We start from the raw sequence: 56,388 nt of genomic DNA, 5'->3' as shown, positions 1-56,388 counted from the left end.
CAGCCGCCGGTCGTCCTCGCCGCCGAGGAAATTCTCGGGGATGGCGCCCGCGGCCAGGCTGCGCTGGCTGATGCCGCAGACCAGCTCGTCGGGCGGCTGGTCGGCCTCGTCGCGATATTGCTGATAGCCGGAGCGGATCAACACCAGGTCGCCGGCGAACAGCACCAGGATCAGGGCGACCGCGGCATAGGGCATCCAGCCGGTGGCGCGCATCAGTGCGCGCCCCGGGCGGCACCGTCGCGACCGCGCCCCCGGCCGCCTATTTCGAGACCGTCACCGACCACGCCGGCCCGGACTCGATGCCGAAGGTTCCGGCGAAATCGTCGTAGTTGAGGGCGAATGACAGGTTGCCCAGGCTGTTGAAATAGATCAGCGGGTCGCCCTCGGGCACGTCGCCGAACGTGGTCACGTAGGGAATCGCGCCCTGGTAGACCTGGGTGCCCTCGTGCGCGATGGCGACGTTGAGCACGTCGCCCAGCGCGGCGCCGAGCCGGTCGAAGGTGGCCATGTCGATGTTGGTCCAGACGTTGCCGTACTGGACGTCGAGCACCGGGACGGTGCCGCTGAGCACGCCGTCGGCGAAGGCCGGCTGCTGATAGGCGATCGCCTCGTGCGCGGTGCCCAGCGACGGGCCTACCTGCTCGAAGCCGATGGTGCCCGACGCCAGCCGCGCGGCGGTGTAGGAATAGACGTCGCGGCCGTGGAAGGTGAACGAATCCTCCGAGCCGGGCAGCCGGTTGCTCGCCTCGTCGATCTCGCGCACCTCGGCCAGGCCCAGGCTGTCGGCGAGCAGGGTCAGCGTGCCGTTGTCGGGCGTGACCACATAGTGGCCGCTGTCCAGGCGGGCGACGACCGACTTGCGGTCGGTGCCGACGCCGGGGTCGACCACCGAGACGAACACGGTGCCGGCCGGCCAGTAGGGCACGGTCTGGTTCAGGCGATAGGCCGCCTCCCAGATGTCGAAGGCCGGGATCTCGTGGGTCAGGTCCTCCAGCCGCAGCGTCGGGTCGACGCCGACGGCCACCCCCTTCATTTCCGAGACGGCGCCGTCCTTCAGGCCGAAATCGGTCTGGTAGACGACGATGCCGATTGTGTCCTGGGCCATGGCGCCCGCGGCGGCCATGGCGAATGCGACGGCGGCCGCGATTGGTGCGGCGGCGCGCGCGATCAGTGCCTGCATCTTGCCCTCGTCAACTTGCGCGTGAAGACCGGGGCGCCGAGGGTGGCCCGCCGCCGGACAAAGTCAAGTCCCGTCGGCGCGACCGGCCGATCGGTTCAGCAGGGACCGTTCTCGCAGATGCGCACGATGCGCGGGCCCGACGCGGTCGGGCGCGACACCACCGCCGGCGGCGGCGCAGCCGCCGTGCCGCTGCGGCCGGCGACCAGCATCTGGTACGTATCGAAAAAGGCGCGTGCGTCGGCGGCGGAGTTCGAGACCGCCTCGCCGTCGCGCACGCAGTGCATCGCCGAGGCCACGGCGAACACGAAGGTGCCGCCATCGCGCTCGACGAACAGCGGCGAGCCCGAATCGCCCGGCACCGTGTCGCAGCGATGCTCCAGCCAGCCGCCGTCGTGATAGCCCGTCACCCGGCAGTCGACATGGGCGCTGAGGTGGTCGGGCTGGTCGATGCTGTAGCCGCCCTGGCTGATCCGCCCCCAGCGACCGCGCGCGGCATAGTAGAGCGCGTCCTCGTCGAGGTCGCGCACCGGTATCGTGCCCGCCCGCTCGCCGATCGGGCGGTCGAGCAGCACGAAGGCCCAGTCGGTGCTCGGCGGACTCATCGGCCCGTCGTGCGAGGGCACGTAGCCCGGCGCCACCACCACGTCCAGCGCCGCCGCGTCGGCGACCATGTGGCGATCCTGATAGCCGGCGTAGAAATGGATGTCGGAGACGGCAATGGCGCCGAGCAGATAATCGGTCACGCAATGGGCCGCGGTCAGCACCACCGCGTCGCCGACCAACGTGCCGGAGCAGCTGTTGAGCGGTGTGGCCAGCAGGCCGATCGCCGACCATGGATAGCGGCTGCTGTTCTGGGTGTCGCGGTCGTCGTTGCCGAACAGCAGCTGGATGGTGGCGCCGCCCTCGGCGATGCGTTGCTGCGTCGTGCCGCAGAAATCGTCCTCGGCCAGCGCCGCCGTCACCGGTGCGGCGCACCAGGCCGCGAGCGCCGCCGCAACGGCGGTTCGGACTGCCTGCCCCATGCCGTTCCTCCCTTCTGGCGAACGGTTGCGAAGGCGGACACCATGCATCGGCGCGGCTTGCCAAGATGCTAACGCCGGGTAAAGGCGAAGCGGATTCCTTGCCAGCGCTCGCGCCGAACGGCTACACCGTCGCCAAACCAAGCGCGGGGGAAAGGGTCGGCCGTGTCAACGCACCGCAGTTCCGTGAAGAAGGTCGTCCTCGCCTATTCGGGCGGGCTGGACACGTCGGTCATCCTGCGCTGGCTGCAGGATACCTATGGCTGCGAGGTTGTGACCTTCACCGCCGACCTGGGCCAGGGCGAGGAACTGGAGCCGGCCCGGCGCAAGGCCGAGATGCTGGGAATCCGCGAGATCTTCGTCGAGGACCTGCGCGAGGAATTCGTCCGCGACTACGTGTTCCCGATGTTCCGCGCCAACGCGCTGTACGAGGGCACCTACCTGCTCGGCACCTCGATCGCGCGGCCGCTGATCGCCAAGCGGCAGATCGAGATCGCGGAGCGGACCGGTGCCGACGCGGTCGCCCACGGCGCCACCGGCAAGGGCAACGACCAGGTCCGCTTCGAGATCAGCTATTACGCGCTGAAGCCGGACATCAAGATCATCGCGCCGTGGCGGGAATGGGACCTGACCAGCCGCACCCGGCTGGTGGAATATGCCGAGCAGCACCAGATCCCGGTGCCGAAGGACAAGCGCGGCGAGGCGCCGTTCAGCCAGGACGCCAACCTGCTGCACATCTCCTCCGAGGGAAAGATCCTGGAGGATCCCTGGGACGAGCCGGACTACGACCTGATCCTCACGCGCATGGTCTCGCCGATGCAGGCGCCGGATCGGGTGACCGAAATCACCATCGACTTCGAGCGGGGCGACCCGGTGGCGGTGAACGGCCGGCGGTTGAGCCCGGCAAGCCTGCTGGCCGAGCTCAACCGGCTCGGCGGCGAGAATGGCATCGGCTGCATCGACATCGTCGAGAACCGCTTCGTCGGCATGAAGTCGCGCGGGGTCTACGAGACGCCCGGCGGCACCATCCTGTTCACCGCGCGGCGCGCGATGGAGAGCCTGACGCTGGACCGCGGCGCCATGCACACCAAGGACGAGATGATGCCGCGCTATGCGGAGCTGATCTACAACGGCTTCTGGTTCGCCCCGGAGCGCGAGATGCTGCAGGCCGCAATCGACCGGGTGTCGGAGCGGGTGACCGGCACCGTGCGGCTGAAACTGTACAAGGGCAACGTCATCGTCACCGGCCGCAAGTCGCCGAACAGCCTGTACAGCCTGGCCCATGTCACCTTCGAGGACGACGTGGTCTACGACCAGCGCGACGCGGAGGGCTTCATCCGGCTGAACGCGTTGCGCCTGCGGCTGGCGCGGGCGGCCGAGCTGGCAGCGGCGCGACCAGCCGGCCCGCCGCGCCGGAGCCGGTCGCCCCGCCGCACGCCCGCCACGAGATCGCCATCGAGTCCGGCCCGGCCGCACCCCGGCCGTCGGCCGAGCCGGCGCCGCCGACGACCATGTCCGTCGGCATCGCGGTGGAAACCCACGGCGCCCGGGAAGTGCCCGATACGCCGGCGCCGGCGCCTACCGAGCCGGCGCAGCCCGAACGACCGGCCGCGCCGGCGCAACCCGAACAGCCCGCCGCGGCGCCCCGCTTCGACCTGACCGAGGCGGCCGCCGCTACCGAGTCCGGCGAAGGCAAGGCGGCCCAGATCGCGGATGCGGTGACCAGGATGGTCGCCGGCCTGGGCGGCCCCGCTGCCGGACCCACCCCCGCCGGCCCGCTCGACAGGCCGGATACGCCGGCCGTCGGCGCCGACGTGGAGAAGAATGCGATGCTGAACAAGGCAACGATGCAGGTCGACAAGATCCTGCAGTACGGCAAGGCCAACCAGTTCTCGGACGCCAGGGCCGCCTATGACGAGCTGATGCGGATCGCGACCTCGCAGGAGGCGCTGCCGGAGACCAAGCTGGAACTGTCGCGCGGGGCGTTCAACCTGTTCGTGCTGCTGCAGCAGGCCGGCAAGGCCGCCGATGCCGACAAGGTGTTCGGCGACCTGCGCCGGCTCGCCGCCTCGCCGGGCGCCCTGCCGGAGATGCGGCTGCGCTTCGCCAAGGCCGCGGTCAACCAGGTCGCCGACTATGGCGACGAGGGCGACATCGAGCGCGCCGGCGCGCTGTACCGGACGCTGGAGGAGATGGCCGCCCGCATCGGCGGCACGCCGGAATCCAAGCCGGACATGCTGATCCTCGACGCCTGGTGGCGCGCGCTGGAGGTCTACAGCCCGCTGCTGGCGGCCGAGGACGATGCCAAGCTCGACGCACTGCTGGCCGGGATCGAGGCCGACGCGGCCCTGTCGGCGGCGGCGTCCTATCTCGCGGCATTGGCCGAGGAGCAGGCCGGCGGCGACTCCGCCGGCTGAGCGGGCGGCGGCGGGCCTGCGCGCCATCGTGGCGCCCGCCCCGGCAGCGCAGCCGGCGGCGACCGGCGGCAACGCCATGCTGCGGGTCGAAGGGCTGGGCCTCGCCCTGCCCGACCGCACGGTGCGCGCCGGCTTCGGCCCGCGCCCGATGCTCGACATCCTGACCGACGTCGACTTCAGCCTGGGCCGCGGCGAGACGATGGGCCTGGTCGGCGAATCCGGCTCAGGCAAGACCTCGCTCGGCCGTACGCTGCTGCGGCTGTACCGCCCCACCGCCGGGCGTATCCTGTTCGATGGTATCGATATCACCGGGCTCGACGAGGAGGCGCTGCGGCCGCTGCGGGCGCGGATGCAGATCATCTTCCAGGATCCGCTGTCGGCGCTGAACCCGCGCCAGCGCATCGGCAGCATCGTGACCCGCCCGCTCGCCGCCTTCGGCCGGCTGCCGTCGCGCGCGGCGAAGCGCGAGGCGGCGGCGCGGCTGCTGACCCAGGTCGGCCTGCCGGCCGCGTTCGCCACGCGCTTTCCGCACGAGCTGTCCGGCGGCCAGCGCCAGCGCGTCGGCATCGCCCGCGCCATCGCTCTGGAACCGGAACTGGTGGTCGCCGACGAGATCGTCTCCGGCCTCGACGTTTCCAGCCAGGCGCAGATCCTGGCACTGCTGCGCCGGCTGCGGCAGGAACTGGGGCTGGCGCTGATCTTCATCAGCCACGACCTCTCGGTGGTGCGGGTGCTGTGCGACCGGGTGATGGTGCTGTACCGCGGCGTGGTGGTCGAGCACGGGCGCTGCGCCGACGTATTCGCCCGCCCGCAGCACCCCTATACCCGCCGGCTGCTCGCCGCCGCCCCGCTGCCCGACGTCGACCCCGGTTGGATCGAGCGCGTCGAGGTCGTCGACGAGGCATAATCGTGCGACGGACTGGCCGATTGTTGCAGAATCTGAAATAGTCCGGCCGCAATGGGGCGGCGCAACGCCGTCCGCACAAGAACCGGCGGGGGCAGCATGAACATCTGGCGGGAGACACCGACCGGCCTGAAGGTCGGGCTGGTCGCGGGACTGATCCCGTTCGTCTTCAACATCTCGTTCCTCAGCACCAGCTCGGCCCCGGCGGCACCACCTGCAGCTATTTCGACATCGCCGCCGTGGTCGGCGGCGCGATCGCGATCCTGGCCGCCGGCAGCGATGCTGCAGGGCCGCGGCCCCATGGTCGAGGTGCGGACGGCGCCCGTGCTGCGCTACGGGCTGGGCATCGTCGTGGCCGCGCTCGGCGCGCTGCAGGTGCTGCGCGGCTTCGGAATCCTGTTCGGTCCCTGCAACTGAGCCCGGCCCGCGCCGCGCAAACGTCGTTTCGCGGCGCAGCGGCATATGCTTAAGATGCGCGATCACGAACATCATACAGGGGGTGCTTCGATGCGAAACATGCTGTTGGCGGCGGTCGCCGCCACCGGATTGTCGTTCACGCCGGCCGTGGCGCAGGACTTCTCGGCCGCGGTCGTGTTCGACATGGGCGGCAAGTTCGACCGGTCGTTCAACGAGGGCATCTACAACGGCCTCGAGCAGTTCAAGGCCGAGACCGGCATCGAATACATGGAATTCGAGGTCACCAACGAATCCCAGCGCGAGCAGGCGCTGCGGCGCATGGCACGCGACGGCGCCGAGATCGTGATCGCGGTCGGCTTCGCCCAGGCCCCGGCGCTGGAAGTGGTGGCGCAGGAGTTCCCCGACACCAAGTTCACCATCATCGACATGGTTGTCGACCTGCCGAACGTGCAGTCGGTGGTGTTCAAGGAGCAGGAAGGCTCGTTCCTGGTCGGCATGCTGGCGGCGATGGCCAGCCAGACCGGCAGTGTCGGCTTCGTCGGCGGCATGGACATCCCGCTGATCCGCAAGTTCGAGTGCGGCTACGAGCAGGGCGCCATGTACGTCAACCCGGACATCACCGTGCTGCAGAACATGACCGGCACCACGCCGGCGGCGTGGAACGACCCGGGCCGCGGCGGCGAGCTGGCCCGCAGCCAGTTCGACAGCGGCGCCGATGTGGTCTATGCCGCGGCGGGCGGCACCGGCCTGGGCGTCTACCAGGCGGCCGAGGAAGCCGGCAAGCTGGCGATCGGCGTCGATTCGAACCAGAACTACCTGCACCCGGGCACCATGCTGACCTCGATGCTGAAGCGGGTCGACGTGGCCGCCTACAACGCCTTCAAGAGCGCCTACGAAGGCACCTGGCAGCCCGGCATCCAGGTGCTCGGCCTGGCCGAGGACGGCGTGGGCTGGGCGCTGGACGAGCACAACCAGTCGATGATCACCGAGGACATGATCGCCGCGGTCGACGCCGCGTCGGAGGCCATCATCTCCGGCGAGCTCAGCGTCCACGACTACATGTCCGACGAAACCTGCACCTATTGAGCGGCCGCGCTTCGCGACCGTCATCCTGAGCGATGACCGCGCCCCATGAGTCCGCCGGCGGAGGAAACGCCTCCGCCGGCGGCGCCTATGCCATCGAGCTTGTCGGCATCGACAAGCGCTTCGGGCCGGTGCACGCCAACAAGGACATCAACCTGGCGGTGCCGCGCGGCACCATCCACGGCATCATCGGCGAGAACGGCGCCGGCAAGTCGACGCTGATGAGCATCCTGTACGGCTTCTACCAGGCCGACGCGGGCGAGATCCGCATCGACGGCCGGCCGGTCAGGATCAACGCGTCGTCCGATGCCATCGCCGCCGGCATCGGCATGGTCCACCAGCACTTCATGCTGGTCGAGCCGTTCACCGTCCTGGAGAACATCATGCTGGGCGCGGAGGGCGGCGCCGTCCTGCGCAAGGGCGTCGAGCAGACCCGGGCCGAGCTGCAGCGGCTGGAGCGCGAATACAGCCTGGAGGTCGACCCCGACGCCGTGGTCGGCGACCTGCCGGTCGGCGTGCAGCAGCGGGTGGAGATCCTGAAGGCGCTCTACCGCGGCGCCGAGATCCTGATCCTGGACGAGCCGACCGGCGTGCTGACGCCGCAGGAGGCCGACCACCTGTTCCGCATCCTCGCCACGCTGAAGGAGCAGGGCAAGACCGTCATCCTGATCACCCACAAGCTGCGCGAGATCATGGCGATCACCGACAACGTCTCGGTGATGCGGCGCGGCGAGATGGTCGCCGACCGGCGCACCGGCGACACCAATCGCGAGGAACTGGCCGAACTGATGGTCGGCCGCAAGGTGCTGCTGCGGGTGGAGAAAGGCCCGGCCAACCCGGGCGACGTCGTGCTGGCGGTGGAGAATCTGCGCGTGGTCGACGGCCTGGGCGTCGAGCGCGTGCGCAGCATCAGCTTCGACGTCCGTGCGGGCGAGATCGTCGGCATCGCCGGCGTGTCCGGCAACGGCCAGTCGGCGCTGCTGTCGGCGCTGGCCGGCGTGTCGCCGTTCACCTCCGGTGCCTTCCGTATCAAGGACGACACGGTCACGCCGCAGATGCACCTCGATGCCCGCGCGATGCGGCACAAGGGCATGGCCCACGTGCCGGAGGACCGCCACCGCGAAGGCCTGGTGACCGCGTTCGAGGCCAACGAGTGCACGATCCTGGGCTATGACGACAACCCGGCCTACGCCCGCGGCCCGTTGCTGGACTGGAAGGCGATCATCGCCACCTGCGCCGAGCAGATGGAGCGGTTCGACGTGCGCCCGCCGAACCCGCGGCTGAAGGCGGCCAACTTCTCCGGCGGCAACCAGCAGAAGCTGGTGCTGGCGCGCGAGATCAGCCGCAACCCGGAGCTGCTGCTGGTCGGCCAGCCGACGCGCGGCGTGGATATCGGCGCGATCGAGTTCATCCACAAGCAACTGATCGCGATGCGCGATGCCGGCGCGGCGGTGCTGCTGGTCTCCGTCGAGCTCGACGAGATCATGAGCCTCAGCGACCGCATCCTGGTGATGTTCGACGGCCGTATCGTCGGCGAGGTCGCCGGCGCCGCGGCCGACGAGCGCACGCTGGGCCTGATGATGGCCGGCATCAACCCGAACGAGGAGCAGGCCGCGTGAGCGCCGCCCGGGCCATGCCGCGCTGGGTCGACATCGGCCTGGTGCCGCTGCTCAGCGTGGTGATCGCCTTCCTGATTTCCGGCGTGATCGTGCTGGTGATCGGCCAGAATCCGCTGGAGGCGGTGGAGTACCTCGTCGTCGGCGCCATCGGCGACGGCTACAACCTGGGCTTCACCCTGTTCTACACCACCAACTTCATCTTCGCCGGGCTGGCGGTCGCGGTGGCGTTCCACTGCGGCCTGTTCAACATCGGCGGCGAGGGCCAAGCCTATGTCGCCGGCCTGGGCGTGGCGCTGGTCTGCCTGCACATGGAGGGCCTGCCCTTCGTGCTGATCCTGCCGGCGGCGATCGTCGCGGCCGCCCTGTTCGGCGCCGGCTGGGCCTTCCTGCCGGCGCTGTTCCAGGCCAAGCGCGGCAGCCACATCGTCATCACGACCATCATGTTCAACTTCATCGCCTGGTCGCTGATGAACTACCTGCTGGTCAACGTGTTCCGCGAGCCCGGCAAGATGAGCCCGGAGACGCGCGCCTTCGCGCCCGAGGCGCGGATGCCGAAGCTGAGCGAGCTGCCGGGCGAGCTGGGCGCGCTGTTCAAGAACACGCCGGTCAACATGGCCATCGTCTGGGCCGTGGTCTGCTGCGTGCTGGTCTATCTGTTCGTCTGGCACACGCGCTGGGGCTATCGGCTGCGTGCGGTCGGCGCCAACGAGACGGCGGCGGTCTACGGCGGCATCTCGCGGACCAAGGTGATCATCACGGCGATGCTGATCTCCGGCGCTCTGGCCGGCTTCATCGCCCTGAACGAGGTGATGGGCGCCAGCGGCCGGCTGATCAACGACTATGTCAACGGCGCCGGCTTCGTCGGAATCGCGGTGGCGCTGATGGGCCGCAACCACCCGGTCGGCATCGTACTGGCGGCACTGCTGTTCGGCGCGTTGTACCAGGGCGGCACCGAGCTGCAGTTCGAGATGCCGGACATCAGCCGCGAGATGGTGATCGCGATCCAGGGCCTGGTGATCATGTTCGCCGGGGCGATGGACAACATGGTGCGCCAGCCGATCGTGGCACTGTTCCGCCGGCGCCTGGCCGACGACGAGGACGCGCGCTAGCGCGGGCGGGAGGCGGGGATGGACACGATCAACTTCATCGTGCTGCTGCTCGACGCCACCATCCGGGTGTCGACCCCGCTGGTGCTGGCAGCGCTGGCCGGCCTGTTCGCCGAGCGCTCGGGCGTGGTCAACATCGCGCTGGAAGGCAAGATGCTGTTCGCCGCCTTCTTTGCCGGCGCGGTCGCCGCCACCACCGGCAGCCCATGGCTGGGCCTGCTCGCGGCCATGGGCATCGCGATGGCGCTGGCGCTGGTCCACGCGGTGGCCAGCGTCACCTTCCGCGGCGACCAGGTCATCTCCGGCCTGGCCATCAACTTCGTCGCCGCCGGCCTGACCGTCACGCTGGGCCATGCCTGGTTCGGCCAGGGCGGCAAGACGCCGGCGCTGGAGATCGGCCAGCGCTTCGCACCGGTCGACCTGCCGCTGGCGCAGTCGGTGGCCGACGTGCCGGTGCTGGGCCAGCTGTGGTCGGAGCTGATCAGCGGCCACAACGTGCTGGTCTATCTGATGTTCGTGCTGGTGCCGCTGGTCTCGTGGGTGGTCTACCGCACCCGCTTCGGGCTCCGGCTGCGCGCGGTCGGCGAGAACCCGGCCGCCGTCGACACCGCCGGCATCTCGGTGGTGCGGATGCGCTATCTGGCGCTGATCGTCTCCGGCGCGCTTTGCGGCATTGCCGGCGCCTATCTGTCGATCGCCGACGGCGCCTTCTTCGGCCGCGACATGACCGCCGGCCGCGGCTATCTGGCGCTGGCCGCGCTGATCTTCGCCAAGTGGCGGCCGGTGCCGGTGCTCGGCGCCTGCTTCCTGTTCGGCCTGCTGCAGTCGCTGGAGGCGCGGCTGCAGGGCTGGCAGGTGCCCGGCATCGGCGAGGTGCCGGTGCAGGTGTTCCAGGCGCTGCCCTATGTGCTGACGGTGGTGCTGCTGGCCGGCTTCATCGGCAAGGCGGTCGCGCCGAAGGCGATCGGCCGGCCCTATGTGAAAGAGCGATGAGCGCGCCGGCGACGCTGCCGGACGGGCTCGCGCCGCTGTTCGCGCGGGCGAAGGCGGCGATGGCCAACGCCTATGCGCCCTACTCGCGCTTCCCGGTCGGCGCCTGCCTGCGCTGCGACGACGGCGGGCTCTATGCCGGCTGCAACGTCGAGAACGCGGCCTATCCGGTCGGCCAGTGCGCCGAGGCCTCCGCCATCGGCGCGATGGTGACGGCCGGCGGCCTGCGCATCGTCGAAGCGGTGGTGATCGGCCAGGGCGAGGCGCTGTGCACGCCCTGCGGCGGCTGCCGCCAGCGGCTGGCCGAGTTCGCCGACTGGACCATGCCGATCCACATCTGCGGGCCCGAGGGCCTGCGCCGCACATTCACGCTGCGGGACCTGCTGCCGCACGGCTTCGGCCCGCACAACCTCGATGACTGAGCGCGCGATGAGCGCGACCCCGCCGCAGACGCTGATCGCTGCGAAGCGCGACGGCGGCACGCTGTCCGTCGCCGAGATCGAGGCGATCGCGCAGGGCATCGCCAGCGAGTCCTGGTCGGAGGCGCAGGTCGCCGCATTCGCCATGGCCGTGTTCCTGCGCGGGCTCGACCGCGGCGAGCAGGTGGCGCTGACCCGGGCGATGACCGCCAGCGGCGCCGCGCTGGACTGGACCGACCTGCGCGACGGCCGGCCGATCGTCGACAAGCATTCGACCGGCGGTATCGGCGACAAGGTCAGCCTGATCCTGGCGCCGGCGCTGGCGGCCTGCGGCTGCGTGGTGCCGATGCTGTCCGGCCGCGGGCTCGGCCATACCGGCGGCACGCTCGACAAGCTGGAATCGATCCCCGGCTATCGCTGCGACGTGCCGACCGACCAGCTGCAGCGCATCTGCATGGAGGTCGGCTGCGCCATCGTCGGGGCGTCCGCCGACCTGGTACCGGCCGACCGGCGGCTCTATGCCATCCGCGACGTCACCGCTACCGTCGCATCGCTGCCGCTGATCGTCTCGTCGATCCTGTCGAAGAAGCTGGCCGAGGGCCTCGACGCGCTGGTGCTGGACGTCAAGACCGGGTCCGGCGCGTTCATGGTCGGCCGCGCCGCGGCGCTGGAGCTGGCCGAGGCGCTGGTCGCGGTCGCCAACGGTGCCGGCCTGCCGACCATGGCGCGGGTCACCGACATGAACCAGGTGCTCGGCCGCACCGCCGGCAACGCGCTGGAGGTGGGCGAGTGCATCGCGATGATGCGCGGCGAGCCCGGCGACGAGCGGCTGATGCGCGTGACCTCGGCGCTGGGCGGCGCGGTGCTGGCCAGGGTCGGGGTCGCCGACAGCGCCGACGAGGGTGCGGCGCGGATCGAGCGGGCGATCACCGACGGGCTCGCGGCCGAGCGCTTCGGCCGCATGGTCGCCGCCCTCGGCGGCTCGGCCGACCTGGTGGAGGACCCGGACGCCTTCCTGCCGCGCGCTCCGGTGGTGCGGCCCGCGGTGGCCGCCCGCGCGGGCCATGTGCGCTCGATCGACCTGCAGGCGCTCGGCATGGCCATCGTCGGCCTCGGCGGCGGCCGCACCAGGCCGAACGCGCCGATCGACCCGCGGGTCGGGCTGACCGACGTGGTGGCACCCGGCGACCGCGTCGACCGCGGCCAGCCGCTGGCGACGATCCACGCGGCCGGCGAGGACGGCTGGCGGCTGGCGGCGATCCAGGTCGCCGCCGCCGTCGTCATCGGCGACGAGGCGCCGGAGCCGGCCGGCGACGCGGTGATCGAAGCGGTCGAAGCGGCGGCGTAGACGCCGGCCTCAGGCGTGCCAGCCGGCGCTCTTCAGGTCGCCGTTGAGCGCGGCGTGATAGAGGTGGATGTGCTCGGCGACGCCGACATGGCGCGGGTTGCCACCGGCGCACGGGTCGATCGCCGCCAACTCCGCCATCCGGTCGACCGCGGCCGGGTCGACCTTGAGCGCGGCCAGCGTGTTCGGAATCGCGATCTCGGCGCGCAGGTCGAGCACCCAGCGCATGAAACCGTCGAAGCTGCCGTCGAGACCCAGATAGCGGGCCAGCCGCCCGATCCGCTGCTCGATGACCGGCCGGTTGTACGCCAGCACATAGGGCATGACCACGGCATTGGTCAGGCCGTGGTGGGTGTGGAACAGCGAGCCGCAGGGGTGGGACAGCGAATGGATCGCGCCCAGGCCCTTCTGGAACGCGGTCGAGCCCATCGAGGCCGCGACCATCATGTGGGCGCGCGCGGCCATGTCCTTGCCGTCGCGGACCGCCGCGGGCAGCCAGTCCTTGACCAGCCGCACGCCTTCGACCGCGATGCCGTCGGCCATCGGGTGGAAGCCCGGCGCGCAATAGGCCTCCAGGCAGTGGGCGAACGCGTCCATGCCGGTGGCCGCGGTCAGGTGCGGCGGCAGCCCGACCGTCAGTTCGGGGTCGGCGACCACGCATTTCGGCATCATCGCCGGGTGGAAGACGACGATCTTGCGGTCGGCCCCGACATTGGTGATCACCGAGGCGCGGCCGGTCTCGGAGCCGGTGCCGGCCGTGGTCGGCACCGCCACCACCGGTGCCACCCGGTCCGCGTCGACCCGCTTCCAGTTGTCGCCGACATCCTCGAAATCCCACATCGACCGCGTCTGGCCGGCCATCAGCGCCACCGCCTTGCCGGCGTCCAGCGCGCTGCCGCCGCCCCAGGCGATCACACCGTCATGGCCGCCGGCCTTGAACGCCGCCACCCCGGCCTCGACATTGGCGCCGACCGGGTTGCCCTGCACGTCGGCGAACACCGCGGCCGGCATGCCGGCCTCGGCCAGCCGCGCCTGCGCGTCGGCGATCATCGGCAGGCCGGCGAGCCCGGGGTCGGTGACGATCTGCGGCCGCGCGATGCCGGCGTAGCGGCAGGCGGCGGCGATCTCCGCGATCCGGCCGGGACCGAAGCGGATCGTCGTCGGGTAGTTCCAGTTGGCCTTCAGCGTGGCGGGGTCGATCGACATGCGCGGTTAACTCCCTGTCCGGCCCTCGGCGGCCGGTTCTGCGTCTTCTCGATAGCCGGCCGCGGCCGGCGTGCGCAACGGCGGTCCGCCGGGTGCGGCAAAGACGGCGCGGCCGCCTGCCTTGCGGCGGCGGTCGCCGGGTGTCTTACTTGACCGAACGGCGTCGTTCGCCAGCACGATGGACATGCCAGGGGAGGAGACCATGAACGATCTGCTGCTGACCAACGCGCGCATCATCGACGGCTCCGGCGGCGCGCCCTTCGACGGCGACATCCTGGTCGAGGACGGCACGATCGCCCAGGTGCGCCCGGCCAACGTCGCCGCGATCGGCGGCGACCGGCTGGCGCGGGTCGACTGCGGCGGCCGCACCGTGATGCCGGGCATGGTCGAGGCGCACTGCCACATCTCGTTCGACAACATCACCTCGTTCGAGGGCACGATCATGACCCCGGTCGAGGACCAGGCGCTGGTCTCGCTGAAGAACGCGCAATTGCTGCTGCAGCGCGGCTTCACCAGCCTGTTCAGCGCCGCGGCGGCCAAGCCGCGGCTCGACGTCGCCGTGCGCGACGCGATCGAGGCCGGCCATTTCGTCGGCCCGCGCATCCGCGCCTGCAGCCAGGAGATCACGCCCTCCGGCAACCTGGGCGACGCCAATACCAACTACCTGACGCTGCCGCGCGCGATCGCCTTCACCGTGATCGCCGACGGCGCGGACGCCTTCACCGAGGCCGGGCGGCTGGCGGCGCGCGACGGCGTCGACACGCTGAAGGTCAACGTCTCCGGCGACCGCGACTATGGCCGTATGCACGCCTACAGCACGGTCACCGTGATCACCGACGCCGAGCTTGCGGCGCTGGTCGCGGTGGCCAAGCCGCGCAACATGATGGTGGCGGCGCACTGCACCAGTTCCGACGGCGTCAAGATGTGCATCCGCCACGGCGTCGACGTGATCTACCACGCCGTGTTCGCCGACGCGGAGGCGCGCGACATGCTGGAGGCGGCGAAGGACCGGGTGTTCGTCGCGCCGACCATCGGCTTCCCATGGTCGCAGATCAACCGGCACCGGGAATTCGGCCTGCCGATGCCGCCGCGCAAGCTCGCGCTGCTGCAGGAGGAGCTTGCAACGTTGATCGACTGCATGAGCGACCTGCGCAAGCGCGGCGTGCGCATCCTGCCCGGCGGCGACTACGGCGCCGGCATCACCAACCCGATCGGTACCAACGCCCGCGACCTGGAGCACTTCGTCGGCCTGCTCGGCTTCACGCCGATGGAGGCGCTCGTCGCCGCCACCCGACTGGGCGGCGAGCTGATGGGCGAGCCGGAGCGGATCGGCCGGCTCGCGCCGGGCGCCCATGCCGACCTGCTGGTCGTCGACGGCGACCCGCTGGACGACATCCGCATCCTGCAGGATCCGGACCGCCTGAGTGCGGTGATGATCGGCGGCCGTTTCGCCCGCTACGAGATGCCACAGGCGCCGCAGGGCCTGCGCGTCTCCGCCTGAGTGCCGGCCACGAAAAAGGGGCGCCGCGATGCGGCGCCCCAGAGCGGCAGACACGGCCCTGGCAACGCTCAGAGCAACAGGTTGTCGCCCTTCACGACGCGTTCCAGGTTGCCGTTCTTCTTGAGCAGCTCGTGATCCTCGCGGATCTCCCTGTTCTCCTGCTTGATCTGCCAGATGTGGAACAGCACCCAGAAGATCACGCAGGCGATGACCAGCCAGACTTCGATGCCGACGAAGGGATAGATCGCAGCGATCTCCTCGCCGTTCACGTTCTGCCAGGTCTCGACGGGTGTGGTGGACATGGTTCGGCCCTCCCTCAGTTCTTGGCCCGGACGGCGGCCATCGTCGCCTCTTCGATCTCGGCCTGGTCCAGCGCTTCCGTGTGATTGGCCGCGAAATCGAGGCCCGCCAGCTCAACGTCGCGCGGGACGCGCAACAGCCCGAAGGCGTTGAGGATCTTGGCCAGGATGAACATCGGCAGGAAGCCCAGCACGAAGAACATGATGATCGCGCCGATGGTGTTGCCCCACGGCGTGATCGGCGTCGCCTCGCCGTGGTAGCCGGCCGTCGCCGGATGGCCCCACAGCAGGAAGCCGGCGATGACCAGCCCGGCGAAACCGGCATAGCCGTGCACCGCCACCGCACCGACCGCGTCGTCGAACTTGAACTTGCGCTCGGCCCAGTAGTGCAGCTTGTAGGCTATCCAGGCGCCGACGCCGCCGACCAGCATCGATTCGATCGGATGGTAGAGGTCGTTGCCGGCCGACGCCGTGATGATGCCGGCCAGACCCAGCGAATAGGTCCAGAAGGCATCGCCCTTCGACACCAGATAGCCGACCATCAGGCCGCCCGACAGCGACATCAGGAAGTTGAACGTAATTGCCGACAGGGTGGTGGGCGTCAGATAGATCGTGGTCGCCGTATAGAAGGTGGCGCCGCCCTCTGCGGTGCTGCCGATGAAGTCGCTGTCGATGATCGGCACGTTGCAGGCGACATAGAAGCCCCAGAAGCCGGTGTAGATCAGGAAGATGCCGACCGTGACCAGCCATGGATTGTTCGGCGGGATCACCCGCGCGGTGCCGTCCGGCTTGAACCGGCCGACACGCGGGCCGAGCACGATCAGCGCGCCCAACGCGGCGCCGCCGGCGATGGCGTGGATGACGCCGGAGGCATAGGCGTCGTGATAGCCGAGCTCGGTGACCATCCAGCCGTCCGGGTGCCAGCCCCAGGCCGCGTCGATGATCCAGGTGACCGAGCCGATCAGCACCGCCATGATCCAGAAGGCGCCGGAGCGGATGCGCTCGATCACCGAGCCGGAGACGATCGAGGCCGCCGTCCAAGAGAACAGCAGGAACGCCGCCCAGAACACGCCGGTGATGCGGTCCTGCATGTGCGTGCCCATGTTTTCCGACCATGGCAGATAGGTCGCCGCCGCCTCGGGCAGGTCGCCGGTGATGCCGGGAATGCCGTTGGGAAACGCGAAATAGATCCACCAGCCGAACAGATAGAACGTGACGGTGACCAGCGGGATCAGCATCGTGTTCTTCATCAGCGTGTGCATCTTGTTCTTGTTGCGCGATGCACCGACCTCATACATGCAGAAGCCCACATGGATGAGGAACATCAGCGCCACGGTCACCCAGTAGTAGAACTCGGTGAAGATGACCGATAGCGCGCTATTCGGGTCAGTCATCCAGTCCTTCTCCCCCTCTCGCCCGCCTGGCCGGCGCAACGCTGCGCAGCCCGCGGAGCCTCCGTCATGGCCGCCGCGCCGGCTCGATGTTATCTGTCCCTTGTTCGGACTTGCGGCATTGCAGGAAAGCCGCGCGCGGATCGTAAACGTTTGCAAAATCCGTCGGCTACGGCAACGCCAAAAGCAAGATCGACCTGACCGCTGGCAAGAATCGAACCAGAAATCGACGGCCGCGCAGACCGGTTCATGAACCAAACCGTCAATCGTCGCTGCTGTCGACTTGGCCGGATTCGGCCTCGTCTGCACAATTATGCGGCGCATCGTTGTGCGTTTCGCGGCTGAACCCGGTTCGGCCCGCGAAGGCCGTGCGCAATGCCCCTTGTGTGCACCGCCCCACCTGGCAAACCCGTGTCGTGCCGGGCCTGCGCAGCCGCGGTGCGCTTACGCCGCCAGACGAAGGCAACGCCCGGGTTCCGTCCGACCCGACGCCCGAGCCCCAACTACATGACGCAGTGCGTAATTAACTAATTCCCAATCTCCGAATGGACAATAGGCACTCCTGCGTGTAGCTGGCCTTTCTCCTGTTCCTCAGCCATGGAGACATTGCCGTGTCGCTCGACCCGACCGCGTTCCGCGAGGCCAAGGATTCCGTGCATGTGCTGCCGTTGCGGACCATGCCGATCAAGACGCGAAGTCTGAGCGACGCGCTGCTGACCAAGAACATGCACCTGGAAAGCGTGGTCGAGCTGTTCTCCGGTCCGTTCTCCGGCCGCGGGCACATTCCGCCGCGGCAGCTGCGCCAGCATTTCGACTTCGGCGACGGCCGGCACGACGACTACGAGCTGATCCTGAAGCTGAGCGAGCTGGCCAGCTTCGACGTCTACAGCGTGCGCGTCGCGCTGCGCGACCTCGGCCTCGACGTCGACACCGTCCAGCACCTGCGGCTGTCGCCGGAGATGGAGCGCCAGGTCTCGTCGCATCTGGCCGCCTTCATCAGGCCGCTGATGGCGCAGGTCTACGGCCATGCCGACGACGGCGAGAAAAGCTTCGCCGACATCCTGAAGCTGTTCCAGAGCCCGGACGTGGCAACGGCGAAGACCAACCTGATGCGGCTGGCCGAGCGCCTGGAGATCGGGCTGTTCGACATCCCGCTGTTCCTGGCGCGCTATGGCGACGTCTATCTGTCGCTGTCCTACTACGCCTTTTGCCTCAGCCAGCTCGAGCCGACGCTCGCCGATTTCCTCGGCGTGCTGCGCACCCTGCCGGAAGCCCCCGGCTATCGCGGCAGCCGCGAGATCGCCCACGCCTGCCAACTGATCGAGCGCCGGCTGACCAACGCCCGCTTCGGCATCGCGCAGGTCATCGACATCTTCCGGGTCGAGACCCAGCACATGTGGTCCGACATCTCCAGCGCCAGCTTCCAGCGCATGGAAGACACCATCCGCCACTACCAGAAGGACATCGGCGGCTCGGTCTGCGCGCTGACCGTGAAGCTGAACAGCTGGCTCGCGCTGAAGGGCAAGCACCACCCGCCGCGAATCGCCGCCTTCGTGATGTCCGACATGCTGCGCGGCATCGAGCACGTCACCCAGGTGCAGTTCCGCGACCTGCGGGACCAGCCGCCGGCCGAGCCGGCCGAGGACTGCGTCATCGAGCTGTGAGGCGCAGACGCGCCCGTGCCGCGGTTGCAGCGGGCGGCGCGGGCCCGTAAGATCACGCATCCCTTGGGGAGTAGCCGCTTCCGCCGCAGGAAGGGGCGCGTCAACAGGCTTGGCCCGGACCGCTACGGTTCCGGTCCGTGGCGCGTCCGGCACCGCGCTTGGCGAGACCATGGGTCCGGCGCCCCGCGGGGTCGGGCGGCCGCCGGGCCTTGGCCTGCCGCCGACCCGGGAATGTGCCGATGGAAAGCCTGCTCGTCTCGACCGGCGTCGTCGCCCTGGCCGAGATCGGCGACAAGACCCAGTTGCTGGCGCTGCTGCTGTGCGCGCGCTTCCGCGCGCCGCTGCCGATCCTCGCCGGCATCCTGATCGCCACCGTCGCCAACCATGCGCTGGCTGCCCTGCTTGGCACCGCCGTCGGCGACTGGCTGCAGAGCGAGGCGTTGCAGTGGGGGCTCGGTGCCGGTTTCGTCCTGATGGGCCTGTGGACCCTGAAACCCGACCGGCTGGACGGCGACTCGGCAGGCCCGGCCGACCGCTACGGCGCCTTCCTGACCACCCTGGTCGCGTTCTTTCTGGTCGAGATCGGCGACAAGACCCAGGTCGCCACCATGGCGCTGGCCGCCCGCTTCCAGGACATCGCGATGGTCACGGTCGGCACAACGCTCGGCATGATGGCGGCCAACGCGCCGGTGGTCGCGCTGGGCGGCTTCGCCGCCGACCGGCTGCCGCTGCGCACGATCAGGCTGGCCGCCGCCGCGCTGTTCGGGGCGCTGGGCGCCCTGGTCTGCCTCGAGGCGGCGGGCGTCGCCCTGTTCTGAGCTGCGGTCGGCCAGGGCCGGTCAGAATTTCCGATAGGCCTTGTTCAGCGTGACCATCGGGTGGTTCGGCGACATCTGGAACTTGATCAGCATCTCGCGCGCCAGCATGTCGCGGTCCTGCTGATTGTCGGGCAGGTCGACCGACTCCGGAATGGTCACCCAGCCGTTGATGTTGCGGTCGAACACCGCCGGGCGGCCGTCCTCGTAGCCCATGTGCACGTCCTCGAGCCAGTTGAGGTCGTCCCAGCCCATGGTCTCCATGTACTTGGCCAGGAACGGCGTGATCTTGCCGTAGTCCGGCAGCAGGTTGACGTCGTAGCGATAGCCGATGTGCTGGCCGATCTCGCGCTCGCGGGTCGAATCCAGCCCCTCGCCCTTCAGGAAGCGATCGACGTCGCCGGCCTCGCCGCTGCCCTTGTAACCGCCCTTGCCTGCCATTGGTCGTCTCCCTAATCCGTCGCCGTCGCGAGCCGCCGGCTGGCGGCGCGCCTCGCGACGACGGTCAGCGTGCCGGCCGTTGCCGCGCGCACGCGCCTAGAGGTGGTGATAGTCGGCGACGCCGACGGTGTAGTCGGTGCCAGCCAGCGGCACGCCGGCCATCGCCGACGCCTCCATGGTCAGCGCGGCCAGATCCTCCGGCTCCAGGCTGTGGACGTAGGTCTTGCCGCAGGCCCGCGCCAGCATCTGGCACTCGATGGTCAGCGTGTGCAGGAAGTTGTACACGCGCTCCGCCGCCTCGTCGGGGTCGAGCCGCGCGCGCAGCGCCGGGTCCTGCGTGGCGACGCCGACCGGGCAGCGGCCGGTGTGACAGTGATAGCAATAGCCGGATTCGACCCCGACTTCCTTCTCGTAGTCGGCCTCTGGGATGTCCTTGTTGCAGTTCAGCGCCATCAGGGCCGAGTGGCCGATTGCCACCGCGTCGGCGCCGAGCGCGATCGCCTTGGCGACGTCGCCGCCGTTGCGGATGCCGCCGGCGTAGATCAGGCTGATCTCGCCGGACTTGCCGACGTCGTCGAGCGCGCGGCGCGCCTGGCGGATGGCGGCGATGCCCGGCACACCGGTCTCCTCGGTGGCCAGGTGCGGGCCGGCGCCGGTGCCGCCCTCCATGCCGTCGATGTAGATCATGTCCGGGTCGCACTTGGCGGCCATGCGCACGTCGTCATAGACGCGGGCGGCGCCCAGCTTCAGCTGGATCGGGATCTGCCAGTCGGTCGCCTCGCGGATCTCCTCGATCTTCAGCGCCAAGTCGTCGGGGCCCAGCCAGTCCGGATGGCGGGCCGGCGAGCGCTGGTCGATGCCGGCGGGCAGCGAGCGCATCTCGGCGACCTGGTCGGTGACCTTCTGGCCCATCAGGTGGCCGCCGAGGCCGACCTTGCAGCCCTGGCCGATGAAGAACTCCACCGCGTCGGCCAGCCGCAGGTGGTGCGGGTTGAAGCCGTAGCGCGACTGGATGCACTGGTAGTACCACTTCGACGAATAGCGCCGCTCGTCCGGGATCATGCCGCCCTCGCCGGAGCAGGTGGCGGTGCCGGCCATGGTGGCGCCGCGGGCCAGCGCGGTCTTGGCCTCGTAGCTGAGCGCGCCGAAGCTCATGCCGGTGATGTAGACCGGAATGTCGAGCTCCAGCGGTCGCTTGGCGCGCGGGCCCAGCACGGTCTTGGTCTCGCACTTCTCGCGATAGCCCTCGATCACGAAGCGGGTCAGCGTGCCCGGCAGGAAGGTCAGGTCGTCCCAGCTCGGGATCTTCTTGAACAGGCTGAAGCCGCGCATGCGATAGCGGCCGAGCTCGGCCTTGATGTGGATGTCGTCGATGACGTTCGGCGGGAAGATGAAGCTGCGGCCAAGCAGATTGACGTTGCGCTTCGTCTTCTTCGCCGCTGGCTGCTCGACAGGCACCGGCTGCTGTTCAACGGGCATGCTTCCTACTCCTCATTCCGTCATCGCGCGCCGCCGAAGGCGGTGTGGCGATCCAGGGTGGCTGCGCGGGCATCGGGCGGTGGCCTGGATTGCCGCGTCGCTCCGCTCCTCGCAATGACGTTCCGGTTTGGCGGCCTAGAGAATGAGCTTCTTCTCGGCCGGCTCGAGGTTGTCGTAGTTCCACAGCTGCTTGCCGGCGACGACCTTCTGGAAATGGTCGACGCCCTGCGCCGGAACCATGTCGTACTGCTTCAGCTTGCGGGTCAGCCACGACCGGTCGAGGTCGGTCAGCTCTGCCGGCACCGCGTCGACGCCGAGCGAGGCGATCTTGCCGCCGACGAAGATGGTGCCGTCGTACATCGAATCGCCCAGATTGGCGCCCGCGTCGCCGCAGATCACCATGCGCCCGCGCTGCATCATGAAGCCGGAGAAGGCGCCGGTCGACTTGCCGACGATGATGGTGCCGCCCTTCATGTCGATGCCGGTGCGCGCGCCGACCTGGCCCTTGCAGACCAGGTCGCCGCCGCGCAGGGCGGCGCCGAACTGCGAGCCGGCGTTCTTCTCGATGACGACGGTGCCGGCCATCATGTTCTCGGCGCAGGACCAGCCGACCCGGCCGGAGATGCGCACGTTCGGACCGTCGATCAGGCCGACGCCGAAATAGCCCAGGCTGCCCTCGAAATAGAGGTTGAGCCGGTTGAGGATGCCGACGCCGAGCGAATGCCGCGCCATCGGGTTCTTGACCACGATGGTGCCGTGCCCCTCCAGCATCAGCGCGCGGATCTTCCTATTGACGTCCGCGGTCGACATGTCCTTGGCGTCGAACTCGGCGCGCTTGTTGAAGTCGACGTCCGGCGCATCGGGATAGGTGAGGTTCTCGGCCTCGTCGGCCTCGAAAAAGCGCTGCTGCGTGCGACCGCGGAGCTGCTCGGTATGCAGCCCCATGTCATAGCTGCGCTCAACCTGGCTCTTCAGGCCTGCCATACCCGGACCTCCCCGTCATATGGGTCGAAGGTGTCGATTTCCTGCGGAAAGATGCGGCGGATCGCGATCTCCTCCGAGGCCAGCGCCACTGCATCGTCGCTCTCGTAGAGCACCATCGGCTTCGCGGCCATCACGTCCTTGGCCATGCCCAGCGAGTCCGCGGTCGCGACCAGATAGGTGAAGACGCCATCCAGCTCCTCGACCGACTGGCGCAGCGAGTCCTCCAGGCTGTAGCCGTTCTCCAGCTTGTCGGCGGTGTAGACCGCCAGCAGCTCGGAATCGCAGTTGGACATGAAGCGCTGGCCCTTGCGCTCCAGCTCGCGGCGCTTGGTCCAGTAGTTGGTCAGCTGGCCGTTGTGGACCACCGAGATGTCGGAATAGGGGTAGGCCCAGTAGGGATGGGCGGAGCGGATGTCGACCGCCGATTCGGTCGCCATCCGGGTGTGGCCGATGCCGTGGGTGCCACGGAACTTGCCGAGCCCGTACTGGCCCGCCACCGTGCCGGCGTCGCCCAGATCCTTGATCAGCTCCAGCCCGCGGCCGAGCGACAGGATCTCCGCCCCCGGCACGTCTTCGACATGCTGGGCCAGCTTCTTCAGGTCGCCGTCGTACTTCATCACGTAGCGGAAGGCGTATTCGGTGGCGTCGTCGGTCGAGGCGATCGCCACGCCGAGGGCCTCCAGCCGCTGGTCGACCTCCTTGCGGCGGCGCTTGACCTCCTCGTGGATGGCCAGGCCCTTCACCAGGTCCTCCTGCTCGGCGACCTTGAAGCGCATGACCAGATAGTCGTCGTCCGGCACGCCGTAGACCGCAAAACCGGTGCTGTCCGGCCCGCGATGCTTCAGCGCCTGCAGCATCGACGTCATCTCGGCGCCGATGTCGGCGCTCTTGCCATTGCGATGGATCAGTCCGGCAATGCCGCACATGCTCTCTTACTCCTCAGGCCAACGCCCCCTCCGCCGACGGTCCGGCGGTCAGGGCAGGCAGTCCAGATAGGTGTTCATGTCCCATTCGGTGGTGGTGTGCATGAAGCGCTCCCACTCGTCGCGCTTGTACTCGTCGTAGATGCGGTACATGTCGCCCGGCATCGCCGACTTGATGACGTCGTCCTTGGCCAGCGCGGCCAGCGAATCGCCCAGGCTCATCGGCAGGCGGCGCACCTGCTTGCCAGCCTCCATCGCCTGGTAGATGTTGCGGTCCTCCGGCGGGCCCGGGTCGATGTCGTTGCGGATGCCGTCGTCGGCCGCCTTGATGATCGCCGCCGCCATCAGGTGCGGGTTCACCATGGAATCGACCGCGCGGTACTCGAACCGGCCCGGCGCCGAAATGCGCAGGCCGGTGGTGCGGTTCTGGTAGCCCCAATCGGCGAACACCGGCGCCCAGAAGCCGGTGTCCCACAGGCGGCGATAGCTGTTCACCGTCGAGCACCCGATCGCGGTCAGCGCGGCCAGGTGGGCGACGATGCCGCCGACCACCTGCAGGCCGACCTTGCCCGGCATCTGCGGGTCGTCGGTGTCGGGCATGAAGGTGTTCTCGCCGCCGCGGCGGTACATGAACACCTCTTCCATGCCCGGCAGCGGGTCGTTGCGCAGGCTGTTCAGCTTGTCCTCGCCGCCGCGCCAGAACGAGATGTTGTGGTGGCAGCCCGAGGCCGACACGCCCATGAACGGCTTGGTCATGAAGCAGGCGATCAGGTTGAACTCGCGCGCGACCTGGGCGCAGACCTGGCGGTAGGTGGTCAGCCGGTCGGCGGTGCGCAGCGGGTCGTCGAAGGTGAAATTGAGCTCGAGCTGGCCGGGGGCGTCCTCGTGGTCGCCCTGGATCATGTCGAGCCCCATCGCCTTGGAGTACTCGATCACCTTCATGTAGACCGGGCGCAGCTGCTCGAACTGGTTGATGTGATAGCAGTGCGGCTTGGTCACGCCGCCGTTGGGCCGGCCGTTCTCGTCCTTCTTCAGCCACATCATCTCCGGCTCGGTGCCGTGACGCATGTGCAGGCCGCCGTGGTCGCGCTGGAACTGGTCGTGGATGCGCTTCAGGTTGCCGCGGCAGTCGGCGCTGAGGTAGGCGCCGGGGTTCTGCCGCTCCTCGCGGTTGCGGAACAGGGTGCAGAACAGCCGCGCCACCCGCTTGTCCCAGGGCAGCTGGCAGAACGTCTCCGGCTCGGGGATGCCGACCAGCTCCTTGTCCTGCGGACCGAAGCCGATGTACTCGCCGCGCCGGTTGGTGAACAGGTTGACCGTCGCGCCATAGACCAGCTGGAAGCCCTTCTCGGCCACCGACTCCCAGTGGTCCGACGGGATGCCCTTGCCGACGATGCGGCCGGTCACCGAGACGAACTGCAGGTAGAGATACTCGATGCCGAGCGCGTCGATCTTCTCGCGCACCTGCCTGACCTGCTCGTCGCGCCCTTCGGCTTGGACGAATGCCTCGATGTCCATCATGATCTGCCCCCTGCTCTCCTCACCGGCCGCTCGCGGCGCCCGCCGGCTCTTGCCTTGTCGGACCGGTTTCGCCCGTCGCGGTGCGGCGAACGACCGGACCATTGTGTGGCCCAATTCTGGACCAGTATGGACCTCAGTCTAACCAATCATGGCGCGCCTGCAAGCCCCCGCGCAGCGGCGCCGGCGCCCCGGATCAGCTCCAGGGGAACGGACTGTTCGAGGTCGGGTGCAGCTTGCCTTCGGCGAAGCGGCTGAAACGGAACGGTTCCAGCAGCCGGCTCGGCCCACCCAGGATCTCGTCGGCGACCAGCTGGCCGACGCCGATCATCTTGTAGCCGTGGTTGGAGTCGGCGATGACGTGGACGTTCTCGCGGAACACGTCGAACACCGGGAAGCTGTCGGGCGTGAAGCAGCCGATGCCGCCGGACGGCTCCTTCTTGTAACGGCCGATCTGGCCGGAGAAGCGTTCCTGGCAGTGGGCCAGCGCCGAGCACCACATGTGCGCGAAGTGGTCGTCGACGATGAATTCCGGCGAATCCGGACCGTAGGGGTCGACCGCGACCTCGTCGGCCGGGCGCTCGACCGGGAACGGCATCGCGCCGCCCTGCACGCCGCCGAAGTTGAAGTCGGGCTTGTAGTAGATGCCCCACAGCTTGTCGGTGATCAGCGAGCCGTCGACGTCGGAATAGAGCGGCGCGTCGGTGTCGACGTGGATCACCGGCGGCATGCGGCCGTCGTTGGTCTTCTGCAGCTCCGGGTCGACGCCCAGCGTGCCCTCCTGCAGGCTCCAGTATTTCCACATCGGCACGTCGCGCAGCATCTGGCCGTCGGGGCCCTTGATGTCGACCGTCTTCGGCAGCTCCAGCATGTCCCACAGGCTCTTCACCCAGGGGCCGGCGCCGATCACCACGTGGTCGCAGGCGATGCTGCCCTTGTCGGTCTCGACCGCGCTCACCGCGCCGCTGCCGTTGCCGGTCTTGAAGCCGACCACCTTGACGCCGGTGACGATGCGCACGCCCTCGTCCTCGGCCTTCTTGGCCAGGCCGTACATCGAGGCGGTGTTGTTGGCGTAGCCGCCCTTCTTCTCGTGCAGCACGCTGGTGATGCCCTGGGCGCGCCAGTCGCTGAGAATCTCCTTCATGTAGGCGGTGCAGGCCTTGTCGCCCTCGATGAAGTCGCTGTCGTAGCCGATCGCGCGCTGCTGCTCGAAGATGGTGGCGACCTGCGCGTGCATCACCTCCGGGCTGATCTGCATGTAGCCGACCGGGTGATAGTGATAGGCCTCCGGATCGCTCTCCCACACCGAGACCGAATGGGCCATCAGCTCGCGCATCGCCGGCTGGTAGTAGTTGTTGCGGATCACGCCGCAGGCGATGCCGGACGCGCCGGCCGCGATGCCGGCCTTGTCCAGAACCACGATGTCGGCCCCGCCGCCGCTGCCGCGCGCCTTCAGCCCCTTGGCCAGATGCATGGCCGTGCTGAGGCCGTGGATGCCGGCCCCGATGATCACGTAACGGCAGTGGGATGGCAGCGCCATGGATGCTCTCCGTGAGGCCGGGCAGCCCGCTGCCCGCGACGCCTTGCAGGCCGAACACTATGACCGTTCGGACCGGCTGCATAGCCAATACTGTACCGAAGCTTGATTTCGGTCCAAATTGGTTCATAATTCGGTCCACTTTGGTCAATTGCCGGCGGGCGCGGCGACGCGCGGTGTGCCCGGTGGCCGGGACAGGGATGACGCCCGATGAACGAGACCGTTGCCGTGGTGCGCGACACCAACGCAGGCCAGTCGATCGAGCGCAAGGGCGCCGCCTGGATCAAGCTGAAGCTCAGGCAGTCGATCATCGACGGGGTCTACGCCTTCGGCGAGCGGCTGCCGGCCGAGCGCCAGATGGCGCAGACCTTCGCCAGCTCGCGCGGCACAGTGCGCAAGGCGCTGGAGGACCTGTGCGAGGACGGGTTCATCGAGCGGCGCGTCGGCAGCGGCACCTTCGTCACCTTCTCCGGCCAGCCGGCCGACGCCGACATCGCCGAGATCACCAGCCCGATGGAGCTGGTGCAGGTGCGCCAGACCGTGGAGCCGGCGATGATCCAGCTGGCGGTGCGCAACGCCACCATGCGCGACATCGCGCTGATCGCCTCGGCGGTGGAGCAGCTTGAGCAGTCGATGGACCCGGACACCTTCACCCACTGGGACCAGCGCTTCCACCTGCTGATCGCGGAGGCGACCCACAACCCGCTGATGGTGCTGATCTATCGCCAGATCAACCACGTCCGCGGCCATGCCCAGTGGCGAGCCGCCAAGGACAAGGTGCTGACCGCCCACCGCATGGCGGTCTACAACGAGCAGCACCGCGCCATCTACGAACGCATCCGCGACCGCGATTCCGACGGCTCGACCAAGCTGATCCACGAGCACCTCGCCGTGGCCCACTCCGACCTGGTGATCGCCTGAGGACGGTCAGGCCGGCGCCGGCATCGGACTTCTGCTCGCAACCCATCGGCAGGGCGCAATGCGCTGGTGGCGCTTCGAACCGACCGAGCCGGTGGAGCGTCATGTCGAGGCCAGCCTGCGCAAACGCCTCGAGGCGCTGTCCGCGCGTCGCCGAGCCACGTGATCGACCGACTGCCACAGCCCCGGTTCGAAGGATCTAGGAACGGAGGCCGACCCGCCTATGAGCTGTCGCAGGCCGCGGCCCGCGAAAGCAGGAAGGCCCGTTCCCTCGCATTCCCGCTCAGCGCGGCGGCGCGCTCGAAACAGTGCCGGGCCTCGGCGGGCCGGCCGGCGCGGAACAGGCAGTCGCCTATGGCGGCCGGCAACGGCGCATAGCCGCGCAGCGCGGCGCACCCTTCCAGCGGGGCCAGCAGCGCGAGGCCGGTCTGCGGTCCGTAGGCCATGCCGTGGGCGATCGCGCGGTTGAGTTCGACCACCGGCGAAGGCATGGCGGCGCGCAGGCGGTCGTAGAGCCCGGCAATCCGGCTCCAGTCGGTCTCGCCGGCCGAACGCGCCCGCGCGTGGCAGGCCGCCAGCGCAGCCTGCAGCGCATAGGGTCCGTCGGCGCCGCCCAGGACCTCGGCGCGGGCCAGCGCGGCGAGGCCGCGCCGGATCAGCAGCCGGTCCCAGCGGGTGCGGTCCTGCTCGGTCAGGGGCACCAGCGCGCCATCAGCCGCGACCCGCGCCGCCTGGCGCGAGGCCTGAATGTCCATCAGGGCCGACAGGCCGTGCACCTCCGGCTCGTCGTCGGCGACGGCGACGAGAAGGCGGCCAAGGCGCCGCGCCTCGTCGCAGAGCGCAGGCCGGATCAGGTCCTCTCCGGCGGTCGCCGCATAGCCTTCGTTGAACATCAGGTAGACGGATTCCAGCACGGACCCGAGCCGCGCGCGTCGCTCGGCCCCGTCCGGCACCTCGAACCGCAGGCCGGCCCCGCGAAGCTGCCGCTTCGCGCGCGCGATCCGCTGCGCCATCGCCGTCTCGCTCGACAGGAAGGCACGGGCGATCTCGGCGGTGGTGAGGCCGCCGATCAGGCGCAGCGTCAGGGCAATGCGCGACGCCGGACCCAGCATCGGATGGCAGGCGGCGAAGAACAGCCTGAGCAACGGGTCGCCCAGGCCATCCTCCTCCGTCTCGTCGAATACGGTGACGCCGCCGTCCAACGCGGCTTCCGTGGCGATCTCCGCGTGCTTGCGGGCCATCATGCGGCACCGCCGGAAGCCGTCGATGGCCCGGCGCTTGGCCGCGGCCATCAGCCAGGCGCCGGGACGCGCCGGGACGCCGCTGCGCGGCCATTCGGCCAGCGCCGCCACCAGCGCCTCCTGCGCCAGGTCCTCCGCCAGGCCGACATCGCGCACGAACCGGGCCAGGCCGCCGATCAGCCTGGCCCGCTCGATGCGGAACACCGTCTCGATCGTTCGCGCGGTCTTGCCTGCCGCCGTCGCGTCGGCCCAGCCTTGCGGCGCCGGGGCGCCGTCAGCCGGCTCGGTCGCCATCTGCGGGCCCCGACGGGACGCAAGCCTGCGTCAGCCGCCTTTGCTCCGCTCGCGGATCTTGTCGAGCTGTTCGCCGAGATCCTGCGCCATCGCCTCGCCGAAATCGCCCGCCTCGACTACCGGCCGGATCTCGATCTCGCTCGGGCCCGGCATCGGGTTGGGGCAGCGCTTCACCCATTCCACCGCCTCGTCCATGTCCGGCACCTCCCAGAGCCAGAAGCCGGCCACCAGTTCGCGGGTCTCGGCGAACGGGCCGTCGACCACCGTGCGGCCGGCGCCGTCGAACGCCACCCGCCTGCCCTGCGACGACGGCCGCAGGCCCTCGCCGGCCAGCAGCACGCCGGCCTTGATCAGCCGGTCGTTGAATTCGCACATTGCCGCCAGCAGCTCGGCCGACGGCAGCGCCCCCGCCTCGCTGTCCGCGGTCGCCTTCACGATCACCATCACGCGCATCGCACCGTCTCCTGCACCGGCGGAGCGACCGACGCGGCGCTCCCGACATCTCGACGAACCAACACGGCGCAGCATGACATCGCTGCAGATTTTTTTTGGCGATGTGGTGCGACCGGCCTCGCGCCGCCGCCCGTCCTGCCTATCCCCGCGCGACCGCCCGCCAGCCGATGTCGGTGCGGTAGAAGCCGTCGGGCCAGTCGATCTTGCGCACCGCCTCATAGGCGCGGGCCTGCGCCTTGGCGACCGTGTCGCCGAGCGCGGTGACGCCGAGTACGCGGCCGCCGTCGGCGACCAGGCGCTTGCCGTCCTTGGCGGTGCCGGCATGGAAGATCATCACGTCCTCCGCCCGCGCCGCCTCGCGCAGGTTGCGGATCTCGGTGCCGCGGACATAGTCCGACGGATAGCCGTTGGCGGCCATCACCACGCACAGCGCGGCCTGCTCGCGCCAGCGCAGCACCACCTGGTCGAGCATGCCGTCGACCGCCGCGATCAGCACCGGCGCCAGGTCCGACTTCAGCCGGGTCAGCAGCACCTGTGCCTCGGGGTCGCCGAAGCGCACGTTGAATTCCAGCACCTGCGGCCCCCTGGCCGTGATCATCAGGCCGACGAACAGCACGCCGACGAAGGGGGTGCCGGCTTCCGCCATCTCGGCCACCACCGGGCGGACCACCCGGTCCATCACCATCGCCTCCAGCGCCGAATCCAGTATCGGCGCCGGCGAATAGGCGCCCATGCCGCCGGTATTCGGCCCCTTGCCGCCGTCATAGGCAGCCTTGTGGTCCTGGGCCGAGCCCATCGCCACCGCCGAGCGGCCGTCGCACAGCGCGAAGAAGCTGACCTCCTCGCCCTCCAGGAACTCCTCGACCACGATCTCCGCGCCGGCCGGCCCGAAGCTGCGCTCTTCCAGGATCGCGTCGATCGCCGTCTCCGCCTCCGGGATCGAATGGCAGATGATCACGCCCTTGCCGGCGGCCAGCCCGTCGGCCTTGACCACGATCGGCGCGCCGTGGCGCATGACGAAGGTCTTGGCCTCCGTCGCCGCGGTGAAGCGGCCATAGGCGGCCGTCGGCGCGCCGACCTTCATGCAGATGTCCTTGGCGAAGCCCTTGGAACTCTCCAGCCGCGCCGCCGCCGCGGTCGGCCCGAAGGCGCGCACGCCGGCCGCCTGCAGCCGGTCGACCAGGCCGGCGGCCAGCGGCGCCTCAGGCCCGACCACGACCAGGTCGATCCCCTCCTGCTTCGCGAACGCGGTCAGTTTCTCGGTGTCGTCGGCACGGATCTTCACGCAGGTGGCGTGGGCGGCGATGCCGGGGTTGCCCGGCGCGCAATAGATCGCGTCGACCATCGGCGAGGACGCCAGCGCCCAGCACAGCGCATGTTCGCGCCCGCCCGAACCCACCACCAGGAAACGCATGCCGACCCCACTGCCGTTGCCGTATCGTGGCCGGGCGCGTGCGACAGACGGTTGTCACGCGCATGTCATGCCGGCCATGTCTTATGGTGTCCTGGCATGAGTCGTGCCAGCCACCGCAAGCGGGACACCGCATAGCAGCATGTCGGAGCAATCGCCACCTGCCGGACCCGATTCCGAGGACGGCTTCGCCGGCGCCGGCGGCAATGCGCCGGTCGTCAGCGTCGGCGACCTCGCCCGTCGGGTGAAAGGCACCATCGAGGACGCGTTCGGCTATGTGCGCGTCCGCGGTGAAATCTCGCGGCCCAGCTTCCCCGGCTCCGGCCACTGCTACCTGCGCCTGAAGGACGAGGACGCCGTGCTCGACGGCGTCATCTGGCGCGGCGTGCTGGGCCGGATCGGGCTCAGGCCCGAGGAGGGGCTGGAAGTGATCGCAACCGGCCGGCTGACCACCTATCCGGGCCGCTCCAGCTACCAGATCGTCATCGACCGGCTGGAGCTGGCCGGCGAGGGCGCGCTGCTGAAGCTGCTGGAGGACCGCCGCCGCAAGCTGGCCGCCGAGGGCCTGTTCGACGCCGAGCGCAAGCGGCCGCTGCCCTATCTGCCCGACGTCATCGGCGTCGTCACCTCGCCCACCGGCGCGGTGATCCGCGACATCCTGCACCGGCTGGCGGAGCGCTTCCCGCGCAGGGTGCTGGTCTGGCCGGTGCTGGTGCAGGGCGAGGGCGCGGCGGCGCAGATCGCCGCCGCGATCGCCGGCTTCAATGCGCTGCCCGCCGACGGCTGGCCGCGCCGACCCGACGTGCTGATCGTCGCCCGCGGCGGCGGCTCGCTGGAGGACCTGTGGGCGTTCAACGAGGAGGTGGTGGTCCGCGCCGCCGCCGCGTCGCAGATCCCGCTGATCTCCGCCGTCGGCCACGAGACCGACACCACCCTGATCGACCATGCCGCCGACCGCCGCGCACCGACGCCGACCGCGGCGGCCGAAATCGCGGTGCCGGTGCGCGCCGACCTGATGGCACGGGTGGCGGAGGACGGCGGCCGGCTCGCTGCAGCCGCGCGCCGCGCCACGCTCGGCCGCCAGCGCGACCTTGCCGGGCTGGCCCGCGGACTGCCCGATCCGCGCCGGCTGCTGGAGACGGCGTGGCAGCGTCTCGACGACCGCGCCGAAAGCCTGCGCAAGGACATGCGCGCAGACCTGCAACGGCGCAGCCATGCCCTCGGCCTCGCCGCCGGCCGGCTGAAGGACCCGCGCCAGCGCCTGGCCGAGCAGCGGGCCGCTCTCCGCCTCGCCGCCCAGCGCCTCGCGGCCGCCCATGCCGCCCGCCTGGCGGCAAGCCGGGCGCGGCTGGACCGCATCGCCGGCCGGCTGACGCTGGCGCCGGTGCGGCGCGAGCTCGGCCATGCCCGCAGCGGCCTGCCGCAGCTCGACGGGCGTCTGATCCGCGCGCGCGACGGCGCCCTGGTCCGCGCCCGCGACCGGCTCGGCCGGGCCGGTCCCCTGCTGGAGAGCCTGTCCTATCGCGCGGTGCTGCAACGCGGCTTCGCGGTCGTCCGCGACGATGCCGGCCAGCCGGTGATGTCGGCCGCCGGCACGCGCAGCGGCGCCCGCGCCTGGCTCGAGTTCCGCGACGGCCCCGGCGCCATGGTCCCGGTCGCGGTGACCGGCGCGCCCGGTCCGCGCCAGCCCGTCGCGGCCGCGCCCAGGGCGGCACGCCGCGAGCCGCCGCCCGCCGCGCGGCAGGACGACCTGTTCGGCAACGGAGACTGAGCATGGATGCGGACCGGATCGTCGACGACCTGCTGCTGCGCCTGCAGACGCGTGGCGGCCATGCCTATTTCGGAGAGGCGCTGAGCGAGACCGCCCACATGCTGCAGGCCGCGGCCGGCATCGCCGCGGCCAGGCCCGACGACCATGCCACCATCGCCGCCGGCCTGCTGCACGACATCGGCCACCTGCTGCACGACCTGGGCGAGGACGCGGCCGAGCGCGGCATCGACGCCGGTCACGAGGAGATCGGCTCCGACTACCTGGCGCAATGGTTCGGCGCGGCGGTGACCGAGCCCGTGCGCCTGCACGTGGATGCAAAGCGCTATCTGTGCGCGGTCGCGCCGGACTACGCCGCCGGGCTGTCGCCGGCGTCGGTGCGCAGCCTGGCGCTGCAGGGCGGGCCGATGGACGCCGCCGAGGCGGCCGCCTTCGCCGCCGGGCCGTATGCCGAGGCCGCCGTGCTGTTGCGGCGATGCGACGACGCCGGCAAGGACCCGGACCGCGCCTGCCCCGGGCTCGACCACTATCGCCCGATGCTGAAGGCGTTGCTGCGCCGCTGAGTGCGGCCCCGCCGTCGCGCACGGCTTGCATCGCGGCCGCGCTTCGTTATCTCTTGGCGGCCATCGTCCCGGCCAACCCGGTCACAGCGGAAGCGAGCCCGTCGCGTCACCATGCCGTTGATGCACCCGCAGATTGCGCTCGAGCTGTGGCGCCTGGCCCTGATCGAATCGGTCCGTCGCGAAGAGCCGGACCTGACCGCACGCCAGCTGGCCGTGCTGTTGACCGTCTACAAGACCGAGCCGCCGCACACCGTGCGCGGGCTGGCCGAGCTGTTGAACGTCGCCAAGCCGGCGATCACCCGCGCCGTCGACCGGCTGGGCCGGCTGGGTCTCGTCCGCCGCCGGCGCGACGATGCCGACCGCCGCAACGTGCTGATCCAGCGCACGGTCAAGGGCTCGGTGTTTCTCAGCGAGTTCGGCGAGCTGATCGCCGCCGCCGAGCGGTCGCTCGACGGGACCGGAGCGAAGCACGATGCCGGCTGACGCGAAGCCGGTGCGGCTGGCACGCAGCCTGCTGGTCGTCCCAGCCTCCAGGCCGGAGTTCTTCGCCAAGGCGGCAGCGGGCCCGGCGGACGCAGTGCTGATCGACCTGGAGGATTCGGTGCCGGCGGTCGACAAGGTCGCCGCCCGCGCCCGCGCCGCCGAAGCGATCGACGCGCACGACTGGGGCGCGAAAACGGTGTCGCTGCGGGTCAACGGCCTGGCCACCGCCCTGACTGTCGGCGACATCACCGCCGTGCTCGAGCGCGGCGCCGGCCGGCTTGACCTGGTCATGCTGCCGAAGGCGGAGAGCGCGGCCGACATCCGCTTTCTCGATACGCTGGTCGACCAGGTCGAGCGCGCCGCCGGCCGCGGGCGCCGGCTGGGGCTGGAGGCACAGATCGAATCGGCGCGCGGACTCGCCGACGTGCACGAGATCGCGGCGGCCAGCCCGCGGCTTGAGGCGCTGCACTTCGGCCCGGGCGACTTCGCCGCCTCCGCCGGTATCCGCTCCACCGCCATCGGCGGGCCGGTCGCCGGCTACGGCGTGCTGGCAGCCGACGAGTGCACCGACGCGCGCCGCTTCCATCCCGGCGACATCTGGCATTACGCGACCAGCCGGCTGGTGGTGGCGGCCCGTGCCGAGGGGCTGCGCGCGATCGACGGGCCGTTCGCGGCGCTGGGCGACGGCGACGGGCTCGCCGCCGACGCCCGCCGCGGCGCGGTCCAGGGCTTCGACGGCAAATGGGCGATCCACCCGACGCAGGTCGGCGCGATCAACGCCGCCTTCGCCCCCGACCCGGACGAGGTCGCGCGGGCCCGGCACATCGTCGCCGCGCTGGCCGAGGCCGCCGACCGGGGCAGCGGCGCGGTTGCATTGGACGGCCGGATGATCGATATGGCATCGATAAGACAGGCAGAGGCCCTGATCGCCGTCGCCGACCGCATCGCGGCGACGGCAGCTCAAGGGTAGGCCCGGGCAGACGGACATCCCCCCATGCGTCATTTCCTGGAATTCGAGAAGCCGATCGCCGAGCTGGAAGGCAAGATCGCCGAGCTGCGCCACCTGTCCGACGACGGCGAGGTCAATATCGCCGAGGAGGTCGCCAAGCTGCAGGCCAAGGTCGACCGCCAGCTGCGCACCACCTATGCCAAGCTGACGCCATGGCAGAAGACCCTGGTCGCCCGCCATCCCGACCGCCCGCACTGCCTGGACTACGTCCGCGGGCTGATCACCGACTTCACCCCGCTGGCCGGCGACCGGCTCTATGCCGACGACAACGCGATCATCGGCGGTCTCGGCCGCTTCCGCGGCCAGTCGGTGGTGGTGCTGGGCACCGAGAAGGGGCACGACACCGAGACGCGGGTGAAGCACCGATTCGGTGCCGGCTATCCGGAAGGCTATCGCAAGGCCCGCCGGCTGATGGACATGGCCGACCGCTTCCATCTGCCGGTGATCACCTTCGTCGACACCGCCGGCGCCTTTCCCGGAATCGACGCCGAACAGCGCGGCCAGGCCGAGGCCATCGCCCGCGCGATCGAGTCCTGCCTGGCCCTGCGCGGCCCGCTGGTCAGCGTGATCGTCGGCGAGGGCGGCTCCGGCGGTGCCATCGCGCTCGCCACCGGCAACAAGGTTTTCATGCTGGAGCACTCGATCTACTCGGTGATCTCGCCGGAAGGCTGCGCGTCGATCCTGTGGCGCAGCAGCAACCACGCGCAGGAGGCGGCCGAGGCGCTGAAGCTGACCGCGCAGGACCTGCAGCAGCTGAAGGTGATCGACGGCATCGTCGACGAACCGCTCGGCGGCGCGCACCGCAACCCGCCGATGGCGATCGAGGCGGTCGGCCAGCAGGTGGACTCGGCGCTGTCCGAGCTGGGCAGCATGGACCCCGGCGTGCTGCGCGCCCGGCGCCGGTCCAAGTTCCTGGACATGAGCCAGCCGGCCCAGGCCTGACCGGCGCACCCCGTCGACACGGCGCGCTGGGCCGCCTGCGCGGATCGGCACGCTTGCCTGCCGGCGGCGATGCGTTTCTTATGGGCCGAACGGCGGCGACGACCGCCCGAGGCGACCGAGGGAGGAATGCGATGGGCCGGGTTGCACTGGTCACTGGCGGCACACGCGGCATCGGCGCTGCGATCTCCACCCGGCTCAAGGCCGACGGCTGCACCGTGGTCGCCAACTACGGCGGCAACGACCAGGCGGCGCAGGCCTTCCGCGACGAGACCGGCATCGCGGTCTACAAGTTCGACGTCTCCGACTTCGACGCGGTCCAGCAGGCGATCGCCAAGATCGAGGCCGAGGTCGGCCCGGTCGACATCCTGGTCAACAATGCCGGCATCACCCGCGACGCCACCCTGCACCGGATGAGCCACGAGCAGTGGCAGGCCGTGGTCGACACCAACCTCGGCTCGTGCTTCAACCTGTGCCGTGCCGTCATCGACGGCATGCGCAACCGCAGCTTCGGGCGCATCGTCAACATCGGCTCGATCAACGGCCAGGCCGGCCAGTACGGCCAGGTCAACTACGCCGCCGCCAAGTCCGGCATCCACGGTTTCACCAAGGCGCTGGCCCAGGAAGGCGCGGCCAAGGGCATCACCGTCAACGCGATCGCACCGGGCTATATCGATACCGACATGGTGCGCGCGGTGCCGCAGAACGTGCTGGAGAAGATCGTCGCCCGCATCCCGGTCGGCCGGCTCGGCCATGCCGAGGAGATCGCGCGCGGGGTCTCGTTCCTGGTGTCCGACGAGGCCGGCTTCATCACCGGCTCGACCCTGTCGATCAACGGCGGCCAGCACATGTACTGAGGGCGCCGGCGCGCCCAACGCGGAGGGCCGCAACGATGGATTCCAGCATGGCCGGCCGCAAGGTGCTGGTGACCGGGGCCTCGTCGGGCATCGGCCGCGCCGCGGCGATCGAGCTCGCGGCCCGCGGCGCCGCCGTGATGGTCAACCATTGGCGCGACGCGGCCGGCGCCGAGGCGACGCTGGCGGCGATCCGCAGCGATCGGCCCGACGCCCTGGCCGACAGCGTGGAGGCCGACGTCGCCGATGCCGACGCGGTCGAGGCGATGTTCGCAAAGATGGACCGGGTTTTCGGCGGCATCGACATCCTGGTCAACAACGCGGGCATCAAGCGGCCGGCGGACCCGATCGACTATCCGGTGGAGAACCTAGACGCGGTGCTGGCGGTCAACCTGCGCGGCGCCTTCCTGGTGGCGCAGGCCGCGGTCCGCCGTTTCCTCGCCCACGCCGTGCGCGGCGTCATCGTCAACACCTCCAGCATCCACGAGGTGGCCGAGCACACGCCCGACATCGGCTATGCGATCAGCAAGGGCGGGCTGGCCATGCTGACCCGGACCTTGGCCGCCGCCACCGCCAGCCACGGGATCCGCATCAACAGCGTCGGCCCGGGCGCGACCCGGACCGCGATGAACGCGGCGTGGGAGCGCGAGCCCGAAGCGCTTCGCGCCATCGAGCGGCGGATCCCGATGGGCCGCGTCGCCGAGCCGGAAGAAATCGCGAAGGCCATCGCCTTCCTTGCCGGCGACGATGCCAGCTACATCACCGGCCAGACGCTTCACGTCGACGGCGGCCTGCTGCTGTAGCGGCCCGGCGTCCGGTCGATTGCTGCGGCCTGACGAATCCCCGCGCCTGCGGCGGCCCATCGTGCTAAATCGCGCGGCATGACTGACGAGCCGACCCCGACGCGGCGGCCGCGCGGCACCCGGCTCGGCACGGCCGGCGGCCTGGCCACCGCCGACCTGTTCTCGCCGCCGCTGCTGTCGATCCTGGCGACGACGGTGCTGCTCAACCTCGCCCTGCTGCTGGGCCTGTGGTTCGGCATCCGCTACCTGCTCGAGGAGACGACGTTCTTCAGCGCCGGCTGGCTGGAGTGGATCGTCGACACGCTGGGCGGGCTGGCCAGCGTGGCGCTGCTGCTGATCCTGTTCCCGGCGCTGGCGACGATGATCCTCGGGATGTTCCTCGATTCCGCGGCGTCCAAGGTGGCGCGCCGGCACTATCCCTGGCTGCCCGCCGGGCGCGACCAGCCCTTCGGCGAGATGCTGGCCGAAACCGTCCGCTTCCTCGCGGTGATGGTGGTCGCCAACCTGATCGCGCTGCCGGTCTATCTGTTCGTGCCGGCGCTCAACGTCGTCGTGTTCTACGCGCTGAACGGCTATCTGATCGGCCGCGAGTATTTCGAGCTGGTCGCGGTGCGCTATCTGCCGGGGCCGGAGGCGCGGCGCCTGCGCGCGCGCAACCGCATCCCGATCTTCCTGGCCGGCGTACTGGTCACGCTGGGCCTCAGCATTCCCTTCCTCAACCTGGTGGTGCCGCTGTGGGCGACGGCGCTGATGGTCCACGTCACGGCCGGCATCCTGCCCGACCTGCGCACCGAAGCCTAGCCGACGGGGCTGTCCGCAGCCGGGTCGGGTGCCGCGTCGGCCGCCACCGCCTGCAGCGCCTCAGGCCGGATCAGGCCCAGTGCCGCGGCATTTTCCGCCATCGCGACGGTGCTGTCCGACAGCAGAAACGGCACCGCGGTTTCCACAGGGCCGCCGCCGAGCGCGCGGATCGCGGCCGCCCGGTCGGCGCCGGCGCCGACGTCGCGGATGTAGATCGCCCGCACACGGCCGGGATAGCGGCGCACGATCTCGGCATAGAGCTCCGGATCGTGCTGGCCGCTGTCGCCGATCAGCACCGCCGGCCGGCCGGCATAGAGGTCCATGATGTGCGCGACCAGGCTGCGCTTGTGGTCGCGCGCCCGCCGCGGCAGCGGGCTTTGCAGGGTCAGGCCCCACTCGCGCAGGAACATCACCGGGCCGCCGGGAATGCCGTGCAGGGTGAAGAACGCCTCCAGCACGTCGTAGATGCTCCACGGCGCCCGCGACACGAACAGCATCGGGTTGCCCGCAGCGCCGGCGCCGCCCTCGTGCAGCGCGCGATAGAAGGCGCCGACGCCGGGGAAGGTGAGCCGGCTTTCCGCCGGCTTGAAGAACAGCTGCCACATCATCACCGCCGCATTGGCGACGCCGGTGTGCATCACGGTGTCGTCGATGTCGCTGATCACGACGAAGTCGCTGGACGGCGGCGCCAGATAGACCGCACCCTCGGCCGTGACCGTCGGCGCGCCGTCGCGCCCGAGCAGCTCCACCGCCACCCTATGCCAGGGCGAGGCATCCGGCCGCAGGGCGAGCCCGCGCCAGTGCAGGCGGAAATAGCCGTCGCGGTCGGTCTCCGCGGTCAGCGCATGGCCGTCCAGGGTGGCGCGCACCATGGCGCCGCGCGCGCCCCAGCGCAGCAGGCGGCGGCCCAGCGCCCGCAGGTTGCCGGCCGGCTCCGGGCCTTCGATCGCGGTGGCGCCGGCCAGCTGGCGGAACACGCGGCCCATCAGGAACGCCTCGCTGTCGCTGGCATAGCCGCGATAGGGCCTGAGCGCATAGGGCCCGGCCTGGCCGAAACGGCGCACCGGCCTGCCCAGCACCCGCAACAGCCGCCGCAGGCCGCCGCCTTCCGCCATCGTCGCTCCCTCGCTTCGCAATCGATCCGTCAAGGGTAACCGATTCGGCGGCCGAACGATCCCGTGCACTGGCCGGACGCCTGGGATGCCAACCCGGCGTGGCATTCCTGACAGCGATATGTCAGTAGCACGACCGCGCTTTCATTGGCCAACGCATCGCCGGCGGCCTATATTGCCGCCATGCAGCCGCTGGCCGTCCAGCACCCGGTCGAATGGGTCCCGCCCGACAAGCTGCCGACGCCGGAGCGCGGCGAGCGGTTCGCGGTCGATTCCGATTTCGTCCCGGCGGGCGACCAGCCGCAGGCCATCGCCGAACTGGTCGCCGGGCTGCAGGCCGACGAGCGCAACCAGGTGCTGCTGGGTGTGACCGGCTCGGGCAAGACCTTCACCATGGCGCATGTGATCCAGGCCGTGCAGCGGCCGACGCTGATCATGGCGCCGAACAAGACCCTGGCCGCGCAGCTCTACGGCGAGATGAAGAAGTTCTTCCCGAACAACGCGGTCGAATACTTCGTCTCCTACTACGACTACTACCAGCCGGAGGCCTACGTCCCGCGCTCGGACACCTATATCGAGAAGGAATCGTCGATCAACGAGCAGATCGACCGCATGCGCCATTCCGCCACCCGCGCGCTGCTGGAGCGCCGCGACGTCGTGATCGTGGCCTCGGTCTCCTGCATCTACGGCATCGGCTCGGTCGAGACCTATCAGGCGATGACGATCCCGCTGCAGGTCGGCCAGCCGGTCGACCGCCAGCAGCTGCTGCGCGACTTCACCGAGCTGCAGTACAAGCGCAACGATTCGGCCTTCGTGCGCGGCGCCTTCCGCGCCCGCGGCGACGTGATCGAGATCTTCCCGGCCCACATGGAGGACCGCGCCTGGCGCATCTCGCTGTGGGACGACGAGATCGAGAAGATCGAGGAGTTCGACCCGCTGACCGGCGCCAAGTCGGCGGCGTTGGACGAGGTCCGGGTCTATGCCAACAGCCACTACGTCATGCCGCGGCCGTCGCTGGACCAGGCGGTGAACCAGATCAAGCGCGATCTCGCCGCCCGGCTCGACGAGCTCAACCGCGCCAACAAGCTGCTGGAAGCGCAGCGGCTGGAGCAGCGCACCACCTTCGACATCGAGATGATGACGGCGACCGGCAGCTGCGCCGGCATCGAGAACTATTCGCGTTACCTGACCGGCCGGCCCCCGGGTGCGCCGCCGCCGACGCTGTTCGAGTACCTGCCGGAGAGCGCGCTGCTGATCATCGACGAGAGCCATGTCACCGTGCCGCAGGTCGGCGGCATGTTCCGCGGCGACTTCCACCGCAAGTCGACCCTGGCCGACTACGGCTTCCGCCTGCCGTCCTGCGTCGACAACCGCCCGCTGACCTTCGAGGAGTGGGACCGGATGCGGCCGGAGACGGTCTATGTCTCCGCCACGCCGGGCAACTGGGAGCTGGAGCGCACCGAGGGCGTGTTCGTCGAGCAGGTGATCCGCCCGACCGGGCTGATCGACCCGGTCTGCATCATCCGCCCGGTCGAGCACCAGGTCGACGACCTGATCCACGAGGCCAAGGAATGCGCCGCCAAGGGCCAGCGCGTTCTGGTGACCACGCTGACCAAACGGATGGCCGAGGACCTGACCGAGTATCTGCACGAGGCCGGCGTGCGCGTGCGCTACCTGCACTCCGACATCGACACCATCGAGCGGATCGAGATCATCCGCGACCTCCGCCTCGGCCAGTTCGACGTGCTGGTCGGCATCAACCTGCTGCGCGAGGGGCTCGACATCCCCGAATGCGCGCTGGTCGCCATCCTCGATGCCGACAAGGAGGGCTTCCTGCGCTCGCAGACCTCGCTGATCCAGACCATCGGCCGGGCCGCGCGCAACGTCGACGGCCGGGTCATCCTCTATGCCGACACGGTGACGGAATCGATGCGGGTGGCGCTGGACGAGACCAACCGCAGGCGGGAGCGCCAGCAGGCCTACAATGCCGCCAACGGCATCACGCCGGAAACGATCCGCAGCGCCATCGCCGACCTGCTGGAGAGCGTCTACGAGTCCGATCACGTCACGGTCGAGACCGGCGATGCCCAGGCGCCGCACCTGATCGGCGTCGACCTGAAGACGTATCTGAAGCAGCTGGAGACGCGCATGCGCGACGCGGCCGCCGACCTGGAGTTCGAGGAGGCGGCCCGCCTGCGCGACGAGATCAAGCGGCTGGAGGCCTACGACCTCGACCTGCCGGTCGGCCAGGCGCCGATCGACCCGAAGATCGCCGCCGGCATCAAGTCGGTGCCGATGGGCGTGATCCCCAAGGGCAAGCGCGGCGCCGGCGGCAAGGGCAAGGGTCGCCGCCGCCGCGGGCCGTAGCATCAGACCATCGGGTCGTGGTCCAGCACGGTTGTGAGGAACATGGCGCTGTTCAGGCCATAGGCGATCAGGTCGCCGCCGTGGACGCCCTCCAGCACCACCGGCAACAGCGCACCGTTGTCCAGCCGCAACCGCACAACCTCGCCGTCCTTGAACGCGATCAGGCTCTCGCTGTGCACCGCGCCGCCCTCGCCGAGATAGTGCCCGAGCAGGATGGCGTCGCCGTCCATGCCGCCTTCGAAGTCGTGGACCCAGTCGAGGTTGCTGTCGTTCGAAACGTAGAGCTTGTCCGATCCCGCCCCTGCCCAGATCTGATCGGCGCCATCGCCGAGTAAGATGAGGTCGGCGCCCTTGCCGGCCCAGAGCTGGTTGGCCCCGTGTTCCAGATAGATCGTATCATCGCCATTGCCGGCTCGGATCATATCGTCGCCGCCGCCCGCCCAGATCTGGTTCGACGAATCGAAGGTCGGGTAGAAGGCGTCGCCAACATCGAAATCTTCATAGTTGCCGAAGATCGTGTCGTCCCCGTCGCCGGCCCGGATGACATCGCTGCCGAAGCCACCGATCAGACTGTCCGCGTCCGCCGAGCCATACAGGGCATCGTTGTAGTTTAGACCGCTGTGTCCATCCACTGCGGGGGGAATGAAGTCACCCCAGAGGATGTCGCCGCCGCCATTGGCATAGAGCCGATCGCTGCCGGCGCCGCCGATCAGCACATCGGCGCTGCTGTCCAGGGGTTCGTAGAAGCGGTCTCCGGCATACAACAGATCGTCGCCGAAGCTGCCGTTCAGCATATCGGCGCCTGCGCCCCCACCGATCTGATCGTAGCGCAGTCCGCCCTGGATCCAGTCGTCGCCATTCTCGCCCCAGAGGTGGTTTTCGCCGCTGCGCGCCGTCAGTTCCAGGAACTGCTCCCGGTTCCGCGAATAGAGGGCGTCGAGTTCCCATTCCGTATGGTCGCCGTCGCCGAAGATGCGGTCGTCGTCGTCGCCGCCATAGACCCGGTCCGGCCCGTCACCGCCATAGAGGGTGTCGTTGCCGTCGAGGCCGCCAACAGCGTCCTCGCCCGCCTCGCCGCGAACGATGTCGTCGCCATTGCCGCCGTTCAGGCCGTCGTTGCCCGCGCCGCCCCAGACCGTGTCGTCTCCGTCGTGGCCGACGACCACGTCGTTGCCGTCCCCGCCGAAGATCGCGTCGTTGCCCCCTTCGCCCCAGAGCACGTCGTCGCCGGAATGGCCGAACAGGATGTCGTTGCCCTCGCCCGCATTCAGCCGATCATGGCCGGAACCGCCGACCATCGTGTCGTTGCCGGCACCGCCCTCGAGGTGATCGTTGCCGCCGTCGCCGATCAGGAAGTCGTTGCCGTCGTCGCCGTACAGCCGGTCGAGGCCGTCCTTGCCGTACAACGTGTCGTTGCCGCCGGCGCCGTGGATCTCGTCCGGTCCGTCGCTGCCTTCGAACGTGTTGTCGCCGTCGTCGAGCGTGACCGGATCGACCAGCACCGGCCAGATGTCGAAGTCGTCGAAACCGAGGTTGGCCTCGGTGCCGGTCTTGCCATCGAGACCGAGGTTCGTGCCGATCGCCTGCTGCAACATTGCCGTGCTCCCGTCGCGAAGTTGTCGCATTCGATGGGTCGCAGGCGACCGCGCGGCGGTTCAACGGCCCGGCGCGATTTGCCGGTGCTGGCGATGCTCAGGCGCGTCGTTTCAGGAACAGCGGTGCGTAACCGATGGCGAAGGCGGCGAAGCCGGCCGACCAGACCAGGCCGGAGAGGGCCAGCGCATCGCCGTGGTCCAGCGGCAGCAGCGGCGCCAGCACGCGCAGCGCGGCGCCGCCGACGACCAGCAGATAGACCAGCGCGGTCAGCCCACCGGCGGCGAGCGGCCGGCCGGAATGGCCGAGCGTGGCCCGGGTCATCACCGCCAGCGTCATCGTGCCGATGGCGCCGGCGGTCAGAGCGTGCAGCGCGGTCGAGGCGTCGATCGCCGCCGGCGCGATGCCGTGCAGCGCCGTCAGCGCGAACCACAGCGGCAGCCACGCATAGCCGACGTGCAGGATCGTCACCAGGGGCTCTGCCGCCGTCGCCGCGCCGCGCCAGCGGGCGAGCCGCAGCGCCAGCGCCACGGCGGCCAGCGCCATCGCCGCGGTCGCGACGACGCTATCGGGCGCTGCGACCCACGCCGCCAGCGCCGCCACCACGATTGCCAGCGCCGCCTTGTCGACCGCCCCGAACGGCGCCGGCAGCCGGGCGGCGCCGCGGGCGGCCAGCCAGTTGCGGGTGAAGCTCGGCACGATGCGTCCGCCGATCAGGCTGATCAGCAGCACGATGGCGGACAGCCCGGCGCGCTCCGCCAAGGCGCGGTCGACGGCCGCCAGCACGGCGACGTGGAAGCCGGCGTTGGCCAGCGCCAGCAGGGTGACCAGGGCGCAGACCACCGCGTTGCGCCGGTTGCGGCCGGCGACCACCTCGCGCCAGGCCACCGCCGCCAGCGCCGCCGGGAAGGCGGCATCGACCAGCGCGGCCGGCACCGGCGCCCAGGCCGAAACCGCCATCGCCACGCGTCCGGCCAGCCACAGACTGGCCAGTGCGGCCAGGCGCGGGCCGGCGACCGGCAGCCGCCCGGTCCAGTTCGGGATCGCGGTCAGCAGGAAGCCGGCAATCACCGCGGTGCCGTAACCGAACACCATCTCGTGCACATGCCAGTCGCGCGCGCCGAGATGGGTCGGCAAGGCCAGCCCCAGCGACAGCATCGCCAGCCAAAGCGGCAACCCAAGCGCGGCGAACAGCCCGGCACCGAGGAAGAACGGCCGGAACCCGCGCTCGAACAGCGCCGGCCCGCGATAGGCGCGCATCGCTTCGGCGGACGAGGTCATCGGTGCTCCGATCGCTTTCACGGCAAACGCCAGACCGTAGCCGGTGTGCGGCGCAGCGCAATCCGGAGCGATGCCGCAGCCGCGCATCGCCCGGCCAACCCTTCTTTCGACATCGCCGGGCTCGACATGGCGGACGACGCCCGTGGCGTGGCGGCGCCCTACCCGTAGCCCGGATGGAGCGCAGCGCAATCCGGGTCGGACCCGCGCCGCCCACGACCGGTTCCCGGATCTCGCTCGCGCGTCATCCGGGCCACGGGTGCAGCAACATTGCCGTGCTCCCGTCGCGAAGTTGTCGCATTCGGCGGGTCGCAGACGGCAGCGCGGCGGTTCAACGGCGCGGCGCGAAGTGTCGGTGCCGGCGCAACAAGGGCGCATTGGCCAAGCATGTCCCGGCTCAGCACCGCCGGCAGCTTCGATCGCCGCCGTGCCGCTTCGGTGCCGACGGGTGTGATTGCCATTGGCAGCAGCAACGCCGACAGTCCTGGGAAGGAGCGCTACGATTGCGGGTCAATGCAGACAACGTCAACCGGCTTGGCAGGATCAACAATGTCACACACCATGGCCCGCCACGCCGCGTTGCATAGTGAATGATTATAGTCTATCATCATTGGCAATGGACGATGAATATGCGGCCGCATCTTGTTGGCGCGGTTGTTCGTGTTGCGCAGGATACACCGGCGAGCGTTCGATCCAGAATATTTGATTGGTTTTGATTGTCATCTACGATTTGGAGGAAAGTCTATGGCTTCGACATCTCTTGCGGAAGTGAAAGCGGCGATCGCAGCAGGCAAGCCTGGATTTGCCTGGGCGCAATTCAATTCGGGCGGCGGGTTTTCCGATTTCGGCTGGACCGCGCGGGAAGGTGGCAATGCCTACTACGGCTATTTCGAGTACAACAACGACCCGATCGCCTGTCGCAATGAACTCATCGAGAAGATCGGCACGAACTACGCCGAGGGCTCGGATTGGGGCATGTCAAAGGGAACCTATGACAAAGCCGACTTCGAAGAGCGCGCCCGGTACTATCGCAGCCTGACCGGCAGCAAGACCAAGAACTACAAAGAGATTGCTGAGAAAATCGAGAAGTTCATCGCCGATCACCCACAGCTTCTCTGACTCCCGCCCTGGAGATCATCCCCCACGGGGCGGGGCTGGCGCAGGAAGACAGAATGGCGGCAGCGCAGGGCCAACCGTGACTACGCCGACGCGGACTGGGCGTTTCCACTGGCCAGGCGCACCGGCAATGACCCGCGCCGCCCACGACCGGTTCCCGGATTTCGCTCGCGCGCCATCCGGGCTACGGCGCTTGCGGCCCCGCGGTCAGCGTTTCGACAAGAGGAAGATCGCCTGGTCGCAGCGCAGGTTGGCCAGCCCGCGGGTGGCGTCGCGGCTGCAGATGCGGCCGCGCGGGTCCAGGCCCTCGCTCTGCTCGATGCGGATGCCGAGGTCGTGGCACAGGGTCACGAAGTCGCGGACGGTGCAGAAGTGGATATTCTGCGTCTCGTACCAGCTGTTCGGCAGCGTCCGGGTCACCGGCATGCGTCCGTTCAGCAGCAGGCTGAGGCGCATGCGCCACGAGCCGAAGTTGGGCAGCGAGACGATCGCGGCTTTTCCGATCCGCACCAGGTTGGCCAGCACCTTGTCGGGCGCGCGGGTGGCCTGGATGGTCTGGCTGAGGATGCACAGGTCGAAGGCGCCCTCGGGATAGTCGTCGAGGTCGGTGTCGGCGTCGCCCTGGATCACCGCCAGCCCGCGCCCGATGCCGACCGCCACCCGTTCCTGGTTCAGCTCGATGCCGCGGCCGTCGACGCCCTTGTGACGGACCAGATATTCCAGCAGCGCGCCGTCGCCGCAGCCGATGTCGAGCACGCGCGCGCCCTGCGGCACCATCTCGGCGATCAGCCGCAGGTCGGGGCGGATCGGCCCGTCGGTCTGCACCAGCGCGATGTCCGGATTGATGGCGTTCATCCCGTAATCTGCGAAAAGTCGGCGACGCTGTCCATCGCGTCGCGGATCTCGGCCAGCAGCGCCAGCCGGTTCGCGCGCAAGGCCCGGTCGTCGACGTTGACCGTCACCGCATCGAAGAAGGCGTCGACCGGCGCGCGCAGGGCGGCCAGCGCCGCCATCGCCCCGGCGAAGTCCTCCGCCGCGATCGCATCCGCGGTCGCGGCACGGGCCGCGTCCAGCGCGGCCTGCAGCGCCCGCTCCTCCTCCTGGGCGAAGCCGGCCGGGTCGGCCGGCGCCGCATAGCTGCGGCCGTCCTTCTTCTCCTCGATGCGCAAGATGTTGGCGGCGCGGCGATAGGCAACCAGCAGGTTGGCGCCGTCGTCGCCGGCCAGGAAGTCGCCCAGCGCGCGCACCCGCGCCATCAACCGCACCAGGTCGTCGTCGGCGGTGCGCGCGAACACCGCGCTGATCCGGTCGTGGGACACGCCCTCGGTTTTCAGGTGCACCTTCAGCCGGTCGGCGAAGAAGCCGAGCAGGTCGGCGGCAAGCGTGGCGCCGTCAACCGGGCCTGCAACCGCCGCGGGGACATTGGCAAGCGCTGCGGAAAAGGCCGCGCCCAACGGCAGCCTCAGCCCGTTCTCCAGTACCAGTCGGATCACGCCCAGCGCGGCGCGGCGCAGCGCATAGGGGTCCTTCGAGCCGGTCGGCTTCTCGTCGATCGCCCAGAAGCCGACCAGGATGTCGATCTTCTCGGCCAGCGCCACCGCCACGCTGACCGGGGCGGACGGGCAGGCGTCGCTCGGCCCCTCCGGGGCGTAGTGGTCGCGGATCGCGTCGGCCACTTCCGGGTGCTCGCCGTCGTTGAGCGCGTAATAGCGGCCCATCACGCCCTGCAGCTCGCCGAACTCGTAGACCATCGCCGTGGTCAGGTCGGCCTTGGCCAGCCGCGCGGCGGAGCGCACGCGGTCCGGGTCGGCGCCGTCGACATGGCGGGCGATCTCCACCGCCAGCGCCTCGACCCGGTCGACCTTGTCGCCGACCGAGCCGAGCCGGGCATGGAAGACGATGCCGTTCAGCGCCGGCAGCCGGCTTTCCAGGCTGTGCTTGCGGTCCTGGTCCCAGAAGAAGGCGGCGTCGGACAGCCGCGCGCGCAGCACCCGCTCGTTGCCGGCGACGATCGCCTTGCCGCCGTCCTTCGCCGCGAGGTTGGAGACCAGGATGAAGCGCGGCGCCATCGCGCCGTCGGCGTCGCGCAGGGTCAGGTATTTCTGGTTGGCGGCCATGGTGGTGCGCAGCACCTCCGGCGGCACCCGCATGAAGGCGTCGTCGATCCGCCCCATCAGCGCCACCGGCCACTCGACCAGCCCGGCGTTCTCGGCCAGCAGGCCGCCGTCGAGGTCGACCTCCAGCCCCTCGGCCGCGGCCAGCGCGCGGGCCTGGTCGGCGATCATCGCGGCCCGCTCGGCGCTGTCCAGCACCACCTTGGCGGCGCGCAGCTTGTCGCGATAGTCGGCGAAGCCGGTCACGGCGATGCGGTCGGGCGCCAGGAAACGGTGGCCGTGGGTGAAGTCGACCAGCGGCACGCCGTGCAGCGTCCCGCCCAGCGGCCGGCCGTCGAACAGCGCCAGCACGCGGTGCAGCGGCCGCACCCAGCGCAGCTCGCCCCAGCCGGCCTTCATCGACTTCGGCCACGGCAGGCCCGCCATCGCCTCGCCGATCAGCTCGCGCAGCACGTCGACCGTCGGCCGGCCCTGGCGCCGGACCACCGCGAACCAGAACGGCGTGCCCTTGATGTCGCGCTGCTCGAGCTGGTCCTCGGCCATGCCGACCGAGCGCAGGAAGCCCTGCATCGCCTGCTCCGGCGCGCCGACCCGCGGGCCCTTGCGCTCCTCGGCGACATCCGGCTGGGCGGTCGGCAGGCCGTCGATAACCAGGCACAGCCGGCGCGGCGTGACGAAGGCCTCGGCGCGGTCGAACGCAAGCTGCTGCGCCTTCAGCCCGTCGGTGACGATGCGGTGCAGATCCTCCGCCGCCCGCCGCTGCATCCGCGCCGGAATCTCCTCGCTGAAGATCTCGAGCAGGAACTCAGCCATTCGAGTGCCCTCTTGCCGGCACGGCCGCATGCCGGTCGCCGCCCGCGCCGAAGCCCCCTCCCCGGCCCTCGCCCATGCCGGGAGAGCGAGAAGGAAGGCGCGTTGCCTCGATGGCGACCATCGTCACGCCGCTGCCGCGTGGCCGCGGCTGGCGAGCCAGGCCTCGGCGCAGCCCTTGGCCAGCGCGCGGACGCGGCCGATATAGGCCTGGCGCTCGGTCACCGAGATGACGCCGCGGGCGTCGAGCAGGTTGAACAGGTGGCTGGCCTTGATGCACTGGTCGTAGGCCGGCAGCGGCAGCTTCGCCGCCAGCAGGGCGGCGCATTCCGCCTCGGCGTCGCCGAAGTGGCGGAACAGCCGCTCGGTGTTGGCGTGCTCGAAGTTGAAGCCGGAGAACTCGACCTCGTTCTGCTTGTACACGTCGCCATAGGTCGTGCCGGCGCCGTTGAAGTCGAGGTCGTAGACGTTGTCGACCCCCTGGACGTACATCGCCAGCCGCTCCAGCCCGTAGGTCAGCTCGGTCGAGGTCGGGTCGCACTCGATGCCGCCGACCTGCTGGAAATAGGTGTATTGCGACACCTCCATGCCGTCGCACCACACCTCCCAGCCCAGGCCCCAGGCGCCCAGCGTCGGGCTTTCCCAGTCGTCCTCGACGAAGCGGATGTCGTGGGCCAGCGGGTCGATGCCGAGCTCGCGCAGGCTGTCGAGATAGAGCGTCTGGCTGTCCTCCGGCGCCGGCTTCAGGATCGCCTGGAACTGGTAGTAGTGCTGCAGCCGGTTCGGATTCTCGCCATAGCGCCCGTCGGTGGGCCGGCGCGACGGCTGGACATAGGCGGCGCGCCACGGCTCCGGCCCAAGCGCGCGCAGCGTGGTCGCCGGGTGGAAGGTGCCGGCGCCCATCTCGACGTCATAGGGTTGCAGGATCACGCAGCCGCGGTCGGCCCAGAAGCGCTGCAGGCGCAGGATCAGGTCCTGGAAGGATGGAGCGGCCATCGGGTGCTCTGCCAGACGTGTTGAAATGGCCGGCCATGGCCATGGTGCGGCGCACCATATCCACCGCTCCGGACAGGGTCAACTCGACCGGTGGCGCGCCCCGTCCGGTGCCGCACGGTCGCCGAGTTGTGAGCGGACAGGCCCGTCCGGCAACGCTAGCGTGCCTCCGCGCCGGCACACCGGCGAGGCGGCATGGAGGCGAGGGCATGACGGATGGGAGCATGCGCAGGGCGGTGCTCGCGGCAATAGCGCTGGGCGCCGGAGTGGCCGCAATCTCGGGCACCGCCGCGGCGTGCGGCCGCGACAGCGACTGCGCGGTCGACGGCGGGGTCTACCGGGTCGCCGTGCCAGAAGGCTGGGACGGCCGCTCGACCCTGCCGGCGGCGGTGTTCTTCCACGGCTACGGCTCGTCGGCGGCCGGGGTGATGGGCAACGACGGCCTGGTCCGCGCCTTTTCCGAACGCGGCATCCTGCTGATCGTGCCGAACGGCGTCGACAGGACCTGGTCGCACGTCGGCTCGCCGTCGCAGGATCGCGACGAGCTGGCCTTCATGGATGCGGTTCGCGCCGACGCGATGGCGCGCTGGCCGATCGACGAGGCGCTGTTCTGGGTCACCGGCTTCAGCCAGGGCGGCTCGATGGCGTGGGACATCGCCTGCTACCGCGGCGACGACTATGCCGCCTTCGCGCCGATCGCCGGCGCGTTCTGGGAGCCGCAGGCGACCAGCTGTCCGACCGCCGCCGTCAACATGCGCCACGTGCACGGCACCGCCGACACGGTGGTGCCGATGGCGGGACGGCCGATCGCCGGCCTCTGGCGCCAGGGCGATGTGCTGCGCGCCGTCGCGCTGTGGCGCGCGCAGGACCAGTGCCGCCCGGAACCGGACCGGGTGGTCGTCGAGGGCTCGCTCGAATGCCAGGAATGGACCAGCTGCGCCAGCGGCAAGCAGGTCGAGCTGTGCCTGCACGACGGCGGCCACATGATGCCGCGCGGCTGGCTGGACGGCGCCTGGACCTGGGTGCAGAGCCTGCACGGCTGAACCGCAGTCGCCGCCCCGTCTCCTGACAAAATGTTGTCAGGAGACGGCATGCACACTCGTCCCGTCAACCATCCGACGGGAGAACGCGAAATGAGTGGTGCACCGGCGAACTTCACGGTCTGGGCCGAGATTCCGGTCAGCGACCTCGACCAGGCGATCCGCTTCTACGAGGCGGTGTTCGCCACCCGGCTGAACCGGGTCGACAACATGGGCCCCAATCCGATGGCGGTGTTCCCGACCGAGAACGGCAGCGGCGTCGCCGGCCACCTCTATCCCGGCAAGCCGGCCGCCGACGGCACCGGGCCGACGGTGCACCTGCTGGTGCCCGACAGGCTGGAGGATGCGGTGGCGCGACTGGAACAGGCCGGCGGCACGGTGGTCTCGCCGCCGATCGCGATCCCGGCGGGACGGTTCGCCTATTGCTGCGATCCGGACGGCAATTCGATCGGGCTGTTCACCCGCACCGGGCCGGCGTGAGCAGGTTGGGCCCGCCGGCGCCTGCCGGCGGGTCCGCAAATCGGTCAGGCGGCGACCTTGGTGCCGATATTGGCGGGGCGGGCAAGCTGCATCAGGCGCGCCTCGTTCAGCCCGAAGATGCGCGCAAGCGCACGCAGGTCGGCCTCGACCAGCGGCTGCTGGCCCTCCTCGATCGCCGCGACCTCGGCCGGCGAGCGCAACATCATCTCGGCCAGCTCGGCCTGGGTCATGAACGCATGGCTCCGCAGCGCACTGACCACGGCGCCGCAATCCTCGAGCAACATCTGACTACCTCATCTGGAAGCGATCCGGCCGAAATGTGCGGCCGTCCGGGCCCAATCCGTGGGCATCCGGCGACCATGATATAGGCGCCGTTTTGCAGTGCGCAATGGATTTGTTCGCACTCGCACAATATTGATCGCCGGTGCGGCACGCATGGCCGCCATGCGCGGCAGGGCGGGCACCCGCCTTGCCGCGGTGCGGCGGTTGCGGCATTTTCGGTGTCAGCATCCCTGCCCCATAGCGTTCGACAGGAACTCCCATGGCCGACACAGACTTCGACGTGCTCTACATCGGCGCCGGTCCCGGCGGCTACGTCTCGGCCATCCGCGCCGCCCAGCTCGGCCTGGAGGTGGGCGTGATCGAGAAGCGCGGCGCGCTGGGCGGCACCTGCCTCAATGTCGGCTGCATCCCGTCCAAGGCGCTGCTGCAGTCCTCCGAGCTCTACGCCGAGGCCCAGCACGGCCTGGCGGCGCACGGCATCAAGATCGGCGGCGTCGGGCTCGACCTCGCCGCCATGCTGGCGCGCAAGGACAAGGTGGTGAAGGACCTGACCAAGGGCATCGCCTTCCTGTTCGACAAGAACGACATCGAGTGGATCGAGGGCACCGGCCGAATCCTGGCGCCCGGCAAGGTGCAGGTGACCGACGCCGACGGCGAGACCTCGACGCTGACGGCGGACTCGATCGTCATCGCCACCGGCTCGGAGTCCATGCCGCTGCCGGGCGTCGAGGTCGACGAGCAGCGCATCGTCACCTCGACCGGCGCACTGACGCTGCAGGCGGTGCCGAAGCACCTGGTGGTGATCGGCGGCGGCTATATCGGCCTGGAGATGGGCTCGGTCTGGCGGCGGCTGGGGGCGGAGGTCACGGTGGTGGAGTTCCTCGACCGCATCACGCCCGGCATGGACGGCGAGATCTCGAAGCTGTTCCAGCGCGTGCTCGGCAAGCAGGGCTTCACCTTCAAGCTCGGCACCAAGGTCACCGCTGCGAAGGCGTCGAAGAAGGGGGTCACCCTGACGCTGGAGCCGGCCGCCGGCGGCGCGGCCGAAACCATGGAAGCCGACGTGGTGCTGCTGTCGATCGGCCGGCGGCCCTATGTCGAGGACCTCGGCCTCGACGAGCTCGGCATCGCCCGCGACAAGCGCGGCTTCATCACCGTCGACGCGGCGTTCCAGACCAGCGTACCCGGCATCTATGCCATCGGCGACTGCATTCCCGGCGCGATGCTGGCGCACAAGGCGGAGGAGGAAGGCGTCGCGGTGGCCGAGATCCTGGGCGGCGAGAAGGCGCACGTGAACTACGACGTCATCCCCGGCATCGTCTACACGTGGCCGGAGGTCGCCAGCGTCGGCAAGACCGAGGAACAGCTGAAGGAGGCCGGCGTCCCCTACAAGGTCGGCAAGTTCCCGTTCACCGCCAACAGCCGGGCCAAGGCCAGCGGCGACACCGACGGCACCGTGAAGATCCTGGCCCATGCCGAGACCGACAAGGTGCTGGGCGCTCACATCATCGGGCCCGATGCCGGCACGCTGATCCACGAGATCGTGGTGGGCATGGAGTTCGGCGCCGCCGCGGAGGACATCGCCCGTACCTGCCACGGCCACCCGACCCTGAACGAGGCGGTGAAGGAGGCGGCCCTGGCCGCCGAGGGGCGCGCCATCCACATCTGAGCGGCGCCGGCAGACCAGGGCCGAAGCCGCCCGCCCCGGCCCCGTCGGTCAAGCGGGGCCAACGCGGAGCGCCACGCCGCCGCATATGGCGGCCGCAAATGTCCACACGATGTCGGCGCGCCGACCTACAGGCCCTGGCTACCGGCCTTCGCCCCGCGAGAACACGTAGCCGGCGCCGCGCACGGTCTTGATGATCTGCGGCCGGCCGGGGTCGTGCTCGATCTTGCGCCGGATGCGGGCGATGCGGATGTCGATCGAGCGGTCGAACGGCTCGTCGCTGCGCTTGTGCGACAGGTCCAGCAGCTGCTCGCGCGACAGCACGCGGTTCGGCCGCTCGGCCAGCACGCGCAGCAGATCGAACTCCATCGCCGTCAGCGGCACCTCGCCGCCGGCGGCGTCGATCAGGCGGCGTGCGTCGAGGTCCAGCGTCATCGGGCCGACTGCGATCGTGGTCGGCGGCGGCGCGTCGACCGGCGCCGGCGGCACGTGGGTGCGGCGCAGCACAGCCTTCACCCGGGCGACGAGCTCGCGCAGCTCGACCGGCTTGGCGAGATAGTCGTCGGCGCCCATTTCCAGCCCGACCACGCGGTCGATCGGGTCGCCGTGGGCGCTGACCATCACCACGCCGGCCTTGGTGCGCTCGCGCAGGTGCCGCGCCAGCGACAGCCCGTCCTCGCCCGGCATCGAGATGTCGAGCAGGGCCACGTCGAAGCTGCCGCCGTCGTCCAGCCAACGGCGCAGCGCCGCGGCGCCGTCGAACAGCATCACGTCGAAGTCGTGCATGGCCAGGTAGTCGCCGAACGTCTCGCGCACGTCCGGCTCGTCGTCGACGATGACCACCCGGTGTCGTCCGGTCGCGACCACGGTTCCATCCATCGCTGTCCGTTCCGATCCGCTGATACTACATCAGCGCGTCGAGGATCGCGCGCACATCGCTGGGCAGGAACGGTTTCTCCAGGCACGGCCGTCCGGTCGCCCGCAGCGCCCGCGCCAGTTGCGGGCTCAGCATGTCGCCGGTGGCGAACACCAGCCTGTCGGCGACATCGGGCCGATCCCGCGCAAGCGCGGCATGGAACTGCAGGCCGTCGGTGCCGGGCATGCGCACGTCGGTGATGACGATGTCGTAGCGGCGGCGGCGGATCATGCCCATCGCCTCCTCGGCGGATGCCGCGCAGTCGACGCTGTGGCCGTCGAGCGCCAGCACCTCCGAGGTGGTCTGCGACACGGCGACGTCGTCGTCCACCACCAGAATGCGCAGCGCGCCGACCGCCTCTTCCTCCACCACGTCGGTGCCCACGGCCGCGGCCGCCGGCGCGGCCGGCAGTTCCACCCGCAGAAGCGCACCCCCCTCCGGCGGCGACAGCAGTTGGATCCGCCCGCCATGGGCGCTGACGATGCGGTGGCACAGGGTCAGGCCGATGCCGGTGCCCTGGCCGACCTGCTTGGTGGTGAACAGCGGTTCGAACACGCGCGAACGGATGTTGGCCGGCACCCCCGGCCCGCTGTCGGCCACGTCGATGCGCAGCAGCGTGCCGTCGGCCTGCGCCGACGTCTCCATCTCGATCCGGCGCGGCCCCGCGAAGTCGCGCAGCGCATGGGCGGCGTTGACCAGCAGGTTGACCACCACCTGCCGGATCTGGTCGGCATCGGCCCAGGCCATCGGCAGGCCGCGGGCCAGGTGCAGCTCCAGTGCGGCACCGCTTTCGTTGATCTGGGCCAGCGCGATCTCCGCCCCGCTGTGCACCACCGCGTTGACGTCGACCCGGTCGAGCAGGGCCGGGCCCTGGCGCGCCATCGCCAGGAAGCTGCGCACGATGCGGGCGCAGCGGTCGGCGGCCTCGGCGATCTTCTCCACCCGGCGGCCGACGGCGGCGTCGCGGGTGGTCTCGCGCAGGATCGCGGCCTGGCCGACCAGCACCGACAGCGGGTTGTTGAGCTCGTGGCTGATCCCGGCCAGCAGCTCGCCCAGCGCGCCCAGCTTCTCGGCCTGCTGCGCGATCTCGCGCTGGCGCTCCAGTTCCTCCTGGGCCGCGCGCCGCTCGGTCAGGTCGTAGGCGGTGGCGACGATCACCTCCTCGCCGCGATAGGTGATCATCCGCGCCGACAACGCCAGCCACACCAGCGTGCCGTCGCCGCGGCGGAACTGCCGCTCCCAGTTGTCGACCATGCCGAACCGGCGCAGGTGCTCGACATATTCCTGGCGCGCCGCCGGCGTCAGCCAGCGCGAGCGGGTGCTGCCGCCCGGTCCCTCGGACAGCATCATCGCCCGCGACGCCTCGGTCTCGTAGATGATCGCGCCGTCGATCGCCCGCACCATGGTGATCGGCACCGGGGCAGGCCTCCAACACGCGGCGGACCAGGTCCTCCGACCGGCGCAGCTCGCGCTCCATCCGCCTGCGCTCGGTCACGTCGGTCAGCGTCAGCACGCTGCCGCCCAGCCGGGTGCGGCGGCGCCAGACCCGCAGCCGGCGCCCGTCGGTCAACTCCAGCTCCGGCCCGGCGCTGCCGTCGTGCAGGGCGCGCTCGTGCGCATCGGCGAAGGCCGCCGCGTCGCCCTGCTCGCCGGCGAACCAGCCGGCGCAGGCGCTGGCGTGGAGGATTTCGCGCCAGCTGATCCCGGCCCGCGCCGGCGCGCAGCACATGGTGCGGAACAGGGTGTTGCAGACCACCAGCCCGCCGTCGGAATCGAATATGGCGAATCCCAGCGCCACGCACTCGATCGCGTCCTCGAGCAGCTGGCGGGCCTGCTCCGCCTCGCGCTGGCCCTGGCGCAGCGCGGTCACGTCGGTCATCAGCACTGCGCGCCCACCCTCGCTGGTCAGCGCGCGCTGGATGAACAGCTCGGTGCCGTCGTCCAGCGAGATCTCCACCGGCCGGGCCACCTCGCGGCGCAGCGACACGAAGCGCGCCACCCCGTCGTCGACCGCCGGGTCGAACGGCTCGCCGGCGATCGCGGTCACCCGCTGCAGCAGGATCGGAATGCGGTCCTCGAAGCTGCGGCCCAGCAGGGCCGCCGCCTCGGTGCCGTACAGCTCGGCATAGGCGCGGTTGCAGATCGCCAGCGTACCGTCGGGCTCCTCGACGCTGATCGCGTCGGGCAGGTTCTCGACCGCGTCGTGCAGCAGCTGCGCCCAGCGGCGGGCCTCGTCCTGCGCCGCCATCTCCTGTGTGGTGTCGCGCACGAACTCGTAGTAGCCGGTGACGGTCCCGTCCTGGCCGTAGTGCGGGTGGAACACCCGCTCGGTGAAGCGGCGCACGCCGTCGGCATAGACCGCCCAGCCGGCCCAGCGGGCGATGCCGCCGGCCAGCGCGGTCTCGCGCATCTTCAGGTCGGCCCTGAAGCTCTCCGCGCCGATCACCTCGGCCGTCGGGCGGCCGATCAGGGCGTCGGCGTCCTCGCCGACCAGCCGCGCCGCCTCGCGATTGGCGAACAGGGTGCGGTGCTCGCGGTCCATGAACCAGATCCGCGAGGGTACCGCATCCAGGATCATGCGCAGCACCCGGTTCTCGTGCAGGTGACCGGGTGGGCCGGTCAGATCGCCAGCCACACCCCTTTCGTCCATGCGACACTCCCAGCGCGGCACCGTGCGCGACACGGCCATCACGCTAAGTGACGCATATTTCAGGTTCGCATCAATGCGGCGCTGTTGTGTTTCTGATGTTTCCGGATGCGGTGATGCCGGACCGGCCGAAGTCGCGCTCGAGCCGCTCGATGTCGTCCTCGGTCAGGCCGACGTCGC

52 protein-coding genes and 1 pseudogene (2 of these 53 cut by a window edge) are annotated in these 56,388 nt (G+C 70.0%); 28 read left to right on the top strand and 25 right to left on the bottom strand.

Annotation, left to right across the window (positions count from 1 at the left end; translation table 11 throughout):
- The 3 genes from R3F55_21670 to R3F55_21660 form a co-directional block, all read right to left on the bottom strand.
- Nucleotides 1–213: the 5' end (the start) of a trypsin-like serine protease gene (locus tag R3F55_21670; protein MEZ5669993.1), read on the bottom strand. 642 nt of this gene lie to the left of the window's left edge; 213 of the gene's 855 nt are visible here — the first part of the coding sequence; the start codon lies at nt 211–213; its stop codon lies off the left edge, out of view.
- Nucleotides 214–259: 46 nt separating this feature from the next.
- A complete protein-coding gene (locus R3F55_21665; GenBank protein ID MEZ5669992.1) occupies nt 260–1,180 on the bottom strand; it encodes an S-adenosyl-l-methionine hydroxide adenosyltransferase family protein in 921 nt (306 codons plus the stop codon).
- A 95-nt stretch (nt 1,181–1,275) separates the two neighbouring features.
- Nucleotides 1,276–2,202 (bottom strand): trypsin-like serine protease, encoded by a 927-nt coding sequence (locus tag R3F55_21660; protein MEZ5669991.1) that lies wholly within the window; start codon nt 2,200–2,202, stop codon nt 1,276–1,278.
- A 162-nt stretch (nt 2,203–2,364) separates the two neighbouring features.
- Between R3F55_21660 and R3F55_21655 the strand changes: the two are divergent.
- The 10 genes and pseudogenes from R3F55_21655 (at nt 2,365) to R3F55_21610 (ending at nt 12,502) form a co-directional block, all read left to right on the top strand.
- A pseudogene (locus R3F55_21655) lies at nt 2,365–3,567 on the top strand (argininosuccinate synthase).
- A 350-nt stretch (nt 3,568–3,917) separates the two neighbouring features.
- Complete coding sequence (locus R3F55_21650) at nt 3,918–4,616, top strand: hypothetical protein (GenBank protein MEZ5669990.1); 699 nt, start codon at nt 3,918–3,920, stop codon at nt 4,614–4,616.
- A 76-nt stretch (nt 4,617–4,692) separates the two neighbouring features.
- Nucleotides 4,693–5,523, top strand: coding sequence for an ABC transporter ATP-binding protein (locus R3F55_21645; protein MEZ5669989.1), 831 nt, complete (start codon nt 4,693–4,695; stop codon nt 5,521–5,523).
- Nucleotides 5,524–5,619: 96 nt separating this feature from the next.
- Nucleotides 5,620–5,937 (top strand): hypothetical protein, encoded by a 318-nt coding sequence (locus tag R3F55_21640; GenBank protein ID MEZ5669988.1) that lies wholly within the window; start codon nt 5,620–5,622, stop codon nt 5,935–5,937.
- Nucleotides 5,938–6,027: 90 nt separating this feature from the next.
- Entirely contained in the window at nt 6,028–7,023 is a 996-nt protein-coding gene (locus R3F55_21635) for a BMP family ABC transporter substrate-binding protein (protein MEZ5669987.1), read from the top strand.
- Nucleotides 7,024–7,055: 32 nt separating this feature from the next.
- A complete protein-coding gene (locus R3F55_21630) occupies nt 7,056–8,639 on the top strand; it encodes an ABC transporter ATP-binding protein (protein ID MEZ5669986.1) in 1,584 nt (527 codons plus the stop codon).
- Nucleotides 8,636–9,748 carry an ABC transporter permease gene (locus R3F55_21625; GenBank protein MEZ5669985.1) on the top strand — a complete coding sequence of 371 codons (1,113 nt, stop codon included), beginning with the start codon at nt 8,636–8,638 and terminating at the stop codon, nt 9,746–9,748. Before R3F55_21630 ends, R3F55_21625 begins: the two co-directional genes overlap by 4 nt.
- A gap of 18 nt (nt 9,749–9,766) precedes the next feature.
- Entirely contained in the window at nt 9,767–10,738 is a 972-nt protein-coding gene (locus R3F55_21620) for an ABC transporter permease (protein ID MEZ5669984.1), read from the top strand.
- Complete coding sequence (gene cdd, locus R3F55_21615; GenBank protein ID MEZ5669983.1) at nt 10,735–11,157, top strand: cytidine deaminase; 423 nt, start codon at nt 10,735–10,737, stop codon at nt 11,155–11,157. Before R3F55_21620 ends, cdd begins: the two co-directional genes overlap by 4 nt.
- 7 nt (nt 11,158–11,164) lie before the next feature.
- Nucleotides 11,165–12,502, top strand: coding sequence for a thymidine phosphorylase (locus R3F55_21610; protein MEZ5669982.1), 1,338 nt, complete (start codon nt 11,165–11,167; stop codon nt 12,500–12,502).
- Nucleotides 12,503–12,511: 9 nt separating this feature from the next.
- Here the strand turns inward: R3F55_21610 and R3F55_21605 are convergent, their stop codons facing one another.
- Complete coding sequence (locus R3F55_21605) at nt 12,512–13,705, bottom strand: iron-containing alcohol dehydrogenase (protein MEZ5669981.1); 1,194 nt, start codon at nt 13,703–13,705, stop codon at nt 12,512–12,514.
- Between the two features lie 202 nt (nt 13,706–13,907).
- Between R3F55_21605 and R3F55_21600 the strand changes: the two genes are divergently transcribed.
- The gene (locus tag R3F55_21600) at nt 13,908–15,206 is read left to right on the top strand and encodes an amidohydrolase family protein (protein MEZ5669980.1); all 1,299 of its coding nucleotides are present in this window, start codon (nt 13,908–13,910) and stop codon (nt 15,204–15,206) included.
- A gap of 68 nt (nt 15,207–15,274) precedes the next feature.
- Here R3F55_21600 and R3F55_21595 read toward each other — a convergent pair whose 3' ends face one another.
- Both R3F55_21595 and R3F55_21590 read right to left on the bottom strand, forming a co-directional pair.
- Nucleotides 15,275–15,508 (bottom strand): hypothetical protein, encoded by a 234-nt coding sequence (locus tag R3F55_21595; GenBank protein MEZ5669979.1) that lies wholly within the window; start codon nt 15,506–15,508, stop codon nt 15,275–15,277.
- Nucleotides 15,509–15,522: 14 nt separating this feature from the next.
- Entirely contained in the window at nt 15,523–16,899 is a 1,377-nt protein-coding gene (locus R3F55_21590; protein ID MEZ5669978.1) for an ammonium transporter, read from the bottom strand.
- Between the two features lie 608 nt (nt 16,900–17,507).
- Here R3F55_21590 and R3F55_21585 point away from each other — a divergent pair.
- Nucleotides 17,508–18,560: a hypothetical protein gene (locus tag R3F55_21585; protein MEZ5669977.1), complete on the top strand. Its 1,053-nt coding sequence runs from the start codon at nt 17,508–17,510 to the stop codon at nt 18,558–18,560.
- 239 nt (nt 18,561–18,799) lie between these two features.
- On the top strand, nt 18,800–19,378 hold the full coding sequence (locus tag R3F55_21580; protein ID MEZ5669976.1) for a TMEM165/GDT1 family protein: 579 nt from the start codon (nt 18,800–18,802) through the stop codon (nt 19,376–19,378).
- A gap of 21 nt (nt 19,379–19,399) precedes the next feature.
- On the opposite strand, the gene R3F55_21575 is transcribed toward R3F55_21580, so the two are convergent.
- From R3F55_21575 to R3F55_21550, 6 genes are all read right to left on the bottom strand, one after another.
- Nucleotides 19,400–19,816 (bottom strand): hypothetical protein, encoded by a 417-nt coding sequence (locus R3F55_21575; protein ID MEZ5669975.1) that lies wholly within the window; start codon nt 19,814–19,816, stop codon nt 19,400–19,402.
- A 96-nt stretch (nt 19,817–19,912) separates the two neighbouring features.
- Nucleotides 19,913–21,295: an FMN-binding glutamate synthase family protein gene (locus tag R3F55_21570; protein ID MEZ5669974.1), complete on the bottom strand. Its 1,383-nt coding sequence runs from the start codon at nt 21,293–21,295 to the stop codon at nt 19,913–19,915.
- A gap of 135 nt (nt 21,296–21,430) precedes the next feature.
- Nucleotides 21,431–22,279 carry a GXGXG motif-containing protein gene (locus R3F55_21565; GenBank protein MEZ5669973.1) on the bottom strand — a complete coding sequence of 283 codons (849 nt, stop codon included), beginning with the start codon at nt 22,277–22,279 and terminating at the stop codon, nt 21,431–21,433.
- The gene (locus R3F55_21560) at nt 22,267–23,205 is read right to left on the bottom strand and encodes a glutamine amidotransferase (protein ID MEZ5669972.1); all 939 of its coding nucleotides are present in this window, start codon (nt 23,203–23,205) and stop codon (nt 22,267–22,269) included. Before R3F55_21560 ends, R3F55_21565 begins: the two co-directional genes overlap by 13 nt.
- Before the next feature lie 48 nt (nt 23,206–23,253).
- Nucleotides 23,254–24,723: a glutamine synthetase family protein gene (locus R3F55_21555; protein ID MEZ5669971.1), complete on the bottom strand. Its 1,470-nt coding sequence runs from the start codon at nt 24,721–24,723 to the stop codon at nt 23,254–23,256.
- Nucleotides 24,724–24,916: 193 nt separating this feature from the next.
- Nucleotides 24,917–26,260 carry an FAD-binding oxidoreductase gene (locus R3F55_21550; protein MEZ5669970.1) on the bottom strand — a complete coding sequence of 448 codons (1,344 nt, stop codon included), beginning with the start codon at nt 26,258–26,260 and terminating at the stop codon, nt 24,917–24,919.
- A 207-nt stretch (nt 26,261–26,467) separates the two neighbouring features.
- Between R3F55_21550 and R3F55_21545 the strand changes: the two genes are divergently transcribed.
- Nucleotides 26,468–27,178, top strand: a complete 711-nt coding sequence (locus R3F55_21545; protein ID MEZ5669969.1) for a FadR/GntR family transcriptional regulator — start codon at nt 26,468–26,470, stop codon at nt 27,176–27,178.
- 218 nt (nt 27,179–27,396) lie between these two features.
- Here R3F55_21545 and R3F55_21540 read toward each other — a convergent pair whose 3' ends face one another.
- The 3 genes from R3F55_21540 to purD all read right to left on the bottom strand — a co-directional run bounded on the left by R3F55_21540 (nt 27,397) and on the right by purD (nt 30,577).
- Nucleotides 27,397–28,710, bottom strand: coding sequence for a DUF6596 domain-containing protein (locus tag R3F55_21540; protein MEZ5669968.1), 1,314 nt, complete (start codon nt 28,708–28,710; stop codon nt 27,397–27,399).
- A gap of 30 nt (nt 28,711–28,740) precedes the next feature.
- Nucleotides 28,741–29,163: a YciI family protein gene (locus R3F55_21535; protein MEZ5669967.1), complete on the bottom strand. Its 423-nt coding sequence runs from the start codon at nt 29,161–29,163 to the stop codon at nt 28,741–28,743.
- Nucleotides 29,164–29,302: 139 nt separating this feature from the next.
- The gene (gene purD, locus R3F55_21530) at nt 29,303–30,577 is read right to left on the bottom strand and encodes a phosphoribosylamine--glycine ligase (GenBank protein MEZ5669966.1); all 1,275 of its coding nucleotides are present in this window, start codon (nt 30,575–30,577) and stop codon (nt 29,303–29,305) included.
- 139 nt (nt 30,578–30,716) lie between these two features.
- On the opposite strand from purD, the gene xseA reads away from it, so the two are divergent.
- The 8 genes from xseA to R3F55_21490 all read left to right on the top strand — a co-directional run bounded on the left by xseA (nt 30,717) and on the right by R3F55_21490 (nt 37,794).
- Nucleotides 30,717–32,345: an exodeoxyribonuclease VII large subunit gene (xseA, locus tag R3F55_21525; GenBank protein MEZ5669965.1), complete on the top strand. Its 1,629-nt coding sequence runs from the start codon at nt 30,717–30,719 to the stop codon at nt 32,343–32,345.
- A 2-nt stretch (nt 32,346–32,347) separates the two neighbouring features.
- Nucleotides 32,348–32,905, top strand: a complete 558-nt coding sequence (locus tag R3F55_21520; protein MEZ5669964.1) for an HD domain-containing protein — start codon at nt 32,348–32,350, stop codon at nt 32,903–32,905.
- A gap of 111 nt (nt 32,906–33,016) precedes the next feature.
- On the top strand, nt 33,017–33,388 hold the full coding sequence (locus tag R3F55_21515) for a MarR family transcriptional regulator (protein ID MEZ5669963.1): 372 nt from the start codon (nt 33,017–33,019) through the stop codon (nt 33,386–33,388).
- Nucleotides 33,378–34,358, top strand: a complete 981-nt coding sequence (locus R3F55_21510; GenBank protein MEZ5669962.1) for a CoA ester lyase — start codon at nt 33,378–33,380, stop codon at nt 34,356–34,358. Before R3F55_21515 ends, R3F55_21510 begins: the two co-directional genes overlap by 11 nt.
- Before the next feature lie 24 nt (nt 34,359–34,382).
- Entirely contained in the window at nt 34,383–35,339 is a 957-nt protein-coding gene (locus R3F55_21505; protein MEZ5669961.1) for an acetyl-CoA carboxylase carboxyltransferase subunit alpha, read from the top strand.
- Nucleotides 35,340–35,470: 131 nt separating this feature from the next.
- Nucleotides 35,471–36,193 carry an acetoacetyl-CoA reductase gene (phbB, locus tag R3F55_21500; GenBank protein ID MEZ5669960.1) on the top strand — a complete coding sequence of 241 codons (723 nt, stop codon included), beginning with the start codon at nt 35,471–35,473 and terminating at the stop codon, nt 36,191–36,193.
- A 35-nt stretch (nt 36,194–36,228) separates the two neighbouring features.
- Nucleotides 36,229–36,993 carry an SDR family oxidoreductase gene (locus R3F55_21495; GenBank protein MEZ5669959.1) on the top strand — a complete coding sequence of 255 codons (765 nt, stop codon included), beginning with the start codon at nt 36,229–36,231 and terminating at the stop codon, nt 36,991–36,993.
- 78 nt (nt 36,994–37,071) lie between these two features.
- Nucleotides 37,072–37,794 carry an EI24 domain-containing protein gene (locus R3F55_21490; GenBank protein MEZ5669958.1) on the top strand — a complete coding sequence of 241 codons (723 nt, stop codon included), beginning with the start codon at nt 37,072–37,074 and terminating at the stop codon, nt 37,792–37,794.
- Here the strand turns inward: R3F55_21490 and R3F55_21485 are convergent.
- Nucleotides 37,791–38,909: a phosphatase domain-containing protein gene (locus R3F55_21485; GenBank protein MEZ5669957.1), complete on the bottom strand. Its 1,119-nt coding sequence runs from the start codon at nt 38,907–38,909 to the stop codon at nt 37,791–37,793. The genes R3F55_21490 and R3F55_21485 overlap by 4 nt on opposite strands.
- Nucleotides 38,910–39,089: 180 nt before the next feature.
- Here R3F55_21485 and uvrB point away from each other — a divergent pair, with 180 nt between their 5' ends.
- Nucleotides 39,090–41,273 carry an excinuclease ABC subunit UvrB gene (uvrB, locus tag R3F55_21480; GenBank protein MEZ5669956.1) on the top strand — a complete coding sequence of 728 codons (2,184 nt, stop codon included), beginning with the start codon at nt 39,090–39,092 and terminating at the stop codon, nt 41,271–41,273.
- A 2-nt stretch (nt 41,274–41,275) separates the two neighbouring features.
- Here the strand turns inward: uvrB and R3F55_21475 are convergent, their stop codons facing one another.
- Together R3F55_21475 and R3F55_21470 are read right to left on the bottom strand one after the other, a co-directional pair.
- Nucleotides 41,276–42,868, bottom strand: a complete 1,593-nt coding sequence (locus R3F55_21475) for a calcium-binding protein (GenBank protein ID MEZ5669955.1) — start codon at nt 42,866–42,868, stop codon at nt 41,276–41,278.
- Nucleotides 42,869–42,965: 97 nt separating this feature from the next.
- Nucleotides 42,966–44,147, bottom strand: a complete 1,182-nt coding sequence (locus R3F55_21470; GenBank protein ID MEZ5669954.1) for an NnrS family protein — start codon at nt 44,145–44,147, stop codon at nt 42,966–42,968.
- A gap of 741 nt (nt 44,148–44,888) precedes the next feature.
- Here R3F55_21470 and R3F55_21465 point away from each other — a divergent pair.
- Nucleotides 44,889–45,263 carry a hypothetical protein gene (locus tag R3F55_21465; protein MEZ5669953.1) on the top strand — a complete coding sequence of 125 codons (375 nt, stop codon included), beginning with the start codon at nt 44,889–44,891 and terminating at the stop codon, nt 45,261–45,263.
- A gap of 204 nt (nt 45,264–45,467) precedes the next feature.
- Here the strand turns inward: R3F55_21465 and metW are convergent, their stop codons facing one another.
- The 3 genes from metW to R3F55_21450 form a co-directional block, all read right to left on the bottom strand.
- On the bottom strand, nt 45,468–46,115 hold the full coding sequence (gene metW, locus R3F55_21460) for a methionine biosynthesis protein MetW (protein ID MEZ5669952.1): 648 nt from the start codon (nt 46,113–46,115) through the stop codon (nt 45,468–45,470).
- Complete coding sequence (gene glyS, locus R3F55_21455) at nt 46,112–48,187, bottom strand: glycine--tRNA ligase subunit beta (GenBank protein ID MEZ5669951.1); 2,076 nt, start codon at nt 48,185–48,187, stop codon at nt 46,112–46,114. The genes metW and glyS overlap by 4 nt, the downstream gene beginning before the upstream one ends.
- 123 nt (nt 48,188–48,310) lie before the next feature.
- A complete protein-coding gene (locus tag R3F55_21450) occupies nt 48,311–49,180 on the bottom strand; it encodes a glycine--tRNA ligase subunit alpha (GenBank protein MEZ5669950.1) in 870 nt (289 codons plus the stop codon).
- Between the two features lie 206 nt (nt 49,181–49,386).
- On the opposite strand from R3F55_21450, the gene R3F55_21445 reads away from it, so the two are divergent.
- Both R3F55_21445 and R3F55_21440 read left to right on the top strand, forming a co-directional pair.
- A complete protein-coding gene (locus tag R3F55_21445) occupies nt 49,387–50,220 on the top strand; it encodes a polyhydroxybutyrate depolymerase (protein ID MEZ5669949.1) in 834 nt (277 codons plus the stop codon).
- Between the two features lie 90 nt (nt 50,221–50,310).
- Entirely contained in the window at nt 50,311–50,697 is a 387-nt protein-coding gene (locus R3F55_21440) for a VOC family protein (protein ID MEZ5669948.1), read from the top strand.
- Between the two features lie 44 nt (nt 50,698–50,741).
- Here R3F55_21440 and R3F55_21435 read toward each other — a convergent pair whose 3' ends face one another.
- On the bottom strand, nt 50,742–50,981 hold the full coding sequence (locus R3F55_21435) for a helix-turn-helix transcriptional regulator (GenBank protein ID MEZ5669947.1): 240 nt from the start codon (nt 50,979–50,981) through the stop codon (nt 50,742–50,744).
- Nucleotides 50,982–51,238: 257 nt separating this feature from the next.
- On the opposite strand from R3F55_21435, the gene lpdA reads away from it, so the two are divergent.
- On the top strand, nt 51,239–52,648 hold the full coding sequence (gene lpdA / locus R3F55_21430; GenBank protein MEZ5669946.1) for a dihydrolipoyl dehydrogenase: 1,410 nt from the start codon (nt 51,239–51,241) through the stop codon (nt 52,646–52,648).
- Between the two features lie 138 nt (nt 52,649–52,786).
- Here the strand turns inward: lpdA and R3F55_21425 are convergent, their stop codons facing one another.
- Nucleotides 52,787–53,524: a response regulator transcription factor gene (locus R3F55_21425; protein ID MEZ5669945.1), complete on the bottom strand. Its 738-nt coding sequence runs from the start codon at nt 53,522–53,524 to the stop codon at nt 52,787–52,789.
- 25 nt (nt 53,525–53,549) lie between these two features.
- Nucleotides 53,550–54,977 carry a response regulator gene (locus R3F55_21420; GenBank protein MEZ5669944.1) on the bottom strand — a complete coding sequence of 476 codons (1,428 nt, stop codon included), beginning with the start codon at nt 54,975–54,977 and terminating at the stop codon, nt 53,550–53,552.
- Between R3F55_21420 and R3F55_21415 the strand changes: the two genes are divergently transcribed.
- Complete coding sequence (locus tag R3F55_21415; protein ID MEZ5669943.1) at nt 54,937–56,262, top strand: hypothetical protein; 1,326 nt, start codon at nt 54,937–54,939, stop codon at nt 56,260–56,262. The genes R3F55_21420 and R3F55_21415 overlap by 41 nt on opposite strands.
- A 19-nt stretch (nt 56,263–56,281) precedes the next feature.
- Here R3F55_21415 and R3F55_21410 read toward each other — a convergent pair whose 3' ends face one another.
- On the bottom strand, nt 56,282–56,388 hold the final stretch of the coding sequence (locus R3F55_21410; protein ID MEZ5669942.1) for a DUF1127 domain-containing protein. It continues 181 nt past the right edge of the window; the window shows 107 of its 288 coding nt (coding positions 182–288); its start codon lies off the right edge, out of view — the gene reads right to left on this strand; it ends in the stop codon at nt 56,282–56,284.

Source organism: Alphaproteobacteria bacterium (assembly GCA_041396705.1).
GTDB lineage: Bacteria > Pseudomonadota > Alphaproteobacteria > CALKHQ01 > CALKHQ01 > CALKHQ01.
The sequence above is the reverse complement of the archived record's forward strand: the minus strand, read 5'-3'. Positions and strand labels throughout refer to the sequence as shown.

Bases quoted from the DNA above. Each gene is read 5' to 3' on its own strand.
- R3F55_21665 (MEZ5669992.1), bottom strand. From the start codon at position 1,180: ATGCAGGCACTGATCGCGCGCGCCGCCGCACCAATCGCGGCCGCCGTC.
- R3F55_21660 (MEZ5669991.1), bottom strand. From the start codon at position 2,202: ATGGGGCAGGCAGTCCGAACCGCCGTTGCGGCGGCGCTCGCGGCCTGG.
- R3F55_21645 (MEZ5669989.1), top strand. From the start codon at position 4,693: ATGCTGCGGGTCGAAGGGCTGGGCCTCGCCCTGCCCGACCGCACGGTG.
- R3F55_21640 (MEZ5669988.1), top strand. From the start codon at position 5,620: ATGAACATCTGGCGGGAGACACCGACCGGCCTGAAGGTCGGGCTGGTC.
- R3F55_21635 (MEZ5669987.1), top strand. From the start codon at position 6,028: ATGCGAAACATGCTGTTGGCGGCGGTCGCCGCCACCGGATTGTCGTTC.
- R3F55_21630 (MEZ5669986.1), top strand. From the start codon at position 7,056: ATGACCGCGCCCCATGAGTCCGCCGGCGGAGGAAACGCCTCCGCCGGC.
- R3F55_21620 (MEZ5669984.1), top strand. From the start codon at position 9,767: ATGGACACGATCAACTTCATCGTGCTGCTGCTCGACGCCACCATCCGG.
- cdd (MEZ5669983.1), top strand. From the start codon at position 10,735: ATGAGCGCGCCGGCGACGCTGCCGGACGGGCTCGCGCCGCTGTTCGCG.
- R3F55_21610 (MEZ5669982.1), top strand. From the start codon at position 11,165: ATGAGCGCGACCCCGCCGCAGACGCTGATCGCTGCGAAGCGCGACGGC.
- R3F55_21605 (MEZ5669981.1), bottom strand. From the start codon at position 13,705: ATGTCGATCGACCCCGCCACGCTGAAGGCCAACTGGAACTACCCGACG.
- R3F55_21600 (MEZ5669980.1), top strand. From the start codon at position 13,908: ATGAACGATCTGCTGCTGACCAACGCGCGCATCATCGACGGCTCCGGC.
- R3F55_21595 (MEZ5669979.1), bottom strand. From the start codon at position 15,508: ATGTCCACCACACCCGTCGAGACCTGGCAGAACGTGAACGGCGAGGAG.
- R3F55_21590 (MEZ5669978.1), bottom strand. From the start codon at position 16,899: ATGACTGACCCGAATAGCGCGCTATCGGTCATCTTCACCGAGTTCTAC.
- R3F55_21580 (MEZ5669976.1), top strand. From the start codon at position 18,800: ATGGAAAGCCTGCTCGTCTCGACCGGCGTCGTCGCCCTGGCCGAGATC.
- R3F55_21575 (MEZ5669975.1), bottom strand. From the start codon at position 19,816: ATGGCAGGCAAGGGCGGTTACAAGGGCAGCGGCGAGGCCGGCGACGTC.
- R3F55_21570 (MEZ5669974.1), bottom strand. From the start codon at position 21,295: ATGCCCGTTGAACAGCAGCCGGTGCCTGTCGAGCAGCCAGCGGCGAAG.
- R3F55_21565 (MEZ5669973.1), bottom strand. From the start codon at position 22,279: ATGGCAGGCCTGAAGAGCCAGGTTGAGCGCAGCTATGACATGGGGCTG.
- R3F55_21560 (MEZ5669972.1), bottom strand. From the start codon at position 23,205: ATGTGCGGCATTGCCGGACTGATCCATCGCAATGGCAAGAGCGCCGAC.
- R3F55_21555 (MEZ5669971.1), bottom strand. From the start codon at position 24,723: ATGATGGACATCGAGGCATTCGTCCAAGCCGAAGGGCGCGACGAGCAG.
- R3F55_21550 (MEZ5669970.1), bottom strand. From the start codon at position 26,260: ATGGCGCTGCCATCCCACTGCCGTTACGTGATCATCGGGGCCGGCATC.
- R3F55_21545 (MEZ5669969.1), top strand. From the start codon at position 26,468: ATGAACGAGACCGTTGCCGTGGTGCGCGACACCAACGCAGGCCAGTCG.
- R3F55_21540 (MEZ5669968.1), bottom strand. From the start codon at position 28,710: ATGGCGACCGAGCCGGCTGACGGCGCCCCGGCGCCGCAAGGCTGGGCC.
- R3F55_21535 (MEZ5669967.1), bottom strand. From the start codon at position 29,163: ATGCGCGTGATGGTGATCGTGAAGGCGACCGCGGACAGCGAGGCGGGG.
- purD (MEZ5669966.1), bottom strand. From the start codon at position 30,577: ATGCGTTTCCTGGTGGTGGGTTCGGGCGGGCGCGAACATGCGCTGTGC.
- xseA (MEZ5669965.1), top strand. From the start codon at position 30,717: ATGTCGGAGCAATCGCCACCTGCCGGACCCGATTCCGAGGACGGCTTC.
- R3F55_21520 (MEZ5669964.1), top strand. From the start codon at position 32,348: ATGGATGCGGACCGGATCGTCGACGACCTGCTGCTGCGCCTGCAGACG.
- R3F55_21515 (MEZ5669963.1), top strand. From the start codon at position 33,017: ATGCCGTTGATGCACCCGCAGATTGCGCTCGAGCTGTGGCGCCTGGCC.
- R3F55_21510 (MEZ5669962.1), top strand. From the start codon at position 33,378: ATGCCGGCTGACGCGAAGCCGGTGCGGCTGGCACGCAGCCTGCTGGTC.
- R3F55_21505 (MEZ5669961.1), top strand. From the start codon at position 34,383: ATGCGTCATTTCCTGGAATTCGAGAAGCCGATCGCCGAGCTGGAAGGC.
- phbB (MEZ5669960.1), top strand. From the start codon at position 35,471: ATGGGCCGGGTTGCACTGGTCACTGGCGGCACACGCGGCATCGGCGCT.
- R3F55_21495 (MEZ5669959.1), top strand. From the start codon at position 36,229: ATGGATTCCAGCATGGCCGGCCGCAAGGTGCTGGTGACCGGGGCCTCG.
- R3F55_21490 (MEZ5669958.1), top strand. From the start codon at position 37,072: ATGACTGACGAGCCGACCCCGACGCGGCGGCCGCGCGGCACCCGGCTC.
- R3F55_21485 (MEZ5669957.1), bottom strand. From the start codon at position 38,909: ATGGCGGAAGGCGGCGGCCTGCGGCGGCTGTTGCGGGTGCTGGGCAGG.
- uvrB (MEZ5669956.1), top strand. From the start codon at position 39,090: ATGCAGCCGCTGGCCGTCCAGCACCCGGTCGAATGGGTCCCGCCCGAC.
- R3F55_21475 (MEZ5669955.1), bottom strand. From the start codon at position 42,868: ATGTTGCAGCAGGCGATCGGCACGAACCTCGGTCTCGATGGCAAGACC.
- R3F55_21470 (MEZ5669954.1), bottom strand. From the start codon at position 44,147: ATGACCTCGTCCGCCGAAGCGATGCGCGCCTATCGCGGGCCGGCGCTG.
- R3F55_21465 (MEZ5669953.1), top strand. From the start codon at position 44,889: ATGGCTTCGACATCTCTTGCGGAAGTGAAAGCGGCGATCGCAGCAGGC.
- metW (MEZ5669952.1), bottom strand. From the start codon at position 46,115: ATGAACGCCATCAATCCGGACATCGCGCTGGTGCAGACCGACGGGCCG.
- glyS (MEZ5669951.1), bottom strand. From the start codon at position 48,187: ATGGCTGAGTTCCTGCTCGAGATCTTCAGCGAGGAGATTCCGGCGCGG.
- R3F55_21450 (MEZ5669950.1), bottom strand. From the start codon at position 49,180: ATGGCCGCTCCATCCTTCCAGGACCTGATCCTGCGCCTGCAGCGCTTC.
- R3F55_21445 (MEZ5669949.1), top strand. From the start codon at position 49,387: ATGACGGATGGGAGCATGCGCAGGGCGGTGCTCGCGGCAATAGCGCTG.
- R3F55_21440 (MEZ5669948.1), top strand. From the start codon at position 50,311: ATGAGTGGTGCACCGGCGAACTTCACGGTCTGGGCCGAGATTCCGGTC.
- R3F55_21435 (MEZ5669947.1), bottom strand. From the start codon at position 50,981: ATGTTGCTCGAGGATTGCGGCGCCGTGGTCAGTGCGCTGCGGAGCCAT.
- lpdA (MEZ5669946.1), top strand. From the start codon at position 51,239: ATGGCCGACACAGACTTCGACGTGCTCTACATCGGCGCCGGTCCCGGC.
- R3F55_21425 (MEZ5669945.1), bottom strand. From the start codon at position 53,524: ATGGATGGAACCGTGGTCGCGACCGGACGACACCGGGTGGTCATCGTC.
- R3F55_21415 (MEZ5669943.1), top strand. From the start codon at position 54,937: ATGATCGCGCCGTCGATCGCCCGCACCATGGTGATCGGCACCGGGGCA.